The following is a 55,619-nucleotide window of genomic DNA, read 5'->3' on the forward strand; positions in this document are numbered from 1 at the left end:
CCGCGGCGCGCGGACCCGCCGCGCGCGGGGGCGGGGCGCGGCGGCGGCACGCCTCGCCCGCCGCCTCGCCGCACAGGTCGGCACCGTCCAGCCGGTGCTGGTCGAAAAGCCCGGCGACCGTGGCCATGCGCCCGATTTCAGCGCGGTGCGCCTGCCCGCCCCTTTTCCCATCGGCGGCATCGTCGCGGTGACGATCACCGCCGCCACCCCCGACCATCTGGTCGGCCCCCCCCTTCTTCTTACCGGAAGCAACGCATGAGCACGAGCTGGCACGACAAGCTGCTGGGCGGTTTCCGCCGCACCTCCGACCGGCTGGTCGGCAACCTTGCCGGATTGGGCGGCGCGCGGCTCGACGACGACACGCTCGACACCGTCGAGGAAGCGCTGATCGCCTCCGATCTCGGCCCCGCCACCGCCGCCAAGGTCCGTGACCGGCTGGCGGAGGGGACGTTCGAGCGCAACATGGAGGAACTCGGCATCCGCCTCGTCGTCGCCGAGGAAGTCGAGAAGGTGCTGCGCGACGTCGCCAAACCGATCGGTATCGATGCTTTCCCGCGCCCGCAGGTGATCCTCGTCATCGGCGTCAACGGCTCGGGCAAGACCACCACGATCGCCAAGCTCGCGCATCTGTTCCTCGAACAGGATTATGCGGTGATGCTCGCGGCGGGCGATACGTTCCGCGCCGCCGCGATCGGCCAGCTCAAGACCTGGGCGGAGCGGATCGGCGTCCCGATCGTCACCGGGCCGGAAGGGGGTGACGCCGCCGGGATCGTCTGGGATGCGGTCAAGCAGGCGACCGCGATCGGCACCGACGTGCTGATCGTCGACACCGCCGGGCGGCTCCAGAACAAGCGCGAGCTGATGGACGAGCTGGCGAAGATCCGCCGCGTGCTCGGCCGGCTCAACCCCGCCGCGCCGCACGACGTGCTGCTGGTGCTCGACGCCACCACCGGGCAGAATGCGCTGAGCCAGATCGAGGTCTTCAAGGAAGTCGCGGGCGTCACTGGCTTGGTGATGACCAAGCTCGACGGCACCGCGCGCGGCGGCGTGCTGGTCGCAGCGGCGGAGCGCTACGGCCTGCCGATCCACGCGATCGGGGTCGGCGAGCAGATGGACGACCTCCGCCCGTTCGACGCGCGCGAGGTCAGCCGGATCATCGCCGGGATCGACGGGGGCAAGCAACGATGAGCACGCCGCAGAAGGACGGCCACGGCGGCATCCGCGCGCTGGTCGATTACGGCCCGCTCGCCTTGTTCTTCGCCGCCAACTTCCTCGTTCCCGCCGAGGTCGCGCGCGGTGTCGTCGCGCACTTCACGCCGATGCTCTCGACGCTGAAACAGGTCGAGGCGCTGCTGCTCGCGCGCGTGATCCTCGCCACCGCGGTGTTCGTGCTCGCCAGCATCGTCGCGCTGGTCATCGCCAGGGTGAAGCTCGGGCGCGTGCCGCCGATGCTGCTGATCTCGGCCGGGCTGGTGATCGTGTTCGGCGGGCTGACGATGTATTTCCGCGATCCGCGCTTCATCCAGATGAAGCCGACGATCGTCTATGCATTGCTCGCCGCGGTGCTCGGCTTCGGCATCGCGACCGGCCGCCCGCTGCTCCAGCAATTGATGGGCAGCAGCTATCCGGGCCTGCGCGAAAGCGGCTGGCGGCGGCTGACGCTCAACTGGGTGTGGTTCTTCGTCGTGATGGCATTCCTCAACGAGGCGGTATGGCGCGGCGCGGCGGTCGCGGTCGGGCCGCAGCGCGGGTGGGATCTGTGGGCGATCTACAAGGTTTGGGTGGTCATCCCCGCGACGATGCTGTTCGCGATCGCCAACGTGCCGATGCTGATGCGCCACGGCCTGACGCTCGGAGACGACACCCCGCCGGTTCCGCCGGAGGGGTGAAGCCCCACGTTCAGAATCGCGCGCGCACCCCGATCGTCGCGGTGCGCGGCGCCCCCGGCTGCACCCACACCGGCGCATAACTGTTCGCATACCATCGTTCGTCGAACAGATTGCTGACCGAAGCGAACAGCGTCGTCTCCGGCGTCAGGTCGATCTCGCCGAACACCCGCGCCAGCGTATGCGCGGGCAGCATGAAGCGCGTGCCCGTCTGCCCGCTCCGCTCGCCGACATATTGTACCCCTGCCCCGAACAGCGCCTCGCGCGCACCGAACGTCCAATGCTTGGCAAGCTGCACATTGGCATTGTGCTTCGGAATGTTGATGAGCGGATCGCCCGGCGAGATCTGGAACGAGAAATTGGGGTCGAGCACCCGCGATCGTGCCTCGGCATCGGTGTAGGCGTAGCTCAACAGCACGTCGACGCGCCCCGGCAATTGCCCGTTGACATCCAGTTCGACCCCGCGGCTGCGCGCCTTGCCGATCGCGACCGAGAAGCCGGGATTGATGGTATCGGTCGCCAGCACGTTCGCCTTGTCGAGCTGGTACACCGCCACCGTCCCGTTCAGCCGTCCGCCGAACGCCACTAGCTTCACGCCGGCCTCGACCGACGTGCTCGTTTCGGGTTCGAAGACGTTGCCGCGCGCGTCGGTGCCGATATTGGCGCGATAGCCCTCGCCATACGCTGCGTAGAGCGACACCGGTGCGGCAATCTCGTACACGACGCCCGCCTGCGGGCTGAACCGCGCACGGCTGCGGCGACCCTCGCTGTTCAGCAGGCGATTGTCGACGCGCAGCAGGAAACTATCGACGCGCCCGCCGACGCGCACCTGCAAGCGGTCGGTGAGGCTGATCTGGTCCTGCACATAAGCGCCCAGCGTGCGCTGCACGTCGAGCCGGTCGGTGATCGGCACGCCGGTCGGCACCGGCCAGCGGCCATAGACCGGGTTCTGGATGTCGATCGCATAGCTCTGCCGATCGGTGGTCGCCGCGGTCACGACCGGTCCGCGAAAGCGCGTGAAATATTGGTCGGTATCGAAATAGTCGACATCGCCCCCGATCAGCACGCGATGCTTCAGCCCCCCGGTTGCGAACTCGCCGGCCAGCTCGGCGCGAAATACGTCATGCGACGAGGTGTAGCGCCGTGTCCGGCGCTGGCGCGACAGCGTGCGACCGTCGACGAACAGCTTCTGCCGCGCGGTGGCGGTTTCGGCGTCGGACGACGCACCGGTCAGCCGCGTGTCGCGATGACTGGCGCCGAGCAACAGGCTCCATCCGCTGCCGAAGTCGTGCTGGAGCCGCAACTGGTGCCCGAAGGCGCGCGCGACCGTGTCGCCGTCGCCCGGCTCGCCGAGGAAGCGCGAGCGCGGCACGGTACGAAAATTATCGTTCAGGACGACGATCCCGCGATCGAACGGCACCGTGGTCCGCGTCCACTCCATGTCGTAGATCAACCGCGTGTTGTCGCCGATCCCCAAACCGATCGACGGGAGGAAGCCCCAGCGCCGCTGACTTACCGTATCGCGGAACGTATCGCCCGACTCGGCATAGCCGATCAGCCGCGCGGTCAGATTGCCGGTGAGTGCGACATTCGCATCGCCCGCCGCCCGAACCGTATCGAAGCTGCGATACTGTAGCGACGCGCTGCCGAACGTGCGCCCCAGCTCGGCCTGCTTCGTCACCAGGTTGATCGAGCCGCCCGGCTCGCCGCGCCCCAGCACCGCCGCTGCCGGCCCCTTCAGCACTTCGACCCGCTCGATCCCCGCGACGTCACGCTGCCCGCTGAACCCGCGCCCGGCGTTGAAGCCATTGACGAGATACCCGCTCGGCAAATTCTCGTCCCCTGCGAAGCCGCGCACCGCGAAACTGTCCCACAGCCCGCCCAGCGAGTTCTGCCGCACCACCGACGCGTTCAGATCCAGCGCGTCGGTCAGCCGAAGGATATTGTTTTCCTGCAACGTGCCCGCGTCGATGGTGGTGATCGCCTGCGGGATTTCGCGCAAGGCGAAGCTGCCACGATACGGCTGCCGCACGCCCTCGACGGTGACGTCGCCATGATCCGTCAGCGGCTCGTCCTCCGCCGCGACGGGCATCGGCAGCAGCGCCAGCGCGAACGCCAGTGGCAGCGCGCCGACGCGCCACGCGGCACGTTCCGAAGACAGCACGATCATTCCTTCCCCCTTGATAGACCCCGCGCCGCGTCCCGATTACCACGCCGCACATCGCTCGTGCATGTAACGGTGTAACATTGCAACAGTGATCCGCTGCGCGCAGCTGCAACGACCCGTGTCGATCGGGCCCGGTCATCTTGGGAGAAATTGGTTAATTTTGCCTTACCCGCCAGGGGTGCGCGGCCGGTCGTCTCCCGTACCGCCTCGGGGCACCGGACGAGGAGAAAGGATGAATGTCGATACCCCGACCGCCGAACACGACCGGTCGAAGGTGATCTCTTCCAGACGATCTCCGCCATTCAATCCAGGTGACGCCGCGCGCGCAGGCAAGGCCCGTGCGACGCGCGACGTCCATCCACCCGCTCACACCGGGCGAAAGGGAAGCCGTATGAAATTCAGGCGAGCGCCAGCCGCCGCCGCTGGCGCCGCAGGGCGGTGGCCGCTGCTGCAAATCCCAGCACCATCATTGCCCAGGTCGCCGGCTCGGGCACGGCTGCGACCTGCACCGCGTCGACCGCGAAGTTCGTCCCCGACATGTCGAAGAACCGGTCCTTGCCGCCCGCGCCCGAAAAGCTGACGCGCGTCACCCCCCGCCAGTCGAACGTCTGCTGCGTCGGGCCGTTGGTATCGACGACGAACGACAGCTCGTGGAGCAGGGCGTCGCCCTTATATCCCTTGGCGGTGATCGTCAGGCCGTCGTTGAACGCGGCGGTGAACCAGCCGCTTTGCAGGACGAATTCGTCGCTCAGCCCACCGATCTCGGCGGCGTCGTCGAACCCGCTATAGGCGGCCTGCTGACCATCCATGACCGCGTTCTTGTACCCGCTGGTCGGGGCGGTCGACGGGTCGAGCACGTACAGGTTGCTCCACTGCAGCCCGGCATAGCCGTTCGCGATCGGATCGTCCGACGCGGACAGATCGTCGAAGCCGATCACCGTCGCGCTCGCCGGCGCCGCCATCGTCAGTGCCGCCGCCAGCGCGGCCGCCACTGCTCCACCCTTGCCTCTCGTGATCATGCCTTCTCCCGTCTGTCATCGTCGCGCCGTTGATGGCGCGACTTCACATCTCGTTGTTGAGATACAGGACGTACCCGACGCCGCCGCCAGTCGCCGCCACCGTCGCGGGGCCGGGCATGTACCCGCGCGCGACCATCGCGTGGAGCATCGTCGGGTCACGCAGCGCCTGCTCGATCTCGGCGGGTGAGCGCCCGTCGGACGCCACGCCGGTCACCTCGCAGGTGGTGCCGACGCACAGCACGTGCGGCGGCTCCTTCCCGCCCGCCAGCGCGGGGACACGCAGCAGCGCGGCGCGCATCGCCGCCTCGGTCGGCTCGGCCCGCGCCGGGTCGCGCGCCTCCCGCTGCATAGCGCCGTCCAGCACGACATCGTCGGGGGAACGTTTCTCGGCGACGGCGGCGAGCACCGCCACGTCGCGCCGCTCCGCCACGATCGGATCGACCGCCCGCGGCACCGCAACCGGCGTCGGCGCGGTGGCGACGATGACGGGCTCGGCCATTCGTTCGGTGGTGGGAGCGTGAACGATCGCGACGTTGTCAGGGGACGATGGCGACACCGGCATCAGCGACCACCAGCAGAGTCCCGCCCCGATGACAAACAGTCCCGCCAGCCCGCCGATACGGCGTGACGCACGTTCCATGTCGCTCTCCTATGAACGCTGACACCGCGCCCTTATGTACGACTTATATCTCCACACCATCGATCGTCCATACCGTTAGTTAAGCGATTTTTTACATGACCACCGCAGTTTCGATCTTGGTTTACCGCTAAATCTACTTTTAGAAGTTGAGTTCATTGGTTTTTTATACTGCACGCCAGCAGCTTCACCTTACACCTTTTATGTCTTACATAACCTGCGCCGACAACGATCGGCGGCGGAGATGGAGAGGAAGATGAAAGGGTTACGATTGGCAGCCGCGTGCGCGGTCGCGGCGACTGCGGCGGCACCGGCCTGGGCCGGACCGGCGACGATCAACAACGGCTCGCAGTTCACGACCACCACCGGGGGACAGATCGACGCGCACGGCGGCGGCGTCATCAAGGTCGGCAATTACTATTATTTCCTCGGCGAGAACCGAAACCCGGATTATTCCTTCCGCGCCGTCTCCATGTACCGGTCGACCGACCTGAAGACCTGGGAATTCCGCAACGACATCCTGAAGTCCAGCTCGGCGGACGAATTGAACTTCGTCAACATCGAACGTCCAAAGGTCATCTACAACGCCAAGACGAAGAAATACGTGCTCTGGGCGCACAAGGAAAATGGCAAGGACTATGTCGAGGCGCGCGTCGCGGTGGCGACGTCGGACACGGTCGACGGCGATTACACCTATCTCGGCAGCTTCAATCCGCTCGGCTACGAGTCGCGCGACATGACGGTGTTCCAGGATACCGACGGATCGGCCTATCTGATCTCATCGGCCGCGGTGAACTACGACCTCAACATCTACAAGCTCAGCGACGATTACACGAAGATCGACAGCCTCGTGACCGTCCTGAAGGGCTACCATCGCGAGGCGCCGGCGATCGTCAAGCGCGCGGGCACCTACTTCCTGCTCACCTCGGGCGCGAGCGGCTGGAACCCGAATCAGGCTGCCTATTTCACCGCGACAAGCCTCGCCGGACCGTGGAGCGGGCCGACCCGTTTCGGTCATCCTTATACCTACAATTCGCAATCGACCTTCATCCTGCCGGTGCAGGGATCGATGGGCACGTCCTACCTCTACATGGGCGACCGCTGGGGTCCGGCGAGCGGGCAGATCGTCAACGATTCGACCTACGTCTGGCTGCCGCTCCGCTTCCCGACCGCGACGTCGATCGACTTGCCCACCGCGTCGCAGATCACGATCGACGCCGCGCGCGGCACGATCGCGCTGGGCTCGCCGTCGACCAGCATCGTGCGCGCGAAGGTGGCGCACAGCGGGCTGTGCCTCAACATCAACGGCTACAACCAGACGTTCGGCGGCAAGGCGATCCAGTGGACCTGCAACCGCGACGGCAACGAACTGCTCGAACGGCGGCAGGTCGGCGACTATACGCAGCTCGTCTTCCAGCACAGCGGGCTGTGCCTCGCGCAGGACAGCGACAAGCAATATGGCGCGCAGGCGATCCAGACGTCGTGTTCGGTCGGCGCGCGCTCGCAGTGGACGATCAGCGGCGACACGATTGTCAATCGCCAGTCGGGCTCGTGCCTCGCGATCGGCGGCGCGTCGCAGGACCCTGCAAAGGACGCGATCGTCTGGCCGTGCACCGGCGGCGCCGAACAGAAATGGACGTTTGAATAACGCGCACGTCCGCGCACAAAAAAAGGAAGGCCCGGTCGCCCGGGCCTTCCCTTCGTTCACGCGATCGCGATCAACCAACGGCGGCCTCGTAGCGACGCCCGGCCTCGTCCCAGTTCACCACGTCCCACCACGCCTTCAGGTAGCCCGGGCGGTCGTTCATATAGGTCAGGTAATAAGCGTGTTCCCACACGTCGTTGCCCAGGATCGGCGTGCCCTTCTCCTTGGCATCGTCCATCAGCGGATTGTCCTGGTTCGGCGTCGACGTCACCTTCAGCGCGCCCGATTCGTCGGCGATCACCCACGCCCAGCCCGAACCGAACTGGCCCGCGCCCTTACCGTTGAAGTCTTCCTTCAGCTTGTCGAGCCCGCCATAGGCGTCGATCGCCTCGGCCAGCTTGCCCGACGGCTGGGTCGCGCCCTTCGGCCCCATGATCTTCCAGAAGAAATCGTGATTCCAGAACCCGCCGCCATTGTTGCGGATCAGCGGCGGCAGCGACGAGATGCGCGCCAGGATGTCCTCGATCGACAGCCCTTCGAGCGACGGATCGGCGGCGACGCCCTCGTTCAGCTTGTTGGTGTACGCCGCATGATGCTTGTCGTGGTGGAAGGTCATCGTCTCCTTGGAGATGACCGGCTCCAGCGCGTCATAGGCGTAAGGCAGCGGCGGCAGTTCGAAAGCCATAAATCCTCCTCAAGGTTCGCGTCCGGAACGCGATGCGCTGCAAATGGCTCCCCCGCACTCGTTACGCAACCGCTCCGATCAGGTCGTGGCGGCGCAGCGCGTGGCGCAACTGATCGTAGCTGAGCCCCAGCGCCTCGGCGGTCGCGCGCTGGTTGAAGCGATGCTCGGCGAGCGACTTGGTCAGCAGCTCACGCTCGAACAGCGCCACCCGGCTCTTGAAATCGGACGGCCCGACCTCGCACGCCGCGACCTCCTCGTCCTCCTGCTCCCCCGCCGGCGGTGCGGCAGCGGCAGGCGCAGGCGGTGGCGCCGCACGCTTGCCGTTCGCGCCCGAGGGTCGATAGGGCGAGTCGAACGGATCGAATTCGATCGCTCCCACCGGCCCCGGCCGCTCCCAGCGATAGACCGCGCGCTCGACGACGTTGCGCAGCTCGCGGACGTTGCCCGGCCAGCGATAGTCGCGCATCGCCTCTTCCATCTCCGCCGAGAAGCCCGCCCATTCGTCGCGCCCCAGCTCCGACGACATCCGCCGCCCGAAGAAATCGGCGAGCACCGGAATGTCGCTCTTGCGCGCGCGCAGCGGCGGCAGCGTCACCACCTCGAAGCACAGCCGATCGAGCAAATCGGCGCGGAACGTATTGTCCTCGACGCGATCGGGCAGATGCTCGTTGGTCGCCGCGACGATCCGCACGTCGACGCGCAGCGGGCGCGACGCACCGATCCGCGTCACCTCCCCATATTCCACCGCGCGCAGCAGCCGCTCCTGCGCGCCCATCGACAGCGTGCCGAGTTCGTCGAGGAACAAGGTCCCGCCATCGGCTTCCTCGAACCGCCCCGCACGCGCCTTGGACGCGCCGGTGAACGCGCCCGCCTCATGCCCGAACAATTCCGCCTCGATCAGCGTTTCGGGCAGCGCGGCGCAGTTCATCGTCACCAGCGGCTGGTCCCAGCGCGGACTGAGGTGGTGGAGCCGCTCGGCCACCAGCTCCTTGCCGGTCCCGCGCTCGCCGATCACCAGCACCGGACGATCGAGCGCAGCGGCACGGCTCGCACGCTCCAGTGCGTCGAGGAAGACGCCCGATTGACCGATCACCTGCGTGCTGCGCTTCATGCGCCAAGGATTGGCGCATTTTGCCAGACGATGGCAACCGTCAGTTTTTCCAATCAACGGCAAACGACCAGAAAGGCCCGCATTTCTGAGGATTTTCGAAACTGGCACGGCTCCTGCAATGCTTCCGGCAACAACGCATTCAGGGAGTTTTCACCATGACCACCACCTTCACCAGCAAGTTCGCCGCCCTCGCCCTCACCGTCCTCGTCAGCGCCACGATGGTGCTCGGCGCGGTCGGCCCGGCCACGGCGCTGGCGAACACCCCCACCAGTTCCGCGCGCGCGACGGCGTGAGCGGAGGACGGGGTGCGGGAACAGACCCTCCCCGTACCCCGTCCGATCCGCTAAGAAGGCGCGAATACCCAAGGAGTCCGTATCGAATGGGCATTTTCTCCCGCACTCGCGACATCGTCGCCGCCAACATGGCCGAGTTGCTCGACCGTGCGGACGATCCCGCCAAGCTGGTCCGCATCATCATCGCGGAGATGGAAGATACGCTGGTCGAGGTTCGCGCCTCGGCCGCCCGCACCATCGCCGATCAGAAGGAGATGCGTCGCCACATCGCCAAGCTGGCGGAACTGGAGGCAAGCTGGACCGAGAAGGCCGAGCTGGCGCTGTCCAAGAACCGCGAGGATCTCGCCAAGGCGGCCCTCGTCGAACGCCGCAAGGCCGCCGACATGGGCGCACAGCTTCGCGAGGAAGTGACCGGGCTGGACGAAGCGCTGCGCTCCTCGGAAGAGGATATCGCCAAGCTGCAGAACAAGCTGCGCGAGGCGCGCGCCAAGCAGAATGCCATCGCGACGCGGCTGGAAAGCGCCAACACCAAGGCGCGGCTGCGCGAGATGTGGAACGGCCCCAAGACGCATGAGGCGTTCAGCCGCTTCGAGATCCTGGAGCGCCGCGCCGACGAGGCGGAGGGACGCGCCGAGGCGATGGGCCTCACGCCCCGCACGCTGGACGACGAACTCAACGAGCTGCGATCGAACGACAAGATCGACGCCGAGCTCGAAGCGCTGAAGAAGCGCCTGAACAAGGAGGGTTGAGATGGATTTGACGGGCGTCATCGCCATTCTGGCATTCATGATCGGATTGCCGTGGCTGATCCTGCATTACGTGACCAAGTGGAAGACCGCGCCGAAGATGACCGGTGAGGACGAGCAGTTGCTCGACGAGATGTACAATCTCGCCCGCCGGCTCGAGGACCGCGTCAACACGGTCGAGCGGATCGTCGCTGCCGACAATCCCGATTTCCGTCCCGGCGTCACCGACTATCGTTCGACGCCTGACTATCGCCTCGACCAGCCGACTTCGCAGCGGAGGAACTGATGTCTGACAGCCGCACCAAATTCTATCTCGATCCGCAGAACGGCAAGTGGAAGGGCGTCTGCTCGGGCATCTCCGATTACGTCGGGATCGATGTCCTCTGGGTTCGCCTCGGGATCGCCGGGCTGACGATCGTGGCGCAGCAATGGTGGATCCTGCTCGCCTATATCGTGGTCGCCTGGATCGTCGATCCGAAGCCGACCGGGCTCTATCAGGATCATGACGACCAGAAATTCTGGCAGGGCGTCCGCGCCAATCCGAAGCGCTCGACCGCGGAGGTGCGCGCCAAGTTCCGCGACATCGACCGCCGCCTCGCCGATATCGAGCTGCACTACACCAGCCGCAACTCGTCGCTGGCCAAGGAAATCGACAGCCTGCGCTGAGCGGCCGCAAAAAAGGGAGACGTCCGATGCACGGACCATGGTTCGTCCTTTCGATCATCGCGATCAGCCTGACCGCCTGGGTCGTCAACAACTTCATCCGTGCGCGCCACGGCTATTCGATCAGCGACGATTGGGGTCGCAACATCGAACGCAGCGATCCGAAGGCGGAGCGCCACCTGCAATTGCTGACCAGCGAGAACGAGCGGCTGGCGGGGCAGGTCGGCCGGCTGGAGGAGCGGATCGCGGTACTCGAACGCATCGCCACCGATCCCGCGGTTCGCACCGCGCGCGAGATCGAAGCGCTCCGCGACCGCTGAGGGAGAACCGACATGAACTTCACGCTCCTGCTGCTCGCCTTCATCGTCATCGGGTTGCCGGTCATCCTCGGCGTCGGCAGCGACATGCTGAAGCGCTGGCTGAAGCATAAGGAAAAGATGGCCGACGTGATGATGCAGGCCACCGCCGAGAAGGCTGCACAATATGCGGCGCATACCGAACGGCTGGAGCAGCGGGTCCGCGTGCTGGAACGCATCGTCACCGACAAGGGCGTCGCGCTCGCCGAGGAAATCGATGCCCTGCGCGCCGTACCCGATCAGCGTCCGCTGAACTGAACATTCTAGAACGAAAAGGGAGGAACTATCGTGCCGTGGTCCGTAGCGATAATGGTGGTCATGATCGTGATGATCGTCACCATCGGCCGCGTCAGCCGGGAAAAGTATCGCGCCGAACGCGCGCACCAACGACTTCCCGATGCGGATGCGTCCCCCCGTTCGCATGACGAGATCCGCCAGCTCAAGGAACGCATCGCGGTTCTCGAGCGCGTCATCACCGATCAACACGGCCGCGCCGATCTGGAACGCCAGATCGACGAACTGCGCGACCGCTGACCGCAACTGCAGCACAGGAGAAGGCAGCCATGTCCGATCCCCAGATCACCCTCACCCTGGCCGTCGCATCGCTCGCCGGGCTGGCGATGCTGATCGTCGCCGTGCTCAACGGCTGGCGCGGCTGGCTTCAGCTCAAGAGCCAGGAACTGCGGCTCGCGAACGAGCCCGCCCCGACCCACCATGCCGGTGCGCGGATCGAGATCGCCGATTTGAAGGAGCGGATCCGCAAGCTCGAGGCGATCGCGGCGGGCGTCGACCTCTGAACGGTTGCGGGCAGCGCGCCGGGGCGGTAGCGCGCCGGGCATGACCGAAGCCGCTGCCACGCTCGACGACGTCCGCGACGAATATGCCTTCCTCGAAGGCGACGACCGCTACCGCCTCCTCGTCGATCTCGGCCGCGCGCTGGAGCCGATGCCGGAGGCGCTCAAGACCGATGCGACGTTGGTGCGCGGCTGCTCCGCCTCGGTCTGGGTCTATCCCGCCGTTCGAGACGACGGCCGGCTCCACTTCCTTGCCGACAGCAACGCGCACATCACCAAGGGCATCATCGCGCTGGTGCTGCTGACCGTGCAGGACCGCACGCCGGCGGAAATCCTGTCGACCGACATCGAGAGCGAACTGGCCTCGTTCGACCTCAAGGCGCAACTCAGCTCGAACCGTACGCAGGGCATCCCCAACATGATCGCCCTGATCCGCGAAACCGCCGCGCGCTACGCGGTCTAACGCCTCCGTCATTCCCGCGTAGGCGGGAATCCAGACGCGCGGGTCCATCGATAGGATCGAAAGGTCCGAGCTTCTGGCTTCCCGCCTACGCGGGAATGACGGCGGTGGTAGATGCGGGCGCGCCATCCCAAAACCGTCACCCCGGCGAAGGCCGGGGCCCAGTCGGGAAGGCCATTGTGAAAAGAACGCACCGCCCCCTCACAATCGCTGCGTAGCGGTCCCAGACCTTCGCCGGAAAATCACCCCGCCATCGGCAGCCGCAACCGCACCAGCAACCCGCCGAGATCCTCGCTCTCCTCCAGCGTCACCGTCCCGTCGTAGATTTCCGCGACGTCGCGCACGATCGCGAGACCCAGCCCGGTGCCCGGCTTGCCGGTATCCAGCCGCACCCCGCGGTCGAAGATGCGGAGGCGATCCGCCTCCGGGATGCCCATTCCGTCATCCTCGACCAGGATCTCGACGAACCCGGCCTGCGCCCCGACCGTCACAAACACGCTGCCGCCGCCGTATTTCGCGGCGTTCTCGACCAGATTGCCCATGATCTCGTCCAAGTCCTGCCGCTCGATATGCGCGACGAGGTCCTTCGGCCCGGTCATGTCGATCCGCACGTGCGGATAGAGCCGCTGCACCGCGCGCTCGACCGACTCGACGCTCGGCCACACCTGCGCGCGGCTGTGCGCCGACCCGCGCCGTCCCACCGCCCGCGCGCGCGCCAGATGGTGGTCGACCTGCCGCCGCATCGTCCGCGCCTCGCGGATCACGGTGTCGGCGAGGTCGTCGGACTGCGCGGTCGCGGCGTTCATGATGACGGTCAGCGGTGTCTTGAGCGCGTGCGCCAGATTGCCGGCATGGCGCCGCGCCTCCTCGGCCTGCGTCTCGTTGTGCGCGACCAACGCGTTCAGCTCCTCGACCATCGGCAACAGCTCCAGCGGCATCGCCCCGTCGATCCGGTTCGAGCGTCCGGCGCGCATCTTGGCGATCTCCAGTCGCAGCCGCCGCAGCGGCAACAGCCCATAAAAGGTCTGGAGCGTCGCCAGGATCGCCAATCCGAGCCCTAACAGCACGAAACTGCGCACCAGCGTGCGCCGGAGGACGGTAATTTGGGCGTCGAGCGCGTCCCCGCGGCTCGCGACCTGGAACCGCCAGCGCACATTCGATCCCGGCAGCGTCACGTCGCGCTCCACAACCCGCAGCTTCTCGTCCGGAAACTGGGTGCTGTCGTAGATCCGAACGCCACGGTCGTTGTGCGGCTTCCCATACGCCAACTCGCGATCCCACAACGACCGCGACGGGAAGGTCTCGTGCCCCGGCGCGGACACCTGCCAGTAAAGCCCTGAATATGGCTCCAAAAAGCTCTGGTCGGCGGGCTGTCGGTTGAACCTCACCTCCCCGATCGGATCGATTTCCGCGGACGCCAGCAACGATCGCAACACATATTGCAGCTGATCGTCGGCATTGGCCGTCACCGCCCCGACCAGCACGCGGTCGAGCGCAAACCCGCCGCCGACCAGCAGCGCCGAAATCCACACAAATGCGATCAGAATCATCCGCCGCGAAAGCGACCCGCTCGCCCGCGGCTTGCTGGGCTCGCCCTCGGTCACGGCGTCAGGCGTCCGGATCTTCCAGGCTGTAGCCGAGCCCGCGGATCGTGGTGATCACGTCCTGGCCCAGCTTCTTGCGGATGCGTGTGACGAATACCTCGATTGTGTTTGAATCCCGGTCGAAATCCTGATCGTAGATATGTTCGATCAACTCGGTGCGGCTCACCACCTTGCCCTTGTGATGAAGCAGGTAGCTGAGCAGCTTGTACTCCTGCGCGGTCAGCTTCACAGGTTCCCCGGCGCGCGTCACCTTGCCCGAACGCGTGTCGAGCCGCACGTCGCCCGCGATCAGCTCCGACGAGGCATTGCCCGAAGCGCGGCGGATCAGCGCACGCAGTCGCGCGATCAGTTCCTCGGTCTGGAACGGCTTGGCGACATAATCGTCGGCGCCCGCATCGAGTCCGGCGACCTTGTCGGACCAGCTGTCGCGCGCGGTCAGCACCAGCACCGGCGTGACCTTGCCCTCCTTTCGCCAGCGATCGAGCACAGTCAGCCCGCCGATCTCGGGCAGGCCAAGGTCGAGCACGATCGCGTCATAGCTCTCGGTCGACCCGAGAAAATGCCCCTCCTCGCCATCCGTCGCCAGATCGATGGCATAGCCCGCGCCTTCCAGCGTTGATTTCAGCTGTTGCCCCAGATTGGGCTCATCTTCGACGATCAGCACGCGCATCGGTGGTGGGGCTCCCTAGAATTCTTGATGTCTGCCCGGCGGGCTAGCACGAAAGCCGGCCGGTATGGAAATGCGGCTTTCACCGCGCTGAACGTGACCTAGCGCCCGGTCCGCCCAAGCACCTGCCCAGTACGTCCGTCGACATCGACCCAGATCACCGCACCGTCGCGCAGGAACTTGAGCGTGTAGATCCCACTCGGCATCTCGAGGTCGAAGCCGATATATTGTGCGTTGCGCATCGTCGGCACCACGCGTCGCTCGATCTCCGGCAGCGGCAACAACTTGCCCTGTCGCCGGGCCTGCAACGCCACCGCCCCGTCGCGCGCCTGATCGGGCAACGGGGCCGATAGCGCCGGCGCGGCCAGCCCGCAAAGAAGGAGCGAAAAAAGCATTCTCACCGGTGCTGGCATAGGCAAAGCGGCTTGAACAGCCTGTGAATGAGGAAAGCGGCGCATGTGTCCTCCGCGCAACTTGCCCCTTGGCTTGCGGTTCCCTAGGTCGCTGGACATGGCCGCACCAATATTGTCGTACGAAGACCTCGGGCTCGTTCAGGGGGCCGGATGGCTGTTTCGTCATCTGAACCTGTATGTCGGCGAGCGCGACCGACTGGCGCTGATCGGACGGAACGGTGCGGGCAAGTCGACGCTGCTCAAGCTGATCGCTGGCGTCATCGATGCCGACGAGGGCCGGCGGACGATCGTGCCGGGCACCAAGGTGGTGATGCTGGAGCAGGATCCCGACGTCAGCGGCTTTGCGACGCTGCGCGACTATGCGTTGGCCGGCAACGACGCCCCCGAACATTATCAAGCCGATGCGATCGCCGACCAGCTCGGCATCGACCTGTCGCGCGAGGCGTCCTCGGCGTCGGGCGGCGAGCGCCGCCGCGCCGCGATCGTCCGCGCGCTGGCGATGGACCCCGACGTGCTGCTGCTCGACGAGCCGACCAACCATCTCGACATCGCAGCGATCGAATGGCTCGAGGACTGGCTGAAGCGGTTTACCGGTGCGTTCGTCGTCATCAGCCACGACCGGACCTTCCTGACCAGACTGACTAGGCAGACGCTGTGGCTCGACCGCGGCGAGTTGCGCCGCGCCGAGGTCGGCTTCGGCGGCTTCGATGCCTGGACCGAACAGGTCTATGCCGAGGAGGAGCGCAACGCGCAGCGGCTCGACGCCAAGCTGAAGATCGAGGAGCATTGGCTGCAACGCGGCGTCACCGGGCGTCGTCGCCGCAATCAGGGCCGTTTATCAAAGCTCAAGGAGATGCGCGCCGAACGCGCCGCGATGATGGGGCCGCAGGGCGCCGCTGCGCTGCAGATGGCGAGCGACGACAACAAGACCAAGGTCGTGATCGACGTTGACCATGTCTCGAAGAGCTTCGGCGACCGCCCGATCATCCGCGACCTCAACCTGCGCGTCGCGCGCGGCGATCGGATCGGCGTGGTCGGGCGCAACGGCGCGGGCAAGACGACCTTGCTCAAGCTGCTGACCGGCGAACTAGAACCCGACATCGGCACCGTGAAGCGCGCGAAGACGCTCGACGGCATCTTCATCGATCAGCAGCGCAGCCTGATGGCGCCGCAGAAAACGGTGCGCGAGGTGCTGGCGGACGGCGGCGAGTGGATCGACGTGCTCGGCTCGCGCAAGCACATCCACGGCTATCTCAAGGAGTTCCTGTTCGATCCGTCGCTGACCGAGGCGAAAGTTGGCACCTTGTCGGGCGGCGAGCGCTCGCGTCTGTTGCTCGCGCGCGAGTTCGCTCGCGAGTCCAACCTGTTGATCCTCGACGAACCGACCAATGACCTCGATCTCGAGACGCTCGATCTGTTGCAGGAGGTGATCGCCGACTACGGCGGCACCGTGCTGATCGTCAGCCACGACCGCGACTTCTTGGACCGCACCGTCACGATCACGCTCGGGCTTGACGGGAGCGGCCATGTCGATGTCGTTGCGGGCGGTTACGAGGATTGGGAGCGACAGCGGCGTCCGCGCACCGAAGCGACGAAGAAGGCCACCCCGAAAACCGTCGCCCCATCTGCACCCGCTGCTCCGACACGGGTCAAGCTGAGCTACAAGGACCAGCGCGACTATGACCTGCTGCCCAAAAAGATCGAAGAGCTAGATGCGCGGATCGCCGCGGACGAGGCGGCGATGGCCGATCCGGCGCTGTATGCCCGCGATCCTGCCGCATTTGATCGCCTTAGCCGCAGCGTGGCCGCTCTTCGCGACGAAAAGGATGTCGCCGAAATGCGCTGGCTTGAACTGGCTGAAATTGTAGAAAATGCATAGAAATCAAAGGGCCGAGCTTACGCGGCCTTAACCGTTTCCCATTATTGCTTACGGCACGGAGGATGTGCTGTGAGCGGATCGGAACCCATCGACTTTGAACAACGGCTGGCCGCATTCGGTTATGACGAAGGCAGCTACGCGACGTTTCCCGCGGTGCGGCGCGCAATCGAACGCCACGCCCCCACCGCGCTGATTGCACTCTACAAGCACATCGCCAGCACGCCGGCGATCAGCCGGATGTTCCAGTCGCAGGCGCGAATGGATCATGCCCGCGACAAGCAGCTCGAACATTGGCGGAAGCTTTTTTCGGGACCGATCGACCGGAGTTACGCCGCAGCCGCGTCGCATATCGGCCAGATCCACGCGCGCATCGGTCTTGCGCCGACCTGGTACATCAGCGGCTATGCGCGGATGCTGGAGCACGTGCTGCCCAAGGTCATGCTCGGCCGGCTACTCTGGCCGTTCGGTACGCGCCGCCGTGCGCGTGCGGCGACCGCGCTGGTGAAGGCGTCGCTGATCGACATGGATATTGCGCTGGCCGCCTATTTCGAGGCCGAGCAGGCCGGACGCCGCGCGGTGATCGAGCGGTGCGGGCAGGTGTTCGACCGGATGGCGCAGGGCGACCTGACCGAGACGCTGGACGGCCTTCCATCCGAGTATCAGGCGCTCGCCGACAGTTTCGAAGCGATGCGCTCGCAAATGTCGACGACGCTCGGTGTCGTCACTCGCTCCAGCCAGCAAATCCGCACGGGTTCGGGGGACATCCGTCAGGCCTCCGACGATCTGTCGCAGCGCACCGAACAGCAAGCCGCCTCGCTCGAAGAAACCGCGGCGGCGATGGACGAGATCACCTCCACCGTCCGCCAGACCGCCGAGGGCGCGAGCCAAGCCAACCGCATCGTCGGTGAGGCGCGTGGCGAGGCCGAGGAATCGGGCCAGATCGTCCGCCGCGCGGTGGAGGCGATGGGCGGAATCGAACGCTCGTCGGCGGAGATCAGCGAGATCATCACCGTCATCGACGGCATCTCGTTCCAGACCAACCTTCTCGCGCTCAACGCCGGCGTCGAGGCGGCGCGCGCCGGCGAGGCCGGCAAGGGCTTCGCGGTCGTCGCCTCCGAGGTCCGTGCACTGGCGCAGCGCTCGGCGGACGCGGCCAAGGACGTCAAGACGCGCATCCTCGCCTCCTCCGAGCAGGTCGGCGTGGGCGTCGATCTGGTCAACGAAGCGGGCCAGGCGCTCCAGCGTATCATCGGCCGTATCGGCGAGATCAGCGACCTCGTCTCGCGCATCGCCGCCTCGGCCAGCCAGCAGTCAGTCGGGCTCGGCCAGGTGAACACCGCGGTGTCGGAGATGGACAACGTCACGCAGCGCAACGCCGCAATGGTCGAACAAGCCACCGCCGCGGCGCGCAACCTTGCCGCCGAAGCCGAAACCCTGTCCCGCGAAGTCGCCCGCTTCCGCCTGGGCGAAATCGATGGCAACCCGGTCCACCGGATGCAGCAGCGACTGGCGGCGGCCTGAACCCGGTCGTCTTCCTTCCGGTGACGGCGACCCGGACCCGCGAGCGGTCATCCGGGTCGCCTCAATTTCAAAGTCCGCTGCTGTGGTCACCCGCGACGGTTCGCCATTCGTCCGCAACTTCCACGAAAAGCGATTGCTCCAAAAATCCCGCCCGGTGCTTCCCTGCCGCGCAATAGCCACAGGGGAGATTTGTCGGATCGCCGAATGTCCTATTCCAGTCGCTTGCCCCCGCGCCCGGCCAGCTCAACGACATATTGCCACGCGACGCGCCCCGATCGGCTCCCCCGCCGCGTGGCCCATTGCACCGCGTCCGCTGCATCGAACGGCAAATCGTAACGCTCGGCATAACCGCGCACGATCGCCAGGTAGCCGTCCTGATCAACAACGTGGAAGCCGAGGCTCAATCCAAAGCGATCCGCCAGCGCCATCTGGTCGTCTACAGAATCGCGCGGGTTGATCGCGCTTTCCTGTTCCTTGCTGTCGCGCGTCACCAGATGACGGCGGTTCGAGGTGACGATCAGCCGCGCGTTCGCCGGGCGTGCCTCCGCCCCGCCCTCCAGCAGCGAGCGCAACACCCGTGCCTCCGCTGCCGCATCGAAGCCGATATCGTCGAGAAAGATCGCAAATGCACGCGGCTGATCCGCCACCGCGTCGAACAGCCGCGGCAGCGTCTCCAACCGATCCGCTGCGACCTCGACCAGAGCGAGCGCACCGCCGGCGGCCTGCACGGCGCCGACCGCCGCCTTCACCAGCGCCGACTTGCCCGTGCCGCGCGCACCCCACAGCAATGCGTCCTGCGCCGGCAGCCGCTCTGCCAGTCGCGTGAGATTGGCGAGCAACGCCGCTTTCTGCGCCTCCGTGTCCTGCAGCAACCCCAGCGGCAATGGCGCAAACGCGCGCGCGGCCACCAGCGCGCCGTCACGCCAGACATAGGCGGAATGCGCCAGCGGATCGGCGCTGGTGGGCGGCGGCGGAGCGAGCCGCTCCAGCGCGGCGGCGATCCGATCTAGGGCGTCAGTCATGGCGCCATCGGCTAATCGGGTCGTCACGTTGCCGCAACGCAATATCGTCCATAAGGAAACCTTGCACGATCAGGCGTGTTAAGGCGTCGGGGGCCAGGTTTTGCTCCCGAGGGGGAACAGGAGCAGCAATTGACCGAAATCGTGCCGGTGATCCTTTCAGGCGGATCAGGTACTCGCTTGTGGCCGATGTCGCGGCCGGAAAAGCCCAAGCAGATGCTCGCACTCACCGCGAGCGAGACGATGTTGCAATTGACCGCGGCGCGCGCGCATGGCGACGCCTTTGCCGCGCCGATCGTCGTCGCCAATGCGGCGCATGCCGATGCGGTCGAGGAACAGCTTGGCGCGATCGGCACCCTGCCCAGCGCGCTGATCCTCGAGCCAGCCGGCCGCAACACCGCACCTGCAATCGCGCTCGCCGCGCTCAGCGCCGGGGCGGATCAGGCGATGCTGGTTATGCCATCCGATCACGTCATCGCCGATCGCGAGGCATTCCACGCCGCGATCCACGCCGCGTTGCCGCTCGTCGAGCAAGGCTGGCTCGTCACCTTCGGGATCACCCCCGATGCACCCGAGACGGGATACGGCTATATCAAGGTCGGCGAGGAGATCGCCGCCGGTGTTCACCGCGTGGCGCGCTTCGTGGAAAAGCCGAAGCGCGATGTCGCCGAGGCAATGATCGCATCGGGCGACCACGCCTGGAACGGCGGTATCTTCCTGTTCCGTGCCGACGCCTATCTGGCGGCGCTTGAGGAATTCGCCCCCGAGATCTTAGGATCGGTGCGCAAGGCATGCGCCGGTGCGCGGCGCGAGGGTGCGCGCGTCTACCCGGATGCCGACGCCTTCGCGGCGTCGCCATCGGACTCGATCGACTATGCGGTCATGGAAAAGGCCGATCGGGTCGCGGTCGTCCCGGTCGCGATGGGGTGGAGCGATGTCGGCAGCTGGGATGCCCTTCACGCGATCAGCGAGACCGACGCGCGCGGCAACGTCGTCAACGGCGAAGTCATCATGCTAGACAGCAGCAACTGCCTCGCGCGCAGTGACGGCGTGCGGATCGCGATGGTCGGGGTTGAGGATCTGATCGTTGTCGCCAGCGGCAACGACATATTGATCTTGCCGCGCGGCCGCAGCCAGGACGTCAAGCTGTTGCTGGAAGCGATGAAAGGCTGAACCTTTGCGTCGCCGCGGAGCCGATCCGCGGCGACGCCACAGGACCGCGCCTTAATCCAGCATCACCCAGGCCCAGCACAACGCCAGCCCCGCGCATCCCAGCAACAATTGCGGCGGTCGAAGCCGGGCAAAATGCGCCGGCGCATTCCCCGCCAGCGCCGCGCGTCGGTCGAGCAGCGCCGCGAGCGCATAGCCTGCCGCGAGCAGCGCCAGCGCGGTGCTGACGAACGGCACCACCAACGCCAGCCCGGCGATCGTGACATAGCCGACCGCCGCGACGATCTCGACCGGCGTCGAGGCGTGCGGTGTCGCGAACCCGAACCCGCGCCGCACGCCACCGATGAACGACAGGATCAACGCGCCCCAGATGATCGCCAGCCGCACCGCGATCAGCCCCCATCCGGGCGTGAGCACCCACGCTCCGGCGCCTGCGGCAACGAGCGGGAGCATTGGGCCGTAGCCGAATACGATGCTGTCGAGTGGGATGCGGGCGCGCTGCTTCATAAGCACCGAACGCGCGGACCGCCACATCAGTCGCGCGCGAAGATTTCCTCGTGCGGGAGCGTGAGGTTCAACGCGGGGAGGACGATGTCCCGCCGCTCGGGCAAGCTGTCGAACCACCCGCGTTCGGACCGCTCGCTGACAATCACCAGCTCGGCGTCCGGATCGACGAACACGATCGCCTGCAGGCTCGCCAGCGCCTGATATTCGGCCTTCTTCAATCCGAGATCGATCGTCCGCGTCGAAGGCGACAAGACCTCGAAGACGATGCGCGGCGCGGAGAGGTAACGGTCGCTCCCCAAGTCTCCCGGACCACCGCAATCGACGGTGACGTCGGGGTAGCGCACCGCGGCGTCATGGGTGAGGATCGCAATGTCCGACCCATAAGGCCGGCAGCCGGAGCCGCGCAGCCGTCCGCCGAGCGCAACGAGGATATTGGCCTGCACGCGCGCATGATCGCGCAACCCGCCCGTCATCATCCGGATGGTGCCATTATCGAGTTCGGCCTTGAGGTCCGGCCCAAAATCGATCTGGAGGAATTCCGCTGCGGTCAGCAGGCGCGGTTCACCGAGGCTGAGCAGCGGGGCCATGCGCGCGAATATAGCGCGCGGCCGCACGCAAACAAAGGGCCGGCGGATCGCTCCGCCGGCCCTTCGCTTCGGGCGATTGGCGACGGCATCGGGTCCGCCGAGCCGCCGGCCGTTCCGATGTCGTGTCGGGTGCAGCGATCGCTGCACCCGTCCGACATCAGAAGTCCATGCCGCCCATGCCGCCCATGCCGCCGCCGGCGGGCATGGCCGGGGCCTTGTCCTCGGGCAGTTCCGAGACGGTCGCCTCGGTGGTGATGAGCAGACCTGCCACCGACGCTGCGTTCTGGAGCGCGGTACGCACGACCTTGGTCGGATCGATCACACCGGCCTGGACGAGGTTCTCGTACGTGTCGGTCGCGGCGTTGAAGCCCATCGACGTGTCATTGCCGTCGAGCAACTTGCCCGACACCACCGCACCGTCATGACCGGCGTTCTGCGCGATCTGGCGGACCAGCGAGGTCAGCGACTTGCGGACGATGTCGACGCCGCGCGTCTGGTCGTCGTTCTCGCCGGTCAGACCGTCGAGCGCCTTCGACGCGTACAGCAGCGCGGTGCCGCCGCCCGGGACGATGCCTTCCTCGACCGCGGCGCGGGTCGCGTGCAGCGCGTCGTCGACGCGATCCTTGCGCTCCTTCACCTCGACCTCGGTCGACCCGCCGACCTTGATGACCGCGACGCCGCCCGCGAGCTTCGCCAGACGCTCCTGGAGCTTCTCGCGGTCGTAGTCGGAGGTGGTCACCTCGATCTGCTGGCGGATCGCCTCGGTGCGGCCCTTGATCGACTCCGCATCACCCGCGCCGTCGACGATGGTGGTGTTGTCCTTGTCGATCGTCACGCGCTTGGCGGTGCCGAGCATGCCGAGCGTGACGCTCTCGAGCTTGATGCCCAGGTCCTCGCTGACGACTTCGCCCTTGGTCAGGATCGCAATGTCTTCCAGCATCGCCTTGCGACGATCACCGAAGCCCGGCGCCTTGACCGCAGCGACCTTCAGCCCGCCGCGCAGCTTGTTGACGACGAGCGTGGCGAGCGCCTCACCCTCGATGTCCTCGGCGATGATCAACAACGGACGGCCCGACTGCACCACCGCCTCGAGGATCGGCAGCATCGCCTGCAGCGACGACAGCTTCTTCTCGTGGATCAGGATGTACGGGTCGTTGAGCTCGACCTGCATCTTCTCGGGGTTGGTGATGAAGTACGGCGACAGATAGCCGCGGTCGAACTGCATGCCCTCGACGACGTCCAGCTCGAACTCGAGACCCTTGGCCTCCTCGACGGTGATGACGCCTTCCTTGCCGACCTTCTCCATCGCTTCCGCGATCTTCTCGCCGACCTCACGGTCGCCGTTGGCGGAGATGATGCCGACCTGCGCGACTTCCTGCGAGCCCGAGACAGGCTTGGAGCGCGCCTGGATGTCGGCGACGACCTTGGTCACCGCCAGGTCGATGCCGCGCTTCAGATCCATCGGGTTCATGCCGGCCGCGACCGACTTCATGCCCTCGCGGACGATCGCCTGCGCCAGCACGGTGGCGGTGGTGGTGCCGTCACCCGCGATGTCGTTGGTCTTCGAGGCCACTTCGCGCACCATCTGCGCGCCCATGTTCTCGAACTTGTCCTTGAGCTCGATTTCCTTGGCGACCGACACACCGTCCTTGGTGATGCGGGGCGCGCCGAAGCTCTTGTCGATCACGACGTTGCGGCCCTTCGGCCCCAGCGTGACCTTCACCGCATCGGCGAGGATGTCGACGCCGCGCAGGATGCGCTCGCGCGCGTCGCGACCGAATTTCACGTCCTTGGCTGCCATGTGGCTACCCTTTCAGATGACGAATGTTGAGAAAGTTGAGACGATCGAACGCTCAGGCGATGATGCCGAGGATGTCCGATTCCTTCATGATGAGCAGGTCTTCACCGTCGACCTTGACCTCGGTGCCCGACCACTTGCCGAACAGGATGCGATCACCGGCCTTGACGTCGAGCGGAGCGACCTCGCCCTTGTCGTTCTTGGCGCCGGCACCGGCGGCGACAACCTCGCCCTCCTGCGGCTTTTCCTTGGCGGTGTCGGGGATGATGATCCCGCCGGCCGTCTTCTCTTCCGCCTCGACGCGGCGGACGAGAACACGGTCGTGCAACGGACGAAAGTTCATTGCTCTTTACCCTTCTAAGGTATGTGACACTTCTTTGGCACTCGACCCAGCCGAGTGCCAGCGGTTCGCATATGTGGGTGGTGCCCGCCGGGGTCAACGCCCGCGCACAAAATTTTCGGGAACCGCGCGTCAACCCGTGCGTGCGGTCAGGCGGTGCGTGGCGTCAGGTGCAGCCGCTCGCGCGCGCTCCACCGTCGGATCAGCAGCGCGGAGACGACGCCGAGCCCAACCGCGAGCCCCCACCAGATCCCCGCCGCGCCCCAACCGATTCCGAAGCCGAGCAGCAGCGCGGTACCGAACCCCGCGCCCCAATAGCCGGCGATCTGGATCAGCATCGGCACGCGTGTATCCTGCACACCGCGCAACACCCCCGCCGCGACTGCCTGCGCGCCATCGACGAGCTGAAAGATTGCCGCAATCCCCAGCAGCGCGATCGCCAGCGAGGCCACCGCGCCCTCACGCGCCGGATCGACATAGAGCCGCACCAGCCAGTGCGGCACCGTCCAGAACACCATCGCGCTCAGCGCCATCACCGCGATCCCGGTCACGATCGCGACATTGCCGGCGCGCGCCACCCACGCGCGGTCGCCCGCGCCGAATGCGAAGCCGACGCGGATCGTCGCCGCCTGCGCCAGCCCGAACGGGATCTGGAAGGCGATCGCGGCTATGTTGAGCGCCACCGCATGCGCGTCGATCGCCGCGACCGAGATCAGCCCCATGAGTAAGCCCGCGCCGCCGAACAGCCCACCCTCGGCCATCCAGCCAAGCGCGATCGGTGCGCCGAGCCGTGCGATCTCCGCCATCCGCGACCATTCGGCGCGCCACCATTTGCCGAGCAGCCGAAAGCGGCGCAGCCGGCGATCGGTCAGCAGGATCACGACATAAGCCGCGCAGGTCGCGGTCGAGACGATGACGCTCGACAGCGCCGATCCCTCCAGCCCCAGCGCCGGAAAGCCGGCATTGCCGAACACCAGACACCAATTGGCGAGCACCGCGACACCCAGCGCCAGCGCGGTCACCATCAACGCCCAGCCCGGCCGCCCCAGGGCCGCCGCGGTCAACCGGATCAGCGCCGCGAACACCGCCGGCAGCACCGCCAGCGACAGGATGCGGCAGAACGATCCGGCGCGTGCCGCGACCGCCGGGTCCTGCCCGGCGAGCCGCAGCAACGGCGCGGCGCAGTTGAGCACCGCGATCACGACGAGCGAGCCGAACACCGCGAGCCACATCGCCATCCGGAACGAGCGCCGCACCTGCCGCACCGCGCCGACGCGCCGCCCGAGCGCGGCGGCGATCAACGGCTCGGCCGCGCCGACCATCCCGATCAACCCGAAGGCGAGGATATGAAAGAAGAACACCCCCAGTGTCGCAGCGGCAAACTCGACCGGCCCCAGCCGCGCGACGAACACGACATCGACCGCGAACACCGCCATCTGGAGCAGGTTCGCCCCGATCAACGGCCCCGCCAGTGCGGCGAGCGCCCGCAACTCCGCCGCCCACGTCGGCGGTGGCGCCTGCGTCAGCGGCGCAAAGGTAGCGGGCGCGTTCATGGCAGGCCCCTAGCCGAGCCCGTCCGTCATTGCGAGCGCAGCGAAGCAATCCCGAGCGTCCGGGCTGTGGCCGCGGATCGCTTCGCTCCACTCGCAATGACGAGAATGCCCCCTCGGTCATCCCTGCATCGGCGGGTATGCAGCCGTACAGGGCGGCACCACCCTCACCGCAGGGCGACGCCACCCTCACCGTTCGTGCTGAGCTTGTCGAAGCACGGGTTCCGCAACACCCCCTTCGACAAGCTCAGGGCGAACGGTGCGTACCGGTCAAACCGCTACGCTGTCCCACCGTCATCCCCGCGCAGGCGGGGATCGAGACGCGCAGGTCTTGCGGATAGAAGCGCAATCGGCGGAGGTTCTGGATTCCTGCCTTCGCGGGAATGACGGCCTCGGTTCGAGCCGACACCATTTACCCTCAAAGCGTATTGCCCCGGTCATACACGCCGCGCTACGATCGCCGCCATACAACGAAGGTGGCAGGAACGATGAAGCTGGTACGCGGCGCCTGGAAGCTGCTGGTCGGGATCAAGGACGCGCTGGTGCTCGTCGCGATGCTGCTGTTCTTCGCGGCGATCTTCGCCGCGCTCAACGCGCGCCAGCGCCCCGCCGCGATCGGCGACGGCGCGCTGGTGCTCAAATTCGATGGCCCGATCGTCGAACAGCCCGAGGAAGTCCCGCTCACCGCACTGCTCAGCGGGCAGCAGGTCGGCAAGCAATATCGTCTGCGCGATGTGCTGCGCGCAATCGACGCCGCACGCACCGACGATCGCGTCAAGGCGATCGTCCTCGACCTCGATCGCTTCGGCGGCGCCTATCCGGCGGTGCTCGGTGAGGTTCAGGCCGCGCTGCTCCGTGCGCGCACCGCGGGCAAGCCGGTGCTCGCCTATGCCACCGCCTATACCGACGGCGGCTATCGCCTCGCCTCGGCGGCGAGCGAGATCTGGATGGACCCGCTCGGCGGCACCTTCTTCGCCGGGCCGGGCGGCAACCAGTTGTTCTACAAGGGGCTGATCGACAAGCTCGGCGTCAATGCGCACGTCTATCGCGTCGGCAAGTTCAAGTCGGCGGTCGAGCCCTATACCCGCACCGACCAGAGCCCGGAGGCGCGCGAGGCTTCGCAAGCGCTTTACGGCACGCTGTTCGATCAATGGCGCGAGGCGGTCTCGACCGCGCGTCCCAAGGCGCAGCTCGCGCCGTGGCTGACCAACCCCGCGCAGCTTGTCGCGCAGGTGCAGGGCGACGTGTCGCGCGCCAATGTCGCCACCGGGCTGGTCGACAAGCTCGGCGACCGCGTCGCGTTCGGCCGCCGCGTCGCCCAGCTTGCCGGCGGGGACGACAAGAAGGTCGCGGGCTGGTTCAGGACGATCAATTATACCGCCTATGTCGCCGCGAACCCATTGCCGAAGAAGGGCAAGGTCGGCGTGCTGACGATCGCGGGCGAGATCGTCGACGGCGAGTCCGGCCCCGGCAAGGCGGCGGGCGATACCGTGTCGAAATTGCTCTACGACGGGCTGGCTGAGAACGACCTGAAGGCGCTGGTCGTGCGCGTCGACTCACCGGGCGGCTCGGTGCTGGCGTCCGAGAAGATCCGGCTTGCTATCCTGGAGGCCAAGCGCCGCGGGCTGCCGGTGGTCGTCTCGATGGGCGGGCTTGCCGCGTCGGGCGGGTACTGGGTGTCGACGCCGGCCGACGTGATCTTCGCCGAGCCCGGCACGATCACCGGCTCGATCGGCATCTTCGGGATTATCCCGACCTTCGAGAACACGCTCAAGAAGATCGGTTTGTCGACCGACGGCGTGAAGACCACCCCGCTGTCGGGCCAGCCCGACGTGCTCGGCGGTACCACCCCCGAGCTGGACCGGATCGTCCAGGCCGGAATCGAGCACGGCTATCTCCAGTTCCTCACCCGCGTATCGCAATCGCGCAAGCTGCCGATCGCGCGCGTCAACGAGATCGGTCAGGGCCGGGTGTGGGTCGGCGGGATCGCGCAGCAGCTGAAACTGGTCGATCGCTTCGGCGGGCTCGACGATGCGGTGGCGGAGGCGGCGAAGCGCGCGAAGCTCGACGATGCGCGCCCGGTCTGGCTGGAGAAGAAGCCCGGTTTCGCGGCACAGATCGCGCAGCAGGTCGCCAGCCAGGAAGACGATGACGACGCCACCGCCCCCGCCGACGCGCTGTCGCGGCTGACGTGGCAGCGCCAGCAGGCGTTCGCGTCCGCGCTCGGCGATGCGAAGCGGATGCTCGGCGGCGCGGCGGTGCGCGCGCAATGCCTCGAATGCGTCGGGCTCGGCCCGATCGCGGCACGCGCTGAAGATCGCAACCTGTGGCAGCTGGTCGTCGCGCGGATCGGCCTGTGATGACGCAGGGTCCGATCACGATCCGCGCTGCGACCGGCGACGACGCCGCCGCGATCGCCGCAATCTACGCGCCGTTCGTGCTGTCGGGCACCTTCTCGTTCGAGAACGAGGCGCCCGACGCAGCGGCGATGCGCGAGCGCGTCGCGGCGTCGGCCGGCTATTATCCCTGGCTGGTCGCCACCACCGGCGACGCGGTGCTGGCCTATGCCTATGCGACGCAGTTCAGGGATCGTCCGGCGTATCGCTACGTGGTAGAGACGTCGATCTACGTCGGCGGTGCAACACACGGGCAAGGCGTCGGGCGGCTGCTCTACGAGGCATTGGTCGACACGTTACGCGCGCAGGGATTCACTCAGGCGATCGGCGTCATTACGCTCCCCAACGACGCCTCGATCACGCTGCACGAAGCGGTCGGCTTCCGCCGCGCGGGGGTGTATCGCGAGGTCGGCTACAAACAGGGACGTTGGATCGACGTCGGCTTCTGGCAATGCGAGCTGAACGATTCCGCGATCCCGCCGGTCGAACCGAAATCGTTCAGCGTCACCGGCGTGCGCCGCGACTGAGTCACTGTCGCCCTTGCGCAAGCAGGGGGCGAAGGGATCATGTTGACGGCGGAGTTAAGGCGCCGGCCGCTCCGCCTGCGCCTCGGCGAGGATCACCGCGAACTTGCCCTCGGCATCGGTCCATTCGCGAACCGGCGTCCAACCGCCCGCACGCAGCAGGATGCGGGCGTCGCGCGCACCGTATTTGTGGCTGTTCTCGGTATGGATCGACTCGCCCGCCGCCATCGTGAAATCGCGCCCCTCGACCGTGAACTCCACATCGCGCGTCGCGACCAGATGCATCTCAATCCGCGCGCGATCGTCGTTCCAGCGCGCCTCATGCGCGAAGGCATCGACCGGCACCGTTCCGTCCAGCTCGCGATTGATCCGCTCCAGCAGGTTGCGGTTGAACGCCGCGGTCACGCCCTGCGCATCGTCATAGGCGGGCACCAGCATCGCCGGGTCCTTGATCCGGTCCATCCCGATCAGCAGCATCGCACCCCCGTTGCTATCGGCGCCCAACGATGCCCGCATCGCACGCAACAGGTCGACCGCCGCTAGCGGGATCAGGTTCCCGATCGTCGACCCGGGGAAGAACCCCAGCTTCGGCGCGTTCGCGATCGTGTGCGGCAAGGTCAGCGGACGCGTGAAATCAGCCTCGAACGGGAGCACCAGCAGTTCAGGGAAGGCGTCCGATAATTCGCGCGCCGATTGCCGCAGGAAGTCGCCAGAAATGTCGATCGGCACATAGGACGAAGGATTTACGCAGCGTAGCACGATCGGCGTCTTGGTCGACGACCCCGACCCGAATTCGACCACCGCACGCCCCTCGCCGACGATCCCGCGCAATTCGGGGCACAAACCCTCCAGCAGTGCGGTTTCAGTCCGCGTCGGATAATATTCCGGCAAGTCAGTGATCTGCTCGAACAATTCCGACCCGCGATGATCGTAGAACCAGCGCGCCGGGATCGCGCGGGGCCGCCGCGCCAATCCGGCCAGCACGTCGGCGCGGAACTGCGGGTCGGCTAGCGTCACCTGCCCGTCTTCAGCCTCGGGTTTCAGCATCGTGTCAGAGGTCCTTTGCCAGCCGCACGCCGGTGAATTGCCAGCGCTGATGCGGATAGAAGAAGTTGCGATAGCAGGCGCGCGCATGGCCGCGCGGGGTCGCGCAACTCCCGCCACGCAGCACGAACTGCCCGTTCATGAACTTGCCGTTATATTCGCCGACTGCCCCAGCGACCGGATGGAAGCCGGGATAGGGGCGATAGGCCGAGCCGGTCCATTCCCACACATCGCCGAAAAACGCCGGCCCGCCCTCGGCCGGTCGCGGCTCGATCGCGCCTGCACCGTCGAGCTGGTTGCCGGCGCTTGCATCATGCGCGGCAGCCGCGGCCTCCCACTCAAATTCGGTCGGCAGCCGCGCGCCTGCCCAGGCCGCATAGGCATCCGCCTCGTAGAAACTGACATGCGTCACCGGCGCGGCCGGATCGACCGCGCGCCGTCCGTCGAGCCCGAAGCGTGTCCAAGCGCCCTCGCGATGCTCCCAGTACAGCGGCGCGCCGATCCGTTCGCGCTGCACCCACGCCCAGCCGTCCGACAGCCACAGCCGCGCATCGCGATAGCCGCCGTCGGCGATGAAGGCCGCCCATTCGCCGTTGGTAACGGTACGGTCGGCGATCGCATGCGCGTGGAGCAAGGCGCGGTGCCGCGGCCCCTCGCAATCGAAGGCAAAGCCCGAGCCGTTATGCCCGACCTCGACGATGCGTTCGGCGCTCTCTATCCACCCGACCGGTCCCGGCATCGCGACCGGCACCTTGCGCTCGGGCGACCAGATGGCGGGTTCCAGCGGGTTCTCGGAAAAAAGGTGCAGGATGTCGGTGACCAGCAACTCCTGATGCTGCTCCTCGTGATGGCATCCAAGCGCCACCAATTCCAGCGCTGCCGCCGGCAGCTCGGCGAACGCCGCCAGCAACGCCGCATCGACCGCGCGCCGATACGCCAGCACCTCGTCCAGCGTCGGCCTCGTGATCATCCCGCGCCGCCCGCGCGCATGGCGACGCCCTTCGGCCTCGTAATAACTATTGAACAGGAACGGGAACCGCGCGTCGTGCAGCACGTAGCCGGGCACATGATCGCGTAATACAAAGGTTTCGAAAAACCACGTCGTATGCGCCAGATGCCACTTCGCCGGGGAGGCGTCGTCCATCGACTGAACCGTGGCATCGGCATCGGACAGCGGGGCGACCAGCGCCTCGCTCAACCCTCGTACTTGCGCAAAGCGCTGCGTCAGCGGGTCGGTCCCGGCGTAGAGCCGGGGGAGCGCTTCCATGATCGTCCTCCTGCAGCCACCCGGGAGATCGGGCGCGCACGGGACTGCCCTATGTTATCGGTTTGCCCCTGCTACCCACAGAACGTCGCCACCTGCGTTAAGGTTCACCGATCTGCAGGTAACGAAAAGAAAATCCGACAGGCGGTTCAGATAGATCAGCGCCTGTGGATTGGCGTGCGGGGCGAGCGCGATGGCCGACCGCTCGGCGCGCCGCACGATCGCGCGCGCCAGATGCAGCGACGCCGCCGCGCCGCCGGGCAGCACGAAGCTGGTCAGCGGCGGAACGTTCGCGTTGAGCGCATCGATCTCAGCCTCCAGCCGCGCGACTTGCGCGGGGACGATCCGCAGCGTCATCTCTCCGGGTTCGTAATCGTCGCCCGGCGTGGCGAGATCGGCGCCAAGATCGAACAGGTCGTTCTGAACGCGGGTGAGTTGCTCGACCAGCGCGGAGTCGCCCAGCGCCGCAATCGCCACCCCGATGGCGCTGTTCGCCTCGTCGACATCGCCGATCGCCTGCATGCGCGCATCGGTCTTCGCGACGCGGCTGCCATCCGACAGCCCGGTCGTGCCCTCATCGCCGGTTCGCGTGTAGATGCGGTTGAGCCGGACCATCAGTTACGTCCGGCGGCCACGAAGATCACCACCACAATCAGGATCGCCAAAGTCTGATAGAAGATGCGCATCTGCATCATCCGGTTGGATTTTAGCTGCGCCGCGGTCGGCCCTTCCCCGCGCGCCTCGGCCGAGGCGCTCTGGAGAAAGGAAACGATGCCGCGCACCAGCGCGACCACCGTGGCGATCATCGCCGCGACCAGCAGGATGACGAGAAACGTATTCATGAAGCGAAGCTAAGACGCGGAAGCGCAAACGGCAATGGCTGTCAGAGGCTCCGCCCTCCACGGCGGAGATAGCGGATCGGACGTAAGGACCGTCATCCCGCGTCGAGCCCGGGATGACGGCGGACTGGTGGGTAACCGGTCGCGCTTACGCCGCGCCGTGGCAGTGCTTGTACTTGCGCCCCGACCCGCACGGGCACGGTGCATTGCGGCTGACCACCCCTTCCCAGCTCGCCGGATCGTCACCGAGATCGGCGGCGGTCGGCTGCGGGATCTGGAGCGGCGGGATCGTCGTCGTCACCAGCCCGCGCGTGCCGGCATCGATATCGTTCGAATTGTCCTCGCCGGTGAACGGGTCGAAGTGCGTGGTGATGAAGTCGGGCAGGTCAGGCAGCGGCGGCGGGGCCTGCATCTGGAACTGCGCGAACGCGATCGTGCGCGTCACATCCTCGCGGATCGCGTCGAGCATTCGCTGGAAGAGGTTGAAGGCCTCCTGCTTATACTCGTTGATCGGCGTCTTCTGCGCATAGGCGCGCAGGTGGACGACCTGGCGCAGCGCGTCGAGCATCGCGAGATGCTCCTTCCAGTGATGGTCGAGGTTCTGGAGCAGGATCGACTTTTCCACCTGCGTCCAGGTCGCGGTGTCCAGCTCCGCAGCCTTGGCCTCCACCATCGCATCGGCTTCGGCCAGCACGCGTTCGGTGACGATCTCGGGGTCGAGTGCGTCCTCGTTCAGCCAGTCGTCGATCGGCGGCGCGATGTTCAGGACCTCCGCCAGCCGCGTCTTCATTCCCTCCACGTCCCATTGCTCGGGATAGGAATTGGGTGGGCACGCCTCGCCGACGATTGCGTTAACCGTTTCGGCGCGCATGTCGGTCACCACGTCGCCGACCGTATCGGCATCCATGATGTCGGCGCGCTGCTCGTAGATCACCTTGCGCTGATCGTTCATCACGTCGTCATATTCGACGACCTGCTTGCGGATGTCGTAGTTGCGCGCCTCGACCTTCTTCTGCGCGGTCTCGATCGCCTTGGTCAGCCACTTGCTGCCGATCGCCTCGCCATCGTTGATGTTGTTGCGCATCATCTTGGCGAACAACGTGTCCGGGCCGAAGATACGCAGCAGATCGTCGTCGAGCGACAGATAGAAGCGGCTGAGCCCCGGATCGCCCTGACGGCCCGACCGTCCGCGCAGCTGGTTGTCGATACGACGGCTTTCATGCCGCTCGGTCGCGAGCACGAACAGCCCGCCGGCCTCCAGCACCTTCTGCTTCTCGGCGGCGATCTCGGCGCGGATCTGCTCGATCGCCGCATCGCGTTCCGGCCCCTCGGGCATACCGGCCAGTTCGTCCTCGACACGCATTTCGAGGTTGCCGCCCAGCTGGATGTCAGTGCCGCGGCCCGCCATGTTGGTGGCGATCGTCACCGCACCCAGCCGCCCGGCCTGCGCGACGATGTGCGCCTCGCGCTCGTGATAGCGTGCGTTGAGCACCGAGTGATCGACGCCCTCCTGCCGCAGAAACTCGCTCAGCAGCTCGGACTTTTCGATCGAGACCGTGCCGACCAGCACCGGCTGTCCGGTCTCGGCATGTTCGCGGATCTTCTTGGCGATCGCGCGGAACTTGTCCTGGGTGTCCTTGTAGAACTCATCTTCCTCGTCGACGCGGTGCACCGGCTTGTTCGTCGGGATCGTGACGACGTTCATCTTGTAGATGTCGTAGAATTCGGCCGCCTCGGTCGCGGCGGTGCCGGTCATCCCCGCCAGCTTCGGGTACATGCGGAAGTAGTTCTGGAAGGTGATCGAGGCCATCGTCTGGTTCTCGGGCTCGATCTGAACGCCTTCCTTCGCCTCGACCGCCTGATGAAGCCCGTCGGACCAGCGGCGGCCATCCATCATGCGCCCGGTGAATTCGTCGATGATGACGACCTTGCCGTCTTTGACGATATAATCGGTGTCGCGCTTGAACATCGCGTTCGCCCGCAGCGCCTGATTGAGATGGTGGACGACCTGCGTATTCTCAAAGTCGTACAGGTTTGCGCCTTCCAGCAGGCCGGCCGCTTCCAGCAACCGCTCGGCACGCTCGGTCCCGTCCTCGGTCAGGACGATCGACTTCTGCTTCTCGTCCTTCTCGTAATCCTCTTCGGTCAGCTGCTTCACGATCGCGTCGACGCCGATATACAGCTCGGACTTGTCATCGGTCGGGCCGGAGATGATCAGCGGCGTGCGCGCCTCGTCGATCAGCACCGAATCGACTTCATCGACGATGGCCATCGAGAAGGCGCGCTGCACCATCTGGCTGCGCTCGTACTTCATATTGTCGCGCAGGTAATCGAAGCCGAATTCATTGTTCGTGCCGTAGGTGATGTCGGCCGCGTAGGCGTTGCGGCGCTCCTCGTCCGACAGGTTCGGCACGATCACGCCGGTGGTCAGCCCGAGGAAGCGATAGACGCGCCCCATCCAGTCGGCATCGCGGCTGGCGAGATAATCGTTGACGGTGATGACGTGCACGCCCTCGCCCGGCAACGCGTTGAGATAGGTGGCGAGCGTGGCGACCAGCGTCTTGCCCTCGCCGGTACGCATCTCGGCGATCTCGCCGCGATGAAGCACGATGCCGCCGATCATCTGCACGTCATAGTGACGCTGCCCCAACACGCGCTTCGCCACCTCGCGGACGGTGGCGAACGCCTCGGGCAGCAGCTGGTCGAGCGTTTCGCCATTCGCCAGCCGCTCCCGGAACACCACCGTCTGATGCGACAGCGTGGCATCGTCCATCGCCTGCAACGCCGGCTCGTAGGAGGCGATCTTGGCGAGGATCGGGTTGAGCGACTTGACGTAACGGTCGTTGGACGAACCGAAGAGCGACTTGGCAATACCGCCGAACATGGGCGTGATCCTGTATCTGGAAGCGGCGCGGCGGTGCCGATGTCGAGCGACCGCGCGGGAAGAAGTGGCGTGACGAAGCGGGCGTTGCGCTACTCGCGCCGGCGGCCCGCGAAGATCGGCTCGACCGCGGCCAGCGCGAAGACGCGCGCGATCGGTGCGTTGCACGCGGCGGCGGAAGTGGCGCGCGGCGCGGCCGGACGCGTAGCGAGATGCCGAGCGGCGGACACGATCGCAACGGCCTTCACTTGCTGCGCCACCGCCTGCGCAACCTGCGGCTGACGCACGCTGCCACCGACGCCGGTCAGCGCGGAGAGCAACGCAGAAAGGAGCAGCAGCAGATTCACGACGCCGGACATAGGATGCACGCGCGGGAACGTCCACCGCCCGCTCGCGGGTAAACCATCAATTTGGCGGAGGAAGCAGCGTCGTCCGATCTACCACAAGCACATGTGCCGGTTTGGGCACACCATTCTTGTCGCGGACAGGCTGGAAGCGTTGGCCCGCGTCGCAGGCTGTCGGCACCGGATGCCTCATCTGCTCCTCTGCCCATTCGCCGCTGAACGTCATCGTGCAGTTCGTCGGCACTCCCTCCACATCGACAGTCTGTCGGGCTTCGCGCAAGGAAAGCAGGCGGCTCGCCAAAGGCGCGGCGGGCATCGGCGGCGGAGTATCGCCGTTGCGGATGAGAAAGTCGGATCGCAGCCGATAGCTGCCGACCACCTTCACGTTCGCGCGTAACCCCGCCGGGTTTAAGCCACATCTGGCCAGATCATTCGATTGCAGCTTGCCGTTTACGAGCGACTCGCAGCCAATGATGGTGTCGTCCGAGGCGATGGTTGTGATGTTGGTGAAGTCGTTCGGATCGGACGGCAAGGGATAATCGCCCTCTCCCGGCAGTACCCAACGCACCGGCATGGTCATCTCGCTTGCAACGGCGCGCCCCTTAGCATCCCGTGCCGGCGCGAACTTCCCCTTGGAGAGCACGACGTCGCACGTGCCTTTTTCCAACACCGGGGAGCCGATCGAGATGTCGATGCGGCATGCGCTCGGATGGCCGGTCGCGTCGATCGTCACGATCGCGACCACGCGCCCCTGCTCTCCGGCACGGATCGCGGCCGGAGGATAACTGTCGAAGCCGAGCCACTCGCCGACATCCAGCGGCACCGCCTCCGTCACCACGCGCGGCGCATCCTTGCCCACGGCCGGCACCGCCGCCGCTACGACCAGCGCCGTCATCCACCCGATCGTCCGCATTGCGTCACCAGCCCCCTTTGCCTGCCCCGGCCGCAAAGCTAAGGCAGCGCCATGTCGACGTCCATCTCCCCGCTCGCCACTCCGTTCCCCGAAATGGCGCCGGTCGCCGGCGTCCGGCTGCGCGTCGCCCGCGCGCGCTACAAGGAATGGGATCGCACCGACCTGACCTTTGCCGAGTTCGTGCCCGGCACCACCGTTGCGGGGGTGCTGACGCAATCGAAATGCCCCTCGCCCGAGGTGGAATGGTGCCGCAAGGCGCTGGTGCTGGGCGAGGCGCGCGCGCTGGTGGTGAACGCCGGCAATTCCAATGCCTTCACCGGCCATCGCGGGCGCGAGGCGGTCGAGGCGATCGCGGCGCAGACCGCGCAGGCGATCGGGTGTCGCCCGTCGGACGTGTTCGTTGCCTCGACCGGCGTGATCGGCGTGCCGCTGCCGATCGACAAGGCACAGGCTGGGCTCGCCGCTGCCTTCGTCGCGCCGGACGCCGATTGGCGCGCGGCGGCGGAGACGATCGGGACCACCGATACCTACCCCAAGGGCGCGCATGCCACGGCGGTGGTCGACGGCCGCACGGTCACGATCGCGGCGATCATCAAGGGTTCCGGGATGATCGCGCCAGACATGGCGACGATGCTCGGCTTCATCTTCACCGACGCCGCGGTCGAGGCACCGTTCCTGCAGGCGGCGCTGTCGGCGGCGAACGCACGGACCTTTTCGTGCATCACGGTCGACGGCGACACCTCGACCAGCGACACCGTGCTGGCGTTCGCGACCGGCGCGGCCGGCAACACGCCGCTCGCCAGCGACGACAGCGACGGTGCGGACGCCTTCCGCGCGGCGCTGGCCGACGTCTGCCGCCAGCTCGCGCTGCTGGTGGTGCGCGATGGCGAGGGTGCGACAAAGCTGATCGAGGTGACCGTCGAGGGCGCGGAGAGCGACCGTTCGGCGCACCGCATCGCCATGTCGATCGCCAACTCGCCGCTGGTGAAGACCGCGATCGCGGGCGAGGACGCCAATTGGGGTCGCGTGGTCATGGCGGTCGGCAAGGCCGGCGAACCGGCCGAGCGGGACCGGCTGGCGATCCGCTTCGGCGCGACCCAGGTCGCCGAGGGCGGGCTGGCGGTCACCGGTTACGACGAGGCCCCGGTCGCGGCGCATCTGAAGGGGCAGAATGTCGAGATCGGCGTCGACCTCGGGCTCGGCGAGGGCCGTACGACGGTGTGGACCTGCGACCTGACGCACGGCTACATCTCGATCAACGCCGACTATCGGAGCTGAGCGGCACGATGCTGACGATCTGGGGCCGGCTGAACTCGCACAATGTCAAGAAGGTCGTCTGGCTCGCCGAGGAGCTGGCATTACCCTATCAGCGCCACGACGTCGGCGGCGCGTTCGGGATGGACGACGCCTATCGCGCCAAGAACCCCAATGCTCTGGTGCCAACGATCGAGGACGGCGACGTCGTGCTGTGGGAATCGAACGCGATCCTGCGCTATCTGGCGGCGCGATATGGCAACGATGCGCTGTGGCCCGCCGATCCGGTGCAGCGCGCGCTCGCGGACCGCTGGATGGACTGGCAGTTCGGTTATGCCGAGGCGCAGCGGCCGGCGTTCGTCGGGCTCGTCCGTCAATCGTCCGAGCAGCGCGACGCCGATGCGATCGAGCGTGCAACTGTGGCGTGCGGGCGGATGATGGCGATGCTCGACACCGCACTTGCGACTCAGCCGTGGCTGTCAGGCGAGGCGTTCGGCCTTGGCGATGTCCCAATGGGCGTATACGCGCATACGTTCTTTGCACTCGGACTGATGCGTCAGCCACTGCCGCATGTTGCGGACTGGTACGAGCGGCTCAAAGCGCGGCCGGGATATGCGGCGAACGTGATGATTCCGCTGACCTAAGGTCAATTTACCCTCTTCGTCGGCTCGGCCTTGAACCGGGGCCGCGCTTCCATCCGATTGCTGAACGTGAGAGCTGGGCTTGGATCAAGTCCGGAGCGAGGACATCCGTCAATCAGGCGCGATGCGGATCACCTCGGCCGAACGAACCGCATCGACCAAGATACTTCGATGCCACATCCCCATATGCCCGAATCCCGGCAGGCTGAATCGCGACCTTTGCGCCTCAGGCAGCTTCTCCCGCGCGATCAGCCGGATGCGGTAAGCGGTGCCATACCGCCGCGGCAGAACGTTCGCGATGTCGCTCTTGTCGTCGATCGCCAGCCAGTAAACCTGTCGGTCGGCCACCGGCCGTCGTCGCGCATCCTCGTAGCTTCGCGCGCCTTCGACAAAGCGCGATCCTTCGAATTCGTCGATCCAGACACCTTCGAAGGATCGCGCCGCGCGAAACCGGCCACAGTCACGATCCGACCCGCGGATCACCAACACCGTACCGCCCGATCGTTCTTCATGCCGACACGACGATGTTGCAGCCGGGGTCGAAACCGTGGCGGCGGTCTGTATCAACAAGAGCGCCGCCAACAGCATCAGCCGAGCTCGCCCTCAAGCCACGCCTTGAGCCGACCCTTCGGCTCGGCACCAACCTTGGTTGCCGCCGGCACGCCGCCTTTGAACAGGATCATCGTTGGAATACCGCGCACGCCGTATTGACCCGGCGCGTCGGGGTTCTCGTCGATGTTGAGCTTGGCGATCGTCACCTGCTCGCCCAATTCCTCACTGATCTCCTCCAGCGACGGGCCGATCATCTTGCATGGGCCGCACCATTCCGCCCAGAAATCGACCAGCACCGGCTTGTCGGCGGACAGCACGTCGGTCTGGAAGCTGGCGTCGGTGATTTTCTTGGTGGCCATGTCATTACTCCTTGGATGCCATCAACCTAGGGTGCGGCGTACGTGCGCTCAAGCACCGATGGCCAAGCTTTGCTCCGGGCCCGAGAAGCGCCGCTTGACGGGATCGAGCAGCGCAGCGGGCAACTCGATGAGCCGCGGCCCCGCGGTGTAGAGCAGCGCCACCGCGACGCGCGTATCGGGGAAGATCACCTCCAGCGCCGCGTGATAGGCGGCCATCTGGCGCAGGTGATAGTCAGGCACCCCGTCGATGCCATCGGGGACATTGCGCCCCGTCTTGTAATCGATCGCGCGCACCACGCCGTCGCCGATCAGCAACCGGTCGACCGTGCCGGAGATCACGCGTCCGCTGGGCAAGGTCGCGGCGATCGGCGCTTCGGCGAGCGCGGCGGAGCCGAACAAATCGGCATAATCGGGATCGTTCAGCACCGCCATGACCGGGCGGAGCACGCCTTGCGGATCGTCGACACCGCGCGCGGTCAGCCAGCGCAACGCCGCCGACTCGCGTGCGGCCGGCGCGAGTGGGGGGAGCCGCTCGAACAAGGCGTGCATCAGCGTGCCGCGTTCAGCCGCATCGCGCGCGGCGGGGGCGGGCGGCGCGTCGCTGACCGCATCTTCTCCGACCGAGGACGGGGTCAGCGGGCGCGGCGGCTTGGCGTCTTCGGGGGCCGGACGACGCGCCCAGGCAGGGAGCACGATAGCGCCCTCGTCCGCCTCACCTGCCCCGCCCTTCACCACGACCGGCATCGCGGGCTTGCGTCCTGCGAAGACCCGCTCGCCCTCACCAACGACGCCCAGCGCGTCGAGCGTGCGTGCGGCCGCAGCATACCAGCTCGATTCCGGTGGGATGCCCTGCCATTTGGCGCTGAGCGAACCGGCTATCACCAGCCGCTCTTCGGCACGGGTGGCGGCGACATAGAACAGCCGCCAATGTTCCTGCCGCTCGCGCTGCTCGACCTGCACCATCGCCGCATCGATCGCGCCGGCCCGCTCGGCAGGGCGTGGGCGGAACACCGGGATCGGCTTCTCCATCCCCTCCGGCGTCCACATCAACGTGGAGCGCGGGGACGCGTCGGGATCAGCGGTGGCGTCGGCAAGGATCACCAGCGGCGCCTGCAAGCCCTTCGCACCGTGTGCGGTCATCACGCGTACCGCGTCGAGCGGCGCGGCGGCATCGCGGACGATCTCAACCTCATCGCGTTCGAACCAATCGAGGAAGCGTTGCAGCGACGGCGTCGAGCCGGTTTCGAAATCGAGCGCGGCGTTGAGCAATTCCTCGATCGGATCGCGCGCCTCCTCACCTAGGCGCGCCAGCAGCTTGCGCCGCCCGTCGGGCGGCCCGGACAGCAGCATCTCGAGGAAGCGATACGGCGTGTCGTAATCGGCGCTGGCGAGCAATCCGGCCAGTTCGGTGACATGTTCGGCATGATGGCGCGATAAATGCCGCCACAGCGAGCCCTGCCGCTCGACCGCGCGCATCATCAACTCGTCCTGCGTCCAGCCGATCAGCGGCGAGACGAGCAGGCTGGCGAGGCTCAGGTCGTCGTCAGGCTGGAGCACGAAGCGCACTGCGGCGAGCAGGTCCTGTACCGCCAGCGGCGCGGATAGCCGCAAGCGATCGACACCGGCGACGGGCACGCCCTCTGCATAGAGCCGCGCGACCAGCAATTGCGCCAGCTCGCCGCGACGCTTGACGAGAATCATTACGTCCTCGGGGCGCAGGCGGCGTCCCTTGCTTTCCAGCATCATACCGCCGTTTTCGAGCGGGCCGAGCCAGCGCTTCACCGCCTGCGCGATGCGGGTGGCGTTGGCGCGGACGGCATCGTCGATCCAGCCTTCCTCGCCGCCGTCCTCGGCCTCGGTCGCACCTGCCGCGATCGGCGGCCACAGTATTACGGCGCCTGGACCAATGACTTGGCTGGCGTGCGGCGGGATGGCGTCTGCCGAGCCCAGGCCGGCAGCGCCAATGGTTTCGATTGCTTGATCGACAAATTCCAGAACGGGCGCAGTCGAGCGGAATGAATCAGTCAGCGAGAGGCGATCGAATGGTAAACCACGTTCGTGATCAGGCATCATATCGTCACCTGATACTTCTCGTGCCTTTCGAGCGAAGTGTTCCTCGGCCGCGACAAAGAATAGCGGATCGGTGCCCTGGAAGCCGAATATCGCCTGTTTCAGGTCACCAACGGTGAACAAGGTGCGCACCGAGGGTGCATAAACGCCGCGCCCGACGAAATATTCATCGACCAGCGCGCGGATGATCGTCCATTGGGCGACATTCGTGTCCTGCGCCTCGTCGACCAGCACGTGTTCGGTGATCTGATCGAGCTTGTAGCGGATCCACTCGCCGATCCCCTCCTGCCGCAACAGAGCGACCGCGGCGTCGATCAAGTCATTGAAATCGACCGCCCCGCTGTGCCGCTTTGCCGCCGCATAGCTGCGCGCATAGTCACGCCCGACCTCCAGCGCGGCCCCCAGCGAGTCCGCATAGGCAGCGCGGGTGCGGAGCGACAGCAACTCGCCGCACCAGCCGTGCATCCGCATCGCGTGATCGGCGTAATCGGCGTCGGCCGGGGCGCGTCCCTTGCCGAACGACATTGGTTCGCCGTCCTTTTTTGCCCAGACGCCGTGCAAACGGTCGAGCGTCGCGGTACGTTCGTCGACGTCCGCGGCGAGCCATGCACCGATCGTCTCGGCGCGGTCGAGGCCGCTCTTCGTTCCCCAGCCGCGATTGAGCGATGCGATTGTGTCCAGCGTCGCACGATCGATCGCTTCGGTGCCGCAGGCGTCGCGAATATATGCGGCAATATCGCCGAGCGGGAGCCCAAGCTGCGTCCGTATGAACGGTGCGATCCCGCTCGGGAGCGATTGGAGCGCATCATGCGCGCGCGCGCAATCGGCGAGGAATTGCTCGGCCCCCTGTTCGCCGAGCCGCAGGCTGAGCGCGCCGATCGTCTCGACTGGGCGGGTGCGCCCATCGCGCTCGGCCTGCACCAGCAGATCGGACAGCGCCTGCCGCCGCAGCAGCGCTTCCTCGCGCGGCTCGATCGGGCGGAAGCCCGGCACCAGCCCGGCCTCGATCGGGAAGGCGGCGAGCAGCCCCTGGCAGAAGCCGTGGATCGTCTGGATGCGCAAGCCCCCGCCGGGTGCGTCGAGCACGCGCGCGAACAGGGTGCGCGCGCGGGCGATCATCGCCGGCGTGATCCGCTCGCCCAGCGCGGCGAGATCGGCGGCCAGATCGGTGTCGGGCATCCGCACCCAGGCCGCGAGCTGGCGATTGACGCGCGCCGCCATCTCCGCCGCGCCCGCCTTGGTGAAGGTGAGGCACAGGATCGCGGACGGCTCGACATCGCGCAGCAGCAGGCGGAACACGCGCGCGGCGAGCACCTGCGTCTTGCCGGTGCCCGCGGAGGCCGACAGCCAGACGTGCGCCTCCGGCCGGCTGGCGCGGAGCTGCGCGTCCTTGAGCTGCGGGAGCGGGGTGATGGTGCGGGGGGTCATGACGTCACGCCTTCATGCACCGCCGTCATTCCCGCGAAGGCGGGAATCCAGAACCTCGGAGCTTCGCGACGGAAGCGCGACGACATGGGTTCTGGATTCCCGCCTGCGCGGGAATGACGGAGGGGGTCATGCATCGCGGCCGTACCATTCATCGCGGCGCATCAGTTGATCGTACTCAGTGAAGACCGCGTATTGAGGCTTAACCTTGGCGGTGAAAGGCTCGTCGCCTGTTAGCCAAAGCTCAGCTGCCTTAGCGAAATTATTGCGAGCAGTCCGAACGAACTCTTCTGTGATGATCCGGCCACTCTTACCGTCGGGGTCGGCGGGGGTAGATACAGACCCGAACGTCTCACCTTTCTTAGCTAGTGACCAGTATTCGAAAGTCGTCGCCTTACCCATAACGCCGGAGAATCCGCCTTCCTCAGCAATGGCTCCGAGCAGCCCGAGTTGCAGATTGAATCCGTCACGCACCGCCGCGACCGAGGGCGCCTTGCCGGTCTTGTAATCGACGATCCCCAGCCCGCCATCGGGCATCCGGTCGATCCGGTCGAAGCGTCCGGTCAGCTCGATCCCCGACAGCTCCGCCTTGCCGCGCCCCTCGACCGCCAGCACCGCTCGCCCGGCGCGGCGATCCGCCAGCGTCTTCGCCGCGACCCATTCGAACGCCGCGACCAACCGCGGCTGCCACAAGGCGCGCAGCAGCGGGTGGGTCGCCGGATCGGCGAGCAACGTCACCGCGCGCGGCAGCAGCTTTTCGGGATCGCACGCATCCTCGCGCGCCCATGCCTCCAGCACGGCATGGACCGCGGTGCCACGCCACGCCGCGCTGGGATCGGCATCGACCGGGTCGAGCGCCGACAGCTTCAAGATGCGCCGTGCGTAGAAGGCGAAGGGATCGGCCTTCAAACGGTCGACCTCGGTCACCGAGATCTGCCGCGGGCGCAACCGCATCGGCGGCATGGGTTCGGGCCGATCGACGGGCGTCGGCACGCGCGTGCCGTCGAGCGCGCGCGCCCAGACCGCAAGCGTGGCGTCGCGCGGGAAGCGCTCGCCAGTCATCGCCTCCAGCCGCAGCCAGAAGCGCGAGGCGAGCGCGGGCGAGCGCGCGTCGCGACGTGCGCGGGTGAGCACGACCTGCCTGGCCCCCAGCGCCTGCCCGAAATCATGCGCCGCGACGCCGATCCCGCGCTCCAGCCCCGGCAGCCCGAGTTCGGCGCGGACGCGCGGCGCGAGCCACGGATCGGGCGCGGGCAGCCCCGGCCAGGTTCCTTCGTTGAGCCCCGACAGGATCATCAGGTCGGCGCGTTGCAGCCGCGCCTCCATCAGACCGTAGATCGCGAGCCGCGGATGACGCTCGCGCGGCAACAGTCGGATCGCGATCTCGTCCATCAACATCCGCAGCAGCGGCGCGAAGCCGGCGGGGGCGACCTGCTGCGGACCGAGTGGCGCCTGCGTTTCGAGGCCGGTGAGCAGATCGGCGGCGGCACGCCCCGCGGGGCCCCGCCATGCCTCGTCGCCAGCCAGCAGTGTGGCGGCCTCACGCAGGCAGGCGACCAGCCCCGGCAAGGTCGCCATCGACATGCCGAAGCCGCGCGCCACCGGCTCCAGCAACGGGCGGGCAGTACGCCACCATTCGGCGGCGCGCGCATGGACCGGATGCGCGGCGAGATGGCGATCGATGCCGTCCAGCCCGGGCGCCGGCCGTGGTCCGCGCAAGGCGCGATCAAGGCGACGCACCCCGTCGAGCCACTCGCCACGCCCGTCGCCGAGCCGCACCAGCGGATGCTTGAGCAGCGTCAGCAACGCCATCGGCGCGAAATCCTGCGCCGCCGCCTCGACGATCGCGGTCAGCAGCGTCCCCGGCGGCAGGATCGCGAGCGCGCGACCGGCACTGTCGTCCACCTCGATATTCCAACGCCGGCAATGCGCCGCGACGCGCCGCGCGAGCATCCGGTCGGGCGTGACCAGCGCGGCGGTCAGCCCTGGCGTTTCGACCGCCTCGCGCAGCTTGAGCGCGATCGCCTGCGCTTCCTCGGCCGGGGTCAGGAGTTCCACCGCCGTCACGCCGGTCAGCCGGCGATCGGCCGCGTCGAGCCGCGTCCATTTGGCGGTGAAACGCGCCGGCGCCAGCGCGTTGGCGATCGCGCGGTCGCGCGCGGCGGTGGCGTCATGCTCGCTGCCGCCGGTCCAACGCGACACCTCGTCACGCGCCGCCCCGATCCGTTCGAGCAGCAGCTTGAGATGGAATTGCGGATGAACCTCGATCGCGCGCGCGCGCAGCCCGGTGACGGGATCGGGATCATGCGGGCCGAGCGCCGTCCATTCCTCATCGGGCAGCGTCAGATCGAGATCGGCGAAGACCACCATCCCGCGCGGCAATTCCGCCACCGTGCGCAACAGCCGCGCGACGGCGGGCGCGGGGTCGGTGATCCCGGCGGCACAGACGAACGTGTCGGGCGGCGATGCGCGCCAGCGCGCCGCCTGCTGATCGAGCAGGCGGATGCGTTTTTCAGCAGCGTCGATCGCGCCGAGCCGGTCCCGCTCGGCGGGCCAGCGGTCGAGCAGGATGCGGAACAGGCGGAGCGCCGTCTCCCAATGGTCCGAAAGCCCTTCGCCCGGATCGATCTCCGCGAGCCGGACAGGCGATACTTCCTCGACGATCAACTGGTCGAGCGTCGCGGCGAGATCGCCCGCCAGCCGCACCGCCTCCGCCGCATCGACCGCGCGCCCCGCGGCGGCGCGTTCCTCCTCGACCAGCCGCGCGAGGATCATCCGTCGTTGCAGCGGGTCGATCGCCGGGGGCAGCGGCGGCACCGCATCGGCGGGATCGAGCGCCGCGCCGACGCCGGCGTCCAGCTCCTCGCCGCCCAGCGCGACGATCCGCGGCAGCAGCAGCGCGCCGCCGCTGGCGCGCACGAACGCCTCGCGCACCGCCAGCCCGCCACGGTTGTTCGGCACCAGCACCGTTCCGCGCGCCAGCGACAGCCGATCGCCGCCGAACCGCCGCAGCAACCCGGCGACCAGCGCGTCGGCGAAGGCGCGATGTGCGGGGATCGTGTAGAGCCGCAGACCCCGCTCGGCCGGCGGGGCGGCGTCAGCCATCCGCGAGCAGCGCCTCGGTCCGCGCGATCGCCCCCGGCACGTTCACCTCCGACCACAGCCCCTGATGGACGAGCCCGTAGGCGCGCCCCGCCGCGATCGCGCGGTTCCAGAAGATATTGGTCGAGAACGGCCCCTCCGGCCAGTCGCGGATCAGCCGCGGCGAGACGATCTGTACGCCGGTGAACACGAACGGCGCGACTCGGCCGGGCTGGCGCCGCCCGCTGATCCGACCGTCAGGGGCAAGGTGGAAATCGCCCTGCCCGTTGTGGTTGTGCGCGCGCGCATAGGGCACCATCAGCAGCAGCGCGTCCATCGTCGCATCGTCCCACCGATCGGCCAGTTGCCGGATCGCGTCGGTCGGTCCGTCGAGCCACAGATTGTCGCCGTTGACGACGATGAACGGCTCGTCGCCGAGCAGCGGCAGCGCACGGACGATCCCGCCGCCGGTTTCCAGCAACTGCGCGCGCTCGTCCGACACGACGACCTCGATGTCGTGGACGCGGTGGCGCAGATGCGCCTCCAGCGCGTCGGCGAGGTAGTGGACGTTGACGACCGCGCGCTCGACCCCCGCGGCGCGCAGCCGGTCGAACACATGATCGATCAGCGCGCGCCCGCGCACCTCGACCAGCGGCTTGGGCCGGGTGGCGGTCAACGGGCGCATCCGTTTGCCGACGCCGGCGGCCATCACCATCGCGGTGCGCGGCACGCGCGAGCCCGGATCGGGGCGGATGTAGCGTGGACGCGTCATGCCCGCCCCCGCGCTTCGGCGAGCAGCAAGGGATCGCCGCGCCATTCGGGCGGCAGATGGTCGTCGAACCAGCGCGCGACCGGCGCCAGCGCCGGGTCGGTCAGATCGCGCTCCAGATACGCCCAGACGCGCGGGCACAAAGCGGCGTAACGCGGCTTGCCGTCGCGCTTCCACAGTCGCGCGAAGATGCCGAGGATCTTGGCGTTCCGCTGCGCGCCGAGCACGCGATAGGCGCGCAGGAAATCGTCGCCCTCGCCGGTCGCCGCGCGGTAGCGGGCGAGCATCGCCTCCTCGATCGTCGGATCGACGTCGCGGCGCGCATCCTGAAGCAAGGACACGAGATCATAGGCGGGGTGCCCCGCCAGCGCGTCCTGGAAGTCGAGCAGCCCCAGCGTCCGATCGGCGCCGACCAGCATCAGATTTTCGGCATGATAGTCGCGCAGCACCGTGACCGGCGTCGCGCCCTCGACATGGTGGAGCACCGCGTCCCATGCCGCGCGATAGCCCTCGGCATCGACCACCGCGCCGACCGCCGGGCAATACCATTCGACCAGCAACCCGGCCTCACGCTGCAACTCGGCACGGTCGTAGGCGCGCCACGGCCCCGCCGGTTTCGCGCGCAATGCCACCAGCAGGTCGATCGCCGCCGCGTACAGCGCGACCGCCGCGTCGGCGTCGGCATCGGCGGTCTCGCGCAGCCGCACGTCGCCGAAATCCTCCAGCAGTACGAGGCCCCGATCGAGATCGACCGCATGGATCGCCGGCGCGGCGAAGCGATGCTCGGCCAGCCACGCGGCAACCGCGAGGAACGGCCGCGGGTCTTCCTGCGGCGGGGGCGCGTCCATCAGGATCGCCCGGCGCGCGCCGGCATGGACGCGGAAATACCGTCGGAACGAGGCATCGCCGGCCAGCGGCTCGATCCGCGCGCCGCCCCATCCGTGTGCGTCGAGAAAGGCCGGCGCATCCGCCGGCGGAATCATCGTGGCCATCGCCCGTCCCAAGCGTCGGGCGCTTCCCAAGTCAAGCGACGCGCGCCATCCGGGGCCATCGCGAGGTCCAGCGCCAGCGCCTCCGGCCACCGCCCTGCGCCCGCGCGCTCCGGCCATTCGACCAGCAACGCCGCGTCGCGTCGCGCCTCCTCCAGTCCCAGCTCGTCGACCTCAGCCGGATCGTCGAGCCGATAGAGATCGACGTGCAGGATCGGCAGCCGCACCTCGGGCGGATCGTAGGGCTGCACGATCGCGAAGGTCGGGCTCGGCGCTTCCCCGGCCAGCCCCAGCGCGGCGAGCACCCCACGTGCCAGACTGGTCTTGCCCGCGCCCAGCCCGCCGGTCAGCGTCACGACATCGCCGGGGCGCAGCACCGCGGCGAGCCGCGCGCCGACCGCCGCCGTCGCCGCCACGTCCGCCAACCGCTCCTCGCCGCGCCTCATCGCCGCGGCAGGTCCACGGTGACGGTCGTGCCGGTGTCGGGCGTGCTGTGCAGCGCGATCGTCCCGCCGTGCGCCTCGACGAACTGCTTGGCGAGCGGCAAGCCGAGCCCCAGCGCGCGCTCGCCCGCGGCGGTGGTGCCGTCACCTGCGAAGCGATCGAAGGCGCGCGCGAGCTGTTCGGCGGTCAGGCCGGGGCCGTTGTCGGCCACCACGATCCGCGCACCGCGCACATTGCCGTCGACCGACAGCGCCACGCGGCCATGTTCCGGCACGGCGCCGATCGCGCGACGCAGCAGGTGCTCCACCACTTCGCGAATGCGGCGCGCGTCGCCGGTCAGCCGCCCGGCGGAGCGCTGCACCTCCACCGCCAGATCGACATGGTGCCGCCGCGCCGTCGCGCGCAGCGCATCGACCGCCGCGCGCGCCACCGCGGCCATGTCGATATCGGCGCGCTCCAGCGGACGCGCGCCGCTGTTGGTCGAGGTCAGGTCGAGCACGTCGTCGATCAGCAGCCCGAGCCGGTCGACCGAATCGAGGATCGCATCGAGATAGGCGATCGCATCGGGCGACAGTTCGCCGGCATAGCCGCCGTGCAGCATTTCCGCGAAACCGCTGATCGACGTCAGCGGCGTGCGCAATTCGTAGCTCATGTTCGCGACGAACGCGGTCTTGACCTGATCGGCGGCCTCCAGCGCGTCGTTGCGTTCGCGCAGCGCCTGTTCCATCGCGCGGCTGTCGCTGATGTCGAGCATCGTGAACAGCGCGTTGCCGTCCGGCAGCGGCACCGCGGCGAATTCGAATTGCCGCCCGTCGGCCAGCGCGATGTGGCCGGCGCGCTGCTGCCGCTCGATCGTGGCGGTGCGCACCAGCTCGGCGATCGAGCGCGCGCGGCGCGGGTTCGACAGTTTCGGCGCGACCTTCTCCGCGATCACGTCGACGCGCGGATGGCCGGTGAGGAATTCCTCCTCCAGATCCCACAAGGCGCGGAAGCGGTTGTTCCACAGCTGCAGACGACCGTCGCCCGAAAAGACGCCCAGCGCCTCGAACAGATTGTCGAAGGTCGCGGTCCGGACGCGCAGCAACGTGTCGCGCGCGCTGGCGAGCTGCACCTGCTCGGTACGGTCCTCGAAGAACACCATCAGCCCGCCGTCGGGGATCGGCTGCGCCACGACGCGCAAATGCGTGCCGCCGGGCAGATGCCAATTCTCCTCGACCGCGGTATCGGCGTTGACGAACCAGCCGCGCCGCTCCGCCTTCCAGCCGGGGAAGTCGCGCACCTCGGGCACGCGATTGGCCTCGCGCATCCGTTCCAGCACGCGGTCGAACTCCGGCCGGTCGGCGAGCCATTCCAGCCGCATCGCGAACATCCGCCGGAACGGCTGATTGCAGAACACCAGGCTGCGGTCGCCGCCGAATTGCGCCACGCCCGCCGACAACCGGTCGAGCATCGCGCGCTGCGCATCGGCGAAACGCCGCTCGCGCAGGTGACTCTGCTCCAGTTCCTCGATGTCGATCGCATATCCCGCGACACCGCCGACGGGCAGCGGCACGTCATGGATGCGCAGCGAGCGCCGCGCGCCGCCGATCGTCGCGGGCAGCACGCGTTGCTGCGGCCGGCCTTCGTCGCGCGCCAGCGCCGCGCCGGCGGTCGGGCTGCCCTGCCCCGATCCGTCGACCAGCTCCAGCCCGCGCCCGACGACGTCGGCGGCATCGCTGCCCTCCACCGCGGTGACATAGGCCGAATTGACCATCGCCAGCTGCAAATCGCTGTCGCGGTACCACATCGGCAGCGGCGCAGCCTCGACCAGCCCGGTCAGCGCGTCGAACGCATCCGACAGGTCCTCGCAATCGGCGCGCAGCCGGCGCATCTCGCCCTCGCTGGCGGTCGAATCGTAGAACCACAGGATCACCGCGTCACCACGCCGGTCGCCCTGCACGGTCAACGTCCGGCCGCCGTCGCGCGCATGAATGGTGTAGGTGAAATTGCGCGCCGACCGCTGGCAGGCGGCGAGCCCGTCCGACAGCGCCTGCGCCTCGCGCGGGTCCAGCCCCCAGCTCGCCGCCTCGACCTCCTGCAAATAGCCGGGGATGTCGCTGAACCCCAGCCAGTCGGCGACGCGGCGCGCCATCTCGACCCGGCCGTCGGGCAGCACCACCATCGGCTGCATCGGCGCGCCGGCCAGCAGCGTCTCGATCGTCTCGCGCTCGCGCACCGCCTCGACCGCGCCGGCCCGCGCCCGCAGTCCCAGCGCGATCAGGACGGCACCGATCAGCACGAGCAACAGCACGACCACTCCGATCGCGACCGCGATGCTCGGCGAAACCTGCGTCATAGAACGTGCGACATCCGCGACATGCGGGCTTGTCTAGGGTCGGCGTTCCCCACGGGCAAGCGGTGCGACGCGCGCCCATGAAAAAGGGCGAGGCCAGCGGCCCCGCCCTCCATTTCGCGAACCGTCTCGCGGGATCAGTAGCGATAGTGATCCGGCTTGAACGGGCCTTCGACCGGCACGCCGATGTAACCGGCCTGCTTCGCGGTCAGCTTCGACAGCTGGACACCCAGCTTCTCGAGGTGCAGCGCCGCGACCTTCTCGTCGAGGTGCTTCGGCAGAACGTAGACCTCGTTCTTGTAGTTCTCGGACTTGGTCCACAACTCGATCTGCGCCAGCGTCTGGTTGGTGAACGACGCCGACATCACGAACGACGGATGGCCGGTCGCGCAGCCGAGGTTCACCAGACGCCCCTTGGCGAGGATGATGATCTGCTTGCCGTCCGGGAACTTCACCAGGTCGGTGCCCGGCTTCACTTCGGTCCAGTCATAGTTGCTGAGCGCCGCGATCTGGATCTCGCTGTCGAAGTGGCCGATGTTGCAGACGATCGCCATCGGCTTCATCGCCTTCATGTGATCGGCGGTGATGACGTCGGCGTTGCCGGTCGCGGTGCAGAAGATGTCCGCGCGCTTCACCGCCTCGTCCATCGTCACGACCTCGAAGCCCTCCATCGCCGCCTGCAGCGCGCAGATCGGATCGATTTCGGTCACGAGCACGCGGGCGCCGCCGTTGCGCAAGCTCTGGGCCGAGCCCTTGCCCACGTCCCCGAAGCCGGCAACCGCGGCGACCTTGCCGGCGAGCATCACGTCGGTGGCGCGACGGATCGCGTCGACCAGCGATTCCTTGCAGCCGTACAGATTGTCGAACTTCGACTTGGTGACCGAGTCGTTGACGTTGATCGCCGGGAACGGCAGCTCGCCCTTCTTGGCGATCTCGTACAGGCGGTGGACGCCGGTGGTGGTCTCTTCCGACACGCCCTTCAGGTTCTTGACCGTCTGGGTCAGATAGCCCGGATACTTGGCGATGAACGCCTTGACCGAACGCTGGAACTCGACCTCCTCGTCATTCTCCGGCTCGCCGAAGGTCGCACCCGCTTCGAGCTTCGCGCCCCACAGCGCGAACATCGTGGCGTCGCCGCCGTCGTCCAGAATGATGTTGGCGGTGGTGCCGTCCGTGTCGGCGCCCCAGTTGAAGATGTCGCCGACATAGTCCCAATATTCGGCCAGCGTCTCGCCTTTCACCGCGAACACCGGGATGCCGGCGGCCGCGATCGCCGCCGCAGCGTGATCCTGGGTCGAGAAGATGTTGCAGGTCGCCCAGCGCACGTCCGCGCCCAGCGCGACCAGCGTCTCGATCAGCACCGCGGTCTGAATCGTCATGTGCAGCGAGCCGGTGATGCGCGCGCCCTTCAGCGGCTGCGACGCGCCATACTCGTCGCGCAGCGCCATCAGGCCGGGCATCTCGGTCTCGGCGATGTTGATCTCGGCACGGCCGAAGTCGGCGAGGCCGATGTCCTTAATGACGTAGTCGTTCTTTTCGAGCACGGGGGCGGTTGCCACGGCGTTGTCTCCACTCAGATGAGGCCGACCAAGGCATGCACCACACCGATCGGCATCCGCGCGCCTTAGCCGCGATGACGCCGCGGATCAAATATAAAGGTATCTTTATATGTGGTGAGCGCCACGTTCATGGTCGTCGCCTCTGCCCTCGGCCCCGCCCATTCCGGAGCGGCGGACTTCGGCGCTCAGCTATGGCCGCTCTGGCTCGACAGCAGGCGCGGGTCGACGCCCGCAGCGACGAAGCCACGCGTCCAGCGCTCGTCCACCGGCGTCGCGAACAGCATGTCGGTGTCGTCCTCGACGTTGAGCCAGCCATGTCGCGTCAGCTCCGTCTCGAGCTGCCCCGGCCCCCAGCCGGCATAGCCGAGCGCGACCAGCCACTGCGCGGGACCGCTGCCCGCCGCGATCGCGCGCAGCACGTCGAGCGTGCCCGACAGCCGCCAGCGCCCGGCGACATCGAGCGTGTCCTGCCCGCCCCAATCGTCCGAGTGGAGCACGAACCCGCGCCGCGGCTCGACCGGGCCGCCGAAATGCACCGGCGCGTTCGGCGCGACCCCCGGCGCGATCTCCAGCTGTTCGAGCACCTCGTGCAACCCGAGCCCGTTGACGACCGCACCGATGCCGATGCCCAGCGCCCCCTGCTCGTCATGGCTGCACATCGCGATCACCGAATGATCGAATCGTGCGTCGCCGATGCCCGGCATCGCGAGCAGGAACTGGCCGGTGAGATAGGTCGCTTGCTCCATGACGATGACTTAGGCGCTCGCGCCGCGCTTGCCAAAGCTTGAAATCACGTGGCGCACTCGCCATCGCTGCGCTGCAATCCAACCGGAGTATTCCTTTATGGCTATCGGCGTCGGTGATCCCCTTCCCTCGGTACAGCTGACCAAGCTGACCCACGACGGCCGCGAGCCGGTCGATACCGCCGACTATTTCAAGGGCCGCCGTGTCGCGCTGTTCGCGGTGCCGGGCGCCTATACGCCGACCTGCTCCGCCAAGCATCTGCCCGGCTTCGTCGAGAAGGCGGACGCACTGAAGGCGAAGGGCATCGACGAGATCGCCTGCACCGCCGTCAACGATCCGTTCGTGCTGGAGTCATGGGCCAAGGCCAACGATGCGCAAGGCGTGACGATGCTGGCGGACGGCAACGGCGATTTCGCGACCGCGCTGGGCCTCGACATGGACGGCACGAAGTTCGGCATGGGCCGCCGCAGCCAGCGCTATGCGATGATCGTCGACGACGGCAAGGTCGCGGCGCTGCACGTCGAGGCGCCGGGCGAGTTCCGCGTCAGCTCCGCCGACCATCTGCTCGAAACCCTCTGAGACGTCACCGCCCCGCCCGTCGCCACCCGGCGGCGGGGCGACTTGCCGCGGTCATGCGGACTATGTAACCGTCCGACATGACAGCGAACGACCTCGTCCGGGAACTCGACCGGCTCTACACCGCCTCCGTCGATCGACTGAAGGCAGCGATCACCGCCTATATCGCCGACGGCACCGTGCCCGATCGTGCCACGCGCAACGACGGCTCGTTCGCCTATCCCGAGATCCGGTTGCGCTTCGCCGGCGGGGACGGACGCCCGACGCCGATGCGGTCGTTCGGGCGGCTGGTCAGCCCCGGCGACTATCGCATCAGCGTCACCAAACCGGCGGTCTTCGCCGACTATCTGGTCGAGCAGCTGACGCTGTTGATCGAGGATTACGACGTTCAGGTCGATGCGGTGCCGGGAACGCAGGAAATCCCCTATCCGTACGTGATCGACGCCGGGCATGCGCTGAGCCTCGACGCGACCTCGGCCGCCGAACTGGCGCGCTATTTTCCGACCACCGAACTGGCGTTCATCGGCGATGAGATCGCCGACGGGCTGTGGGCGTCGATCGACGGCACGCGCCCGCTGGCGCTGTTCGACGGGCTGCGCACCGACTTCAGCCTGGCGCGGTTGCGGCATTACACCGGCACCCCGCCCGAGCATGTCCAGCGCTACGTGCTGTTCACCAACTATCACCGCTATGTCGACGAATTCGTCCGCTGGGGGGCGCAGCAGGTGAGCGAGGGCGGGCGCTTCACCGCTTTGTCGGGGCCGGGCGGGGTGCTGTTCAAGGCGGGCGACGATCCCGCGATGCTCGACGACAGCGCGTGGCGGCGGTTGCAGATGCCGGCCTACCACCTGATGGCCGACGATCGCACCGGGATCACGCTGGTGAACATCGGCGTCGGTCCGTCGAACGCCAAGACGATCTGCGACCATCTGGCGGTGATGCGGCCCGAGGCGTGGGTGATGATCGGGCATTGCGGCGGCCTGCGGCCGTCGCAGCGGATCGGCGATTATGTGCTGGCGCATGCTTACCTGCGCGACGATCATGTGCTCGACGACATGCTGCCGCCCGAGATCCCGGTGCCGGCGATCGCCGAAGTGCAGCAGGCGCTGGCGCGCGCGGCCGAGACGGTGTCGGGGCAGTCGGGCGACGAGCTGAAGCGGCGGCTGCGGACGGGCACGATCGTCACCACCGACGATCGAAACTGGGAGCTGCGCTATGCGCGGTCGGCGCTGCGCTTCTCGCTCAGCCGGGCGGTGGCGATCGACATGGAATCGGCGACGATCGCCGCGCAGGGCTATCGGTTCCGCGTGCCGTACGGGACGTTGCTGTGCGTGTCGGACAAGCCGCTGCATGGCGAGCTGAAATTGCCCGGGCAGGCCAATCGCTTCTACGAACGCGCGATCAGCGAGCACATGCGGATCGGCATCGAGACGTGCGAGGAACTGCGCCGCGAGGGCGCGAAGCTGCACAGCCGCAAGCTGCGCGCGTTCAACGAGCCGCCGTTCCGCTGATCGACTCGGAAACACCGCGCCACCCGTGCGTTGCGCTCCCGAAACCACCGATACGGGAGCACATCATGGCCGACGACATCAGCGATACGCCGACCCCGGCGGCGTCGAAGCCCGCCACCCCGCGCCGCCGCGCACCGCGCAAGACCGCCGCGCCTAAGGCCGCCGCGCCGCGCGCGACCAAGACGAAGGCGACGAAGGCTGCGGATGCCCCGGCAGCGACCGCGAAGAAGCCGGCCGCCAAGCGCACCCGCGCGACGCCCGCCAAGGCGCGGTCGGCCGCGAGCCGCAAGCCTGCGTCGCGCGGTGAAGCGGCGATCGAGAAGGTCGGCGGCAAATGGGGCGCGGCGGCGATCGCCGGCGGGGTCGCGGCGATCGGCGCGGCGGCGACCGCGGCGTTGCTGACGCTGCGCAGCTCGACGCCCAAATCGCCGCGGCTTCCGGCACCCGACGCGCCGAAGAAAGCCAAGGCGCATCAGCCGGATGGGAAGGATTCGTCCAAGTCGTTCGAGGCGGGGATCGCCGACGAGAATACGATCCCCGAGAAGGCGTAAGCCGGCGGCGCGTCACCCCGGACGTGATCCGGGATGGTGCTTACCCCTTGAGAAACGCCGCGATCGCTTGCCCCAGCTCGGGCTTGGTCACGGCGCTCATGTGGTTGCCGGGCACCTCGACATAGCGGGCCTGCGGCAGCGCGTCGGCGAGCGCCGGGGCGGAGCCGTTGTCGTCGTCGTCCTTGCCGCTCACCACCAGAACCGGCTGGACGATCGTGTCGAGCACCGCGTCGGGCGTGCCGACGAAGGTGTCGATGATGCCGAGCAGCGCGACGGGGTCGCCGCCGGTGGTCTTCAGGAACGCCTCGGCCAGCCACTCGGGGCTGCCGCGTTCGTGTTTTCCCAGGTTGGTCAGGATGTTGCGGAAGTGGCCGGCGCGCCGGTCGGCGCGGGTGATGCCGTCGAGACCCATGCCGGCGATCACCACGCGGCGTGACGTGGCGCCCGTCGCCAGCATCCGTACCGTCGTGCGCGCGCCCAGCGAATAACCTCCCAGATCATAGTCACTTAGACCGAGATGCTCGATCAGCGCGTGACCATCGCGCGCTAGTGCGTCGGGCGGGTAGGACGCGCTGTCGTGGGGACGGGCGCTGTCACCGTGCGCGCGCAGATCGGGCATGATGACGCGGAAACCAGCCGCGGCGATCGCGGCGGCATGGCCGTATTTCAACCAGTTGGTCTGCGCGTCGGAGAAAAAGCCGTGGATCAGGACGACCGGGCGTCCTTCCCCCAGCTCGCGCCACGCGATGCGCTGTCCGTCAAAGCTGTCGAAATATCGGGTTTTAGTCGGGGACATCATCACGTCATTCCATTCACTTATCGGCGGCCTTCGGACGCCGCCGGTGCGGATACCTGCCCGAAAATAGCAGCGTCCCCACGGATCCGGTAACCGCTTTAGACGCCGAAACCGTCGATCGGTAGCATCTGGTGCGCGTTTTGGACCACGTCGGCGTGCGGCCCGGAATCCGCATTGATGCTGCGTTGCGGCAAGCGACGAGCGTCGATAGGACCACGGGGTGAACGCCGACGAACCCCTGCCC

55 protein-coding genes and 1 pseudogene (1 of these 56 running past the window's edge) are annotated in these 55,619 nt (G+C 67.3%); 24 read left to right on the plus strand and 32 right to left on the minus strand.

Going from position 1 to position 55,619, the window contains the following annotated elements:
- The 3 genes and pseudogenes from AADI75_RS03825 to AADI75_RS03835 form a co-directional block, all read left to right on the plus strand.
- Window positions 1–259, plus strand: a pseudogene (locus tag AADI75_RS03825) (hypothetical protein); the annotation flags it as partial.
- The gene (ftsY, locus tag AADI75_RS03830) at window positions 256–1,188 is read left to right on the plus strand and encodes a signal recognition particle-docking protein FtsY (protein ID WP_341207725.1); all 933 of its coding nucleotides are present in this window, start codon (window positions 256–258) and stop codon (window positions 1,186–1,188) included. The pseudogene AADI75_RS03825 and the gene ftsY, both read left to right, overlap by 4 nt.
- Window positions 1,185–1,889: an inner membrane-spanning protein YciB gene (locus AADI75_RS03835; protein ID WP_341207726.1), complete on the plus strand. Its 705-nt coding sequence runs from the start codon at window positions 1,185–1,187 to the stop codon at window positions 1,887–1,889. Before ftsY ends, AADI75_RS03835 begins: the two co-directional genes overlap by 4 nt.
- 10 nt (window positions 1,890–1,899) lie before the next feature.
- Here AADI75_RS03835 and AADI75_RS03840 read toward each other — a convergent pair whose 3' ends face one another.
- The 3 genes from AADI75_RS03840 to AADI75_RS03850 form a co-directional block, all read right to left on the minus strand.
- Entirely contained in the window at window positions 1,900–3,978 is a 2,079-nt protein-coding gene (locus tag AADI75_RS03840; RefSeq protein WP_341207789.1) for a TonB-dependent siderophore receptor, read from the minus strand.
- Between the two features lie 473 nt (window positions 3,979–4,451).
- On the minus strand, window positions 4,452–5,072 hold the full coding sequence (locus AADI75_RS03845; protein WP_341207727.1) for a PEPxxWA-CTERM sorting domain-containing protein: 621 nt from the start codon (window positions 5,070–5,072) through the stop codon (window positions 4,452–4,454).
- 43 nt (window positions 5,073–5,115) lie between these two features.
- Window positions 5,116–5,712, minus strand: coding sequence for a hypothetical protein (locus AADI75_RS03850; protein WP_341207728.1), 597 nt, complete (start codon window positions 5,710–5,712; stop codon window positions 5,116–5,118).
- Window positions 5,713–5,965: 253 nt separating this feature from the next.
- Here AADI75_RS03850 and AADI75_RS03855 point away from each other — a divergent pair, with 253 nt between their 5' ends.
- Window positions 5,966–7,357 (plus strand): family 43 glycosylhydrolase, encoded by a 1,392-nt coding sequence (locus AADI75_RS03855; protein WP_341207729.1) that lies wholly within the window; start codon window positions 5,966–5,968, stop codon window positions 7,355–7,357.
- A 70-nt stretch (window positions 7,358–7,427) separates the two neighbouring features.
- Here the strand turns inward: AADI75_RS03855 and AADI75_RS03860 are convergent, their stop codons facing one another.
- Window positions 7,428–8,039, minus strand: a complete 612-nt coding sequence (locus tag AADI75_RS03860) for a superoxide dismutase (protein WP_341207730.1) — start codon at window positions 8,037–8,039, stop codon at window positions 7,428–7,430.
- Between the two features lie 61 nt (window positions 8,040–8,100).
- Window positions 8,101–9,150, minus strand: a complete 1,050-nt coding sequence (gene pspF / locus AADI75_RS03865) for a phage shock protein operon transcriptional activator (RefSeq protein ID WP_341207731.1) — start codon at window positions 9,148–9,150, stop codon at window positions 8,101–8,103.
- Window positions 9,151–9,305: 155 nt separating this feature from the next.
- Between pspF and AADI75_RS03870 the strand changes: the two genes are divergently transcribed.
- The 9 genes from AADI75_RS03870 to AADI75_RS03910 all read left to right on the plus strand — a co-directional run bounded on the left by AADI75_RS03870 (window position 9,306) and on the right by AADI75_RS03910 (window position 12,465).
- A complete protein-coding gene (locus AADI75_RS03870) occupies window positions 9,306–9,443 on the plus strand; it encodes a hypothetical protein (RefSeq protein WP_341207732.1) in 138 nt (45 codons plus the stop codon).
- Between the two features lie 86 nt (window positions 9,444–9,529).
- Complete coding sequence (pspA, locus tag AADI75_RS03875) at window positions 9,530–10,192, plus strand: phage shock protein PspA (protein WP_341207733.1); 663 nt, start codon at window positions 9,530–9,532, stop codon at window positions 10,190–10,192.
- 1 nt (window position 10,193) lies between these two features.
- Window positions 10,194–10,475, plus strand: coding sequence for an envelope stress response membrane protein PspB (gene pspB, locus AADI75_RS03880; RefSeq protein WP_341207734.1), 282 nt, complete (start codon window positions 10,194–10,196; stop codon window positions 10,473–10,475).
- A complete protein-coding gene (gene pspC / locus AADI75_RS03885) occupies window positions 10,475–10,855 on the plus strand; it encodes an envelope stress response membrane protein PspC (RefSeq protein WP_028966028.1) in 381 nt (126 codons plus the stop codon). The genes pspB and pspC overlap by 1 nt, the downstream gene beginning before the upstream one ends.
- Window positions 10,856–10,881: 26 nt before the next feature.
- Entirely contained in the window at window positions 10,882–11,172 is a 291-nt protein-coding gene (locus tag AADI75_RS03890) for a hypothetical protein (protein ID WP_341207735.1), read from the plus strand.
- 12 nt (window positions 11,173–11,184) lie between these two features.
- The gene (locus AADI75_RS03895) at window positions 11,185–11,466 is read left to right on the plus strand and encodes a hypothetical protein (protein WP_341207736.1); all 282 of its coding nucleotides are present in this window, start codon (window positions 11,185–11,187) and stop codon (window positions 11,464–11,466) included.
- 60 nt (window positions 11,467–11,526) lie between these two features.
- The gene (locus AADI75_RS03900; protein WP_341207737.1) at window positions 11,527–11,742 is read left to right on the plus strand and encodes a hypothetical protein; all 216 of its coding nucleotides are present in this window, start codon (window positions 11,527–11,529) and stop codon (window positions 11,740–11,742) included.
- 29 nt (window positions 11,743–11,771) lie between these two features.
- Window positions 11,772–12,005 (plus strand): hypothetical protein, encoded by a 234-nt coding sequence (locus AADI75_RS03905; RefSeq protein WP_341207738.1) that lies wholly within the window; start codon window positions 11,772–11,774, stop codon window positions 12,003–12,005.
- A gap of 40 nt (window positions 12,006–12,045) precedes the next feature.
- Window positions 12,046–12,465: a SufE family protein gene (locus AADI75_RS03910; RefSeq protein ID WP_341207739.1), complete on the plus strand. Its 420-nt coding sequence runs from the start codon at window positions 12,046–12,048 to the stop codon at window positions 12,463–12,465.
- 239 nt (window positions 12,466–12,704) lie between these two features.
- On the opposite strand, the gene AADI75_RS03915 is transcribed toward AADI75_RS03910, so the two are convergent.
- The 3 genes from AADI75_RS03915 to AADI75_RS03925 form a co-directional block, all read right to left on the minus strand.
- Window positions 12,705–14,012 carry a HAMP domain-containing sensor histidine kinase gene (locus AADI75_RS03915; protein ID WP_341207790.1) on the minus strand — a complete coding sequence of 436 codons (1,308 nt, stop codon included), beginning with the start codon at window positions 14,010–14,012 and terminating at the stop codon, window positions 12,705–12,707.
- A 58-nt stretch (window positions 14,013–14,070) separates the two neighbouring features.
- Entirely contained in the window at window positions 14,071–14,736 is a 666-nt protein-coding gene (locus AADI75_RS03920; RefSeq protein WP_341207740.1) for a response regulator transcription factor, read from the minus strand.
- 98 nt (window positions 14,737–14,834) lie between these two features.
- Complete coding sequence (locus AADI75_RS03925) at window positions 14,835–15,128, minus strand: hypothetical protein (protein ID WP_341207741.1); 294 nt, start codon at window positions 15,126–15,128, stop codon at window positions 14,835–14,837.
- A 115-nt stretch (window positions 15,129–15,243) separates the two neighbouring features.
- Here AADI75_RS03925 and AADI75_RS03930 point away from each other — a divergent pair, with 115 nt between their 5' ends.
- The gene (locus tag AADI75_RS03930; RefSeq protein WP_341207742.1) at window positions 15,244–17,025 is read left to right on the plus strand and encodes an ATP-binding cassette domain-containing protein; all 1,782 of its coding nucleotides are present in this window, start codon (window positions 15,244–15,246) and stop codon (window positions 17,023–17,025) included.
- A 69-nt stretch (window positions 17,026–17,094) separates the two neighbouring features.
- Window positions 17,095–18,546 carry a methyl-accepting chemotaxis protein gene (locus AADI75_RS03935; RefSeq protein ID WP_341207743.1) on the plus strand — a complete coding sequence of 484 codons (1,452 nt, stop codon included), beginning with the start codon at window positions 17,095–17,097 and terminating at the stop codon, window positions 18,544–18,546.
- Between the two features lie 209 nt (window positions 18,547–18,755).
- Here the strand turns inward: AADI75_RS03935 and AADI75_RS03940 are convergent, their stop codons facing one another.
- Entirely contained in the window at window positions 18,756–19,568 is an 813-nt protein-coding gene (locus AADI75_RS03940) for a DUF815 domain-containing protein (RefSeq protein WP_341207744.1), read from the minus strand.
- Window positions 19,569–19,709: 141 nt separating this feature from the next.
- On the opposite strand from AADI75_RS03940, the gene AADI75_RS03945 reads away from it, so the two are divergent.
- The gene (locus AADI75_RS03945; protein ID WP_341207791.1) at window positions 19,710–20,738 is read left to right on the plus strand and encodes a mannose-1-phosphate guanylyltransferase/mannose-6-phosphate isomerase; all 1,029 of its coding nucleotides are present in this window, start codon (window positions 19,710–19,712) and stop codon (window positions 20,736–20,738) included.
- A gap of 51 nt (window positions 20,739–20,789) precedes the next feature.
- On the opposite strand, the gene AADI75_RS03950 is transcribed toward AADI75_RS03945, so the two are convergent.
- The 5 genes from AADI75_RS03950 to AADI75_RS03970 form a co-directional block, all read right to left on the minus strand.
- On the minus strand, window positions 20,790–21,269 hold the full coding sequence (locus AADI75_RS03950; protein ID WP_341207745.1) for a DUF3429 domain-containing protein: 480 nt from the start codon (window positions 21,267–21,269) through the stop codon (window positions 20,790–20,792).
- Window positions 21,269–21,829 (minus strand): Uma2 family endonuclease, encoded by a 561-nt coding sequence (locus AADI75_RS03955; RefSeq protein WP_341207746.1) that lies wholly within the window; start codon window positions 21,827–21,829, stop codon window positions 21,269–21,271. Before AADI75_RS03955 ends, AADI75_RS03950 begins: the two co-directional genes overlap by 1 nt.
- A 157-nt stretch (window positions 21,830–21,986) precedes the next feature.
- Window positions 21,987–23,630, minus strand: a complete 1,644-nt coding sequence (gene groL / locus AADI75_RS03960; protein ID WP_341207747.1) for a chaperonin GroEL — start codon at window positions 23,628–23,630, stop codon at window positions 21,987–21,989.
- A gap of 52 nt (window positions 23,631–23,682) precedes the next feature.
- Window positions 23,683–23,970 (minus strand): co-chaperone GroES, encoded by a 288-nt coding sequence (gene groES / locus AADI75_RS03965; protein ID WP_028966046.1) that lies wholly within the window; start codon window positions 23,968–23,970, stop codon window positions 23,683–23,685.
- Between the two features lie 146 nt (window positions 23,971–24,116).
- Complete coding sequence (locus tag AADI75_RS03970; RefSeq protein WP_341207748.1) at window positions 24,117–25,520, minus strand: MATE family efflux transporter; 1,404 nt, start codon at window positions 25,518–25,520, stop codon at window positions 24,117–24,119.
- A 485-nt stretch (window positions 25,521–26,005) separates the two neighbouring features.
- On the opposite strand from AADI75_RS03970, the gene sppA reads away from it, so the two are divergent.
- Complete coding sequence (gene sppA, locus AADI75_RS03975) at window positions 26,006–27,877, plus strand: signal peptide peptidase SppA (RefSeq protein ID WP_341207749.1); 1,872 nt, start codon at window positions 26,006–26,008, stop codon at window positions 27,875–27,877.
- The gene (locus AADI75_RS03980) at window positions 27,877–28,440 is read left to right on the plus strand and encodes an N-acetyltransferase family protein (protein WP_341207750.1); all 564 of its coding nucleotides are present in this window, start codon (window positions 27,877–27,879) and stop codon (window positions 28,438–28,440) included. Before sppA ends, AADI75_RS03980 begins: the two co-directional genes overlap by 1 nt.
- Window positions 28,441–28,494: 54 nt before the next feature.
- On the opposite strand, the gene egtD is transcribed toward AADI75_RS03980, so the two are convergent.
- The 7 genes from egtD to AADI75_RS04015 all read right to left on the minus strand — a co-directional run bounded on the left by egtD (window position 28,495) and on the right by AADI75_RS04015 (window position 35,704).
- Window positions 28,495–29,484 (minus strand): L-histidine N(alpha)-methyltransferase, encoded by a 990-nt coding sequence (gene egtD, locus AADI75_RS03985; RefSeq protein WP_341207751.1) that lies wholly within the window; start codon window positions 29,482–29,484, stop codon window positions 28,495–28,497.
- Between the two features lie 4 nt (window positions 29,485–29,488).
- Window positions 29,489–30,748 carry an ergothioneine biosynthesis protein EgtB gene (gene egtB / locus AADI75_RS03990; RefSeq protein ID WP_341207752.1) on the minus strand — a complete coding sequence of 420 codons (1,260 nt, stop codon included), beginning with the start codon at window positions 30,746–30,748 and terminating at the stop codon, window positions 29,489–29,491.
- A 54-nt stretch (window positions 30,749–30,802) separates the two neighbouring features.
- Entirely contained in the window at window positions 30,803–31,360 is a 558-nt protein-coding gene (locus tag AADI75_RS03995; RefSeq protein WP_341207753.1) for a cob(I)yrinic acid a,c-diamide adenosyltransferase, read from the minus strand.
- Complete coding sequence (locus AADI75_RS04000; protein WP_341207754.1) at window positions 31,360–31,587, minus strand: twin transmembrane helix small protein; 228 nt, start codon at window positions 31,585–31,587, stop codon at window positions 31,360–31,362. Before AADI75_RS04000 ends, AADI75_RS03995 begins: the two co-directional genes overlap by 1 nt.
- Before the next feature lie 145 nt (window positions 31,588–31,732).
- On the minus strand, window positions 31,733–34,468 hold the full coding sequence (gene secA, locus AADI75_RS04005; protein WP_341207755.1) for a preprotein translocase subunit SecA: 2,736 nt from the start codon (window positions 34,466–34,468) through the stop codon (window positions 31,733–31,735).
- An 89-nt stretch (window positions 34,469–34,557) separates the two neighbouring features.
- On the minus strand, window positions 34,558–34,824 hold the full coding sequence (locus AADI75_RS04010; RefSeq protein WP_341207756.1) for a hypothetical protein: 267 nt from the start codon (window positions 34,822–34,824) through the stop codon (window positions 34,558–34,560).
- A 46-nt stretch (window positions 34,825–34,870) separates the two neighbouring features.
- Window positions 34,871–35,704, minus strand: a complete 834-nt coding sequence (locus tag AADI75_RS04015; protein WP_341207757.1) for an energy transducer TonB — start codon at window positions 35,702–35,704, stop codon at window positions 34,871–34,873.
- A gap of 69 nt (window positions 35,705–35,773) precedes the next feature.
- Between AADI75_RS04015 and argJ the strand changes: the two genes are divergently transcribed.
- Together argJ and AADI75_RS04025 are read left to right on the plus strand one after the other, a co-directional pair.
- Complete coding sequence (argJ, locus tag AADI75_RS04020; protein WP_341207758.1) at window positions 35,774–37,000, plus strand: bifunctional glutamate N-acetyltransferase/amino-acid acetyltransferase ArgJ; 1,227 nt, start codon at window positions 35,774–35,776, stop codon at window positions 36,998–37,000.
- Between the two features lie 8 nt (window positions 37,001–37,008).
- Window positions 37,009–37,620 (plus strand): glutathione S-transferase family protein, encoded by a 612-nt coding sequence (locus AADI75_RS04025; RefSeq protein ID WP_341207759.1) that lies wholly within the window; start codon window positions 37,009–37,011, stop codon window positions 37,618–37,620.
- Window positions 37,621–37,728: 108 nt separating this feature from the next.
- On the opposite strand, the gene AADI75_RS04030 is transcribed toward AADI75_RS04025, so the two are convergent.
- The 10 genes from AADI75_RS04030 to AADI75_RS04075 all read right to left on the minus strand — a co-directional run bounded on the left by AADI75_RS04030 (window position 37,729) and on the right by AADI75_RS04075 (window position 51,943).
- A complete protein-coding gene (locus AADI75_RS04030) occupies window positions 37,729–37,965 on the minus strand; it encodes a hypothetical protein (RefSeq protein WP_341207760.1) in 237 nt (78 codons plus the stop codon).
- Between the two features lie 239 nt (window positions 37,966–38,204).
- A complete protein-coding gene (gene trxA / locus AADI75_RS04035; RefSeq protein ID WP_028966059.1) occupies window positions 38,205–38,528 on the minus strand; it encodes a thioredoxin TrxA in 324 nt (107 codons plus the stop codon).
- A gap of 48 nt (window positions 38,529–38,576) precedes the next feature.
- Complete coding sequence (gene addA, locus AADI75_RS04040; RefSeq protein WP_341207761.1) at window positions 38,577–42,026, minus strand: double-strand break repair helicase AddA; 3,450 nt, start codon at window positions 42,024–42,026, stop codon at window positions 38,577–38,579.
- A 126-nt stretch (window positions 42,027–42,152) separates the two neighbouring features.
- The gene (gene addB / locus AADI75_RS04045) at window positions 42,153–45,128 is read right to left on the minus strand and encodes a double-strand break repair protein AddB (protein WP_341207762.1); all 2,976 of its coding nucleotides are present in this window, start codon (window positions 45,126–45,128) and stop codon (window positions 42,153–42,155) included.
- On the minus strand, window positions 45,121–45,876 hold the full coding sequence (locus AADI75_RS04050; RefSeq protein ID WP_341207763.1) for a nucleotidyltransferase family protein: 756 nt from the start codon (window positions 45,874–45,876) through the stop codon (window positions 45,121–45,123). The genes addB and AADI75_RS04050 overlap by 8 nt, the downstream gene beginning before the upstream one ends.
- On the minus strand, window positions 45,873–46,856 hold the full coding sequence (locus AADI75_RS04055; RefSeq protein WP_341207792.1) for a phosphotransferase: 984 nt from the start codon (window positions 46,854–46,856) through the stop codon (window positions 45,873–45,875). The genes AADI75_RS04050 and AADI75_RS04055 overlap by 4 nt, the downstream gene beginning before the upstream one ends.
- Window positions 46,853–47,308, minus strand: a complete 456-nt coding sequence (gene tsaE / locus AADI75_RS04060) for a tRNA (adenosine(37)-N6)-threonylcarbamoyltransferase complex ATPase subunit type 1 TsaE (protein WP_341207764.1) — start codon at window positions 47,306–47,308, stop codon at window positions 46,853–46,855. Before tsaE ends, AADI75_RS04055 begins: the two co-directional genes overlap by 4 nt.
- Window positions 47,305–49,641 carry a PAS-domain containing protein gene (locus AADI75_RS04065; protein WP_341207765.1) on the minus strand — a complete coding sequence of 779 codons (2,337 nt, stop codon included), beginning with the start codon at window positions 49,639–49,641 and terminating at the stop codon, window positions 47,305–47,307. The genes tsaE and AADI75_RS04065 overlap by 4 nt, the downstream gene beginning before the upstream one ends.
- 134 nt (window positions 49,642–49,775) lie before the next feature.
- Window positions 49,776–51,182, minus strand: a complete 1,407-nt coding sequence (ahcY, locus tag AADI75_RS04070) for an adenosylhomocysteinase (RefSeq protein WP_341207793.1) — start codon at window positions 51,180–51,182, stop codon at window positions 49,776–49,778.
- A gap of 200 nt (window positions 51,183–51,382) precedes the next feature.
- Window positions 51,383–51,943: a YqgE/AlgH family protein gene (locus AADI75_RS04075; RefSeq protein WP_341207766.1), complete on the minus strand. Its 561-nt coding sequence runs from the start codon at window positions 51,941–51,943 to the stop codon at window positions 51,383–51,385.
- Between the two features lie 97 nt (window positions 51,944–52,040).
- Between AADI75_RS04075 and AADI75_RS04080 the strand changes: the two genes are divergently transcribed.
- The 3 genes from AADI75_RS04080 to AADI75_RS04090 all read left to right on the plus strand — a co-directional run bounded on the left by AADI75_RS04080 (window position 52,041) and on the right by AADI75_RS04090 (window position 54,579).
- Window positions 52,041–52,520: a peroxiredoxin gene (locus tag AADI75_RS04080; RefSeq protein ID WP_341207767.1), complete on the plus strand. Its 480-nt coding sequence runs from the start codon at window positions 52,041–52,043 to the stop codon at window positions 52,518–52,520.
- A gap of 77 nt (window positions 52,521–52,597) precedes the next feature.
- Complete coding sequence (locus AADI75_RS04085) at window positions 52,598–54,028, plus strand: AMP nucleosidase (protein WP_341207768.1); 1,431 nt, start codon at window positions 52,598–52,600, stop codon at window positions 54,026–54,028.
- A 65-nt stretch (window positions 54,029–54,093) separates the two neighbouring features.
- A complete protein-coding gene (locus AADI75_RS04090; RefSeq protein ID WP_341207769.1) occupies window positions 54,094–54,579 on the plus strand; it encodes a hypothetical protein in 486 nt (161 codons plus the stop codon).
- Window positions 54,580–54,619: 40 nt separating this feature from the next.
- On the opposite strand, the gene AADI75_RS04095 is transcribed toward AADI75_RS04090, so the two are convergent.
- Window positions 54,620–55,381: an alpha/beta hydrolase gene (locus AADI75_RS04095; RefSeq protein WP_341207770.1), complete on the minus strand. Its 762-nt coding sequence runs from the start codon at window positions 55,379–55,381 to the stop codon at window positions 54,620–54,622.
- Window positions 55,382–55,595: 214 nt separating this feature from the next.
- On the opposite strand from AADI75_RS04095, the gene AADI75_RS04100 reads away from it, so the two are divergent.
- On the plus strand, window positions 55,596–55,619 hold the 5' end (the start) of the coding sequence (locus AADI75_RS04100; RefSeq protein ID WP_341207771.1) for a YitT family protein. It continues 585 nt past the right edge of the window; only the first 24 of its 609 coding nucleotides appear in the window; the start codon lies at window positions 55,596–55,598; the stop codon falls past the right edge of the window.

This window comes from uncultured Sphingomonas sp. (assembly GCF_964021865.1).
In the GTDB taxonomy this organism is placed as follows: Bacteria; Pseudomonadota; Alphaproteobacteria; order Sphingomonadales; family Sphingomonadaceae; genus Sphingomonas.

What these genes read in the sequence shown, in the direction of transcription:
- pspF (WP_341207731.1), bottom strand. Translation starts at nt 9,150, where the DNA reads ATGAAGCGCAGCACGCAGGTGATCGGTCAATCGGGCGTCTTCCTCGAC.
- AADI75_RS03930 (WP_341207742.1), top strand. Translation starts at nt 15,244, where the DNA reads ATGGCCGCACCAATATTGTCGTACGAAGACCTCGGGCTCGTTCAGGGG.
- ftsY (WP_341207725.1), top strand. Translation starts at nt 256, where the DNA reads ATGAGCACGAGCTGGCACGACAAGCTGCTGGGCGGTTTCCGCCGCACC.
- AADI75_RS04025 (WP_341207759.1), top strand. Translation starts at nt 37,009, where the DNA reads ATGCTGACGATCTGGGGCCGGCTGAACTCGCACAATGTCAAGAAGGTC.
- AADI75_RS03980 (WP_341207750.1), top strand. Translation starts at nt 27,877, where the DNA reads ATGACGCAGGGTCCGATCACGATCCGCGCTGCGACCGGCGACGACGCC.
- AADI75_RS03970 (WP_341207748.1), bottom strand. Translation starts at nt 25,520, where the DNA reads ATGAACGCGCCCGCTACCTTTGCGCCGCTGACGCAGGCGCCACCGCCG.
- AADI75_RS03900 (WP_341207737.1), top strand. Translation starts at nt 11,527, where the DNA reads ATGATCGTGATGATCGTCACCATCGGCCGCGTCAGCCGGGAAAAGTAT.
- AADI75_RS03955 (WP_341207746.1), bottom strand. Translation starts at nt 21,829, where the DNA reads ATGGCCCCGCTGCTCAGCCTCGGTGAACCGCGCCTGCTGACCGCAGCG.
- AADI75_RS04085 (WP_341207768.1), top strand. Translation starts at nt 52,598, where the DNA reads ATGACAGCGAACGACCTCGTCCGGGAACTCGACCGGCTCTACACCGCC.
- tsaE (WP_341207764.1), bottom strand. Translation starts at nt 47,308, where the DNA reads ATGAGGCGCGGCGAGGAGCGGTTGGCGGACGTGGCGGCGACGGCGGCG.
- AADI75_RS03845 (WP_341207727.1), bottom strand. Translation starts at nt 5,072, where the DNA reads ATGATCACGAGAGGCAAGGGTGGAGCAGTGGCGGCCGCGCTGGCGGCG.
- AADI75_RS04055 (WP_341207792.1), bottom strand. Translation starts at nt 46,856, where the DNA reads ATGATTCCGCCGGCGGATGCGCCGGCCTTTCTCGACGCACACGGATGG.
- AADI75_RS03940 (WP_341207744.1), bottom strand. Translation starts at nt 19,568, where the DNA reads ATGACTGACGCCCTAGATCGGATCGCCGCCGCGCTGGAGCGGCTCGCT.
- addB (WP_341207762.1), bottom strand. Translation starts at nt 45,128, where the DNA reads ATGGCTGACGCCGCCCCGCCGGCCGAGCGGGGTCTGCGGCTCTACACG.
- AADI75_RS04000 (WP_341207754.1), bottom strand. Translation starts at nt 31,587, where the DNA reads ATGAATACGTTTCTCGTCATCCTGCTGGTCGCGGCGATGATCGCCACG.
- AADI75_RS03870 (WP_341207732.1), top strand. Translation starts at nt 9,306, where the DNA reads ATGACCACCACCTTCACCAGCAAGTTCGCCGCCCTCGCCCTCACCGTC.
- AADI75_RS03835 (WP_341207726.1), top strand. Translation starts at nt 1,185, where the DNA reads ATGAGCACGCCGCAGAAGGACGGCCACGGCGGCATCCGCGCGCTGGTC.
- pspB (WP_341207734.1), top strand. Translation starts at nt 10,194, where the DNA reads ATGGATTTGACGGGCGTCATCGCCATTCTGGCATTCATGATCGGATTG.
- AADI75_RS03850 (WP_341207728.1), bottom strand. Translation starts at nt 5,712, where the DNA reads ATGGAACGTGCGTCACGCCGTATCGGCGGGCTGGCGGGACTGTTTGTC.
- egtB (WP_341207752.1), bottom strand. Translation starts at nt 30,748, where the DNA reads ATGGAAGCGCTCCCCCGGCTCTACGCCGGGACCGACCCGCTGACGCAG.
- AADI75_RS03915 (WP_341207790.1), bottom strand. Translation starts at nt 14,012, where the DNA reads ATGATTCTGATCGCATTTGTGTGGATTTCGGCGCTGCTGGTCGGCGGC.
- AADI75_RS04015 (WP_341207757.1), bottom strand. Translation starts at nt 35,704, where the DNA reads ATGACGGCGCTGGTCGTAGCGGCGGCGGTGCCGGCCGTGGGCAAGGAT.
- AADI75_RS03855 (WP_341207729.1), top strand. Translation starts at nt 5,966, where the DNA reads ATGAAAGGGTTACGATTGGCAGCCGCGTGCGCGGTCGCGGCGACTGCG.
- argJ (WP_341207758.1), top strand. Translation starts at nt 35,774, where the DNA reads ATGTCGACGTCCATCTCCCCGCTCGCCACTCCGTTCCCCGAAATGGCG.
- AADI75_RS03920 (WP_341207740.1), bottom strand. Translation starts at nt 14,736, where the DNA reads ATGCGCGTGCTGATCGTCGAAGATGAGCCCAATCTGGGGCAACAGCTG.
- AADI75_RS04090 (WP_341207769.1), top strand. Translation starts at nt 54,094, where the DNA reads ATGGCCGACGACATCAGCGATACGCCGACCCCGGCGGCGTCGAAGCCC.
- sppA (WP_341207749.1), top strand. Translation starts at nt 26,006, where the DNA reads ATGAAGCTGGTACGCGGCGCCTGGAAGCTGCTGGTCGGGATCAAGGAC.
- trxA (WP_028966059.1), bottom strand. Translation starts at nt 38,528, where the DNA reads ATGGCCACCAAGAAAATCACCGACGCCAGCTTCCAGACCGACGTGCTG.
- AADI75_RS04010 (WP_341207756.1), bottom strand. Translation starts at nt 34,824, where the DNA reads ATGTCCGGCGTCGTGAATCTGCTGCTGCTCCTTTCTGCGTTGCTCTCC.
- AADI75_RS03950 (WP_341207745.1), bottom strand. Translation starts at nt 21,269, where the DNA reads ATGTGGCGGTCCGCGCGTTCGGTGCTTATGAAGCAGCGCGCCCGCATC.
- pspC (WP_028966028.1), top strand. Translation starts at nt 10,475, where the DNA reads ATGTCTGACAGCCGCACCAAATTCTATCTCGATCCGCAGAACGGCAAG.
- AADI75_RS03995 (WP_341207753.1), bottom strand. Translation starts at nt 31,360, where the DNA reads ATGGTCCGGCTCAACCGCATCTACACGCGAACCGGCGATGAGGGCACG.
- AADI75_RS03905 (WP_341207738.1), top strand. Translation starts at nt 11,772, where the DNA reads ATGTCCGATCCCCAGATCACCCTCACCCTGGCCGTCGCATCGCTCGCC.
- AADI75_RS03860 (WP_341207730.1), bottom strand. Translation starts at nt 8,039, where the DNA reads ATGGCTTTCGAACTGCCGCCGCTGCCTTACGCCTATGACGCGCTGGAG.
- AADI75_RS04075 (WP_341207766.1), bottom strand. Translation starts at nt 51,943, where the DNA reads ATGGAGCAAGCGACCTATCTCACCGGCCAGTTCCTGCTCGCGATGCCG.
- AADI75_RS03840 (WP_341207789.1), bottom strand. Translation starts at nt 3,978, where the DNA reads ATGCCCGTCGCGGCGGAGGACGAGCCGCTGACGGATCATGGCGACGTC.
- addA (WP_341207761.1), bottom strand. Translation starts at nt 42,026, where the DNA reads ATGACCCCCCGCACCATCACCCCGCTCCCGCAGCTCAAGGACGCGCAG.
- AADI75_RS04080 (WP_341207767.1), top strand. Translation starts at nt 52,041, where the DNA reads ATGGCTATCGGCGTCGGTGATCCCCTTCCCTCGGTACAGCTGACCAAG.
- pspA (WP_341207733.1), top strand. Translation starts at nt 9,530, where the DNA reads ATGGGCATTTTCTCCCGCACTCGCGACATCGTCGCCGCCAACATGGCC.
- groES (WP_028966046.1), bottom strand. Translation starts at nt 23,970, where the DNA reads ATGAACTTTCGTCCGTTGCACGACCGTGTTCTCGTCCGCCGCGTCGAG.
- AADI75_RS04065 (WP_341207765.1), bottom strand. Translation starts at nt 49,641, where the DNA reads ATGACGCAGGTTTCGCCGAGCATCGCGGTCGCGATCGGAGTGGTCGTG.
- AADI75_RS03910 (WP_341207739.1), top strand. Translation starts at nt 12,046, where the DNA reads ATGACCGAAGCCGCTGCCACGCTCGACGACGTCCGCGACGAATATGCC.
- groL (WP_341207747.1), bottom strand. Translation starts at nt 23,630, where the DNA reads ATGGCAGCCAAGGACGTGAAATTCGGTCGCGACGCGCGCGAGCGCATC.
- AADI75_RS03890 (WP_341207735.1), top strand. Translation starts at nt 10,882, where the DNA reads ATGCACGGACCATGGTTCGTCCTTTCGATCATCGCGATCAGCCTGACC.
- AADI75_RS03925 (WP_341207741.1), bottom strand. Translation starts at nt 15,128, where the DNA reads ATGCTTTTTTCGCTCCTTCTTTGCGGGCTGGCCGCGCCGGCGCTATCG.
- AADI75_RS03895 (WP_341207736.1), top strand. Translation starts at nt 11,185, where the DNA reads ATGAACTTCACGCTCCTGCTGCTCGCCTTCATCGTCATCGGGTTGCCG.
- AADI75_RS04050 (WP_341207763.1), bottom strand. Translation starts at nt 45,876, where the DNA reads ATGACGCGTCCACGCTACATCCGCCCCGATCCGGGCTCGCGCGTGCCG.
- secA (WP_341207755.1), bottom strand. Translation starts at nt 34,468, where the DNA reads ATGTTCGGCGGTATTGCCAAGTCGCTCTTCGGTTCGTCCAACGACCGT.
- egtD (WP_341207751.1), bottom strand. Translation starts at nt 29,484, where the DNA reads ATGCTGAAACCCGAGGCTGAAGACGGGCAGGTGACGCTAGCCGACCCG.